This window comes from Jejuia spongiicola, assembly GCF_023502325.1.
GTDB classification, from domain to species: Bacteria; Bacteroidota; Bacteroidia; order Flavobacteriales; family Flavobacteriaceae; genus Wocania_A; species Wocania_A spongiicola.
The window spans coordinates 1-57,671 of the sequence record NZ_JAMFLZ010000005.1; the positions used below are offsets into that span (position 1 = coordinate 1).

The 57,671-nt window shown below is 31.4% G+C and carries 48 protein-coding genes and 1 other RNA gene (1 of these 49 running past the window's edge); 28 read left to right on the forward strand and 21 right to left on the reverse strand.

Annotation, left to right across the window (positions count from 1 at the left end):
• The 5 genes from M3P09_RS12400 to M3P09_RS12420 all read left to right on the forward strand — a co-directional run.
• The coding region (locus M3P09_RS12400) for a T9SS type B sorting domain-containing protein (RefSeq protein ID WP_249973387.1) at positions 1 to 1,857 on the forward strand (1,857 nt) is incomplete at its 5' end.
• A gap of 12 nt (positions 1,858 to 1,869) precedes the next feature.
• Positions 1,870 to 2,799 (forward strand): PorP/SprF family type IX secretion system membrane protein, encoded by a 930-nt coding sequence (locus M3P09_RS12405; RefSeq protein WP_099563053.1) that lies wholly within the window; start codon positions 1,870 to 1,872, stop codon positions 2,797 to 2,799.
• Positions 2,800 to 2,823: 24 nt separating this feature from the next.
• Entirely contained in the window at positions 2,824 to 4,734 is a 1,911-nt protein-coding gene (locus tag M3P09_RS12410; RefSeq protein WP_249973388.1) for an OmpA family protein, read from the forward strand.
• An 82-nt stretch (positions 4,735 to 4,816) separates the two neighbouring features.
• Positions 4,817 to 6,739, forward strand: a complete 1,923-nt coding sequence (locus tag M3P09_RS12415; protein WP_249973389.1) for an OmpA family protein — start codon at positions 4,817 to 4,819, stop codon at positions 6,737 to 6,739.
• A 193-nt stretch (positions 6,740 to 6,932) separates the two neighbouring features.
• Positions 6,933 to 7,769, forward strand: a complete 837-nt coding sequence (locus tag M3P09_RS12420) for a hypothetical protein (RefSeq protein ID WP_249973390.1) — start codon at positions 6,933 to 6,935, stop codon at positions 7,767 to 7,769.
• A gap of 194 nt (positions 7,770 to 7,963) precedes the next feature.
• Here M3P09_RS12420 and M3P09_RS12425 read toward each other — a convergent pair whose 3' ends face one another.
• Both M3P09_RS12425 and pdxH read right to left on the reverse strand, forming a co-directional pair.
• Positions 7,964 to 8,458, reverse strand: coding sequence for a CAP domain-containing protein (locus M3P09_RS12425; protein WP_099563056.1), 495 nt, complete (start codon positions 8,456 to 8,458; stop codon positions 7,964 to 7,966).
• Positions 8,459 to 8,622: 164 nt separating this feature from the next.
• Positions 8,623 to 9,270 carry a pyridoxamine 5'-phosphate oxidase gene (gene pdxH / locus M3P09_RS12430; protein ID WP_249973391.1) on the reverse strand — a complete coding sequence of 216 codons (648 nt, stop codon included), beginning with the start codon at positions 9,268 to 9,270 and terminating at the stop codon, positions 8,623 to 8,625.
• A 52-nt stretch (positions 9,271 to 9,322) separates the two neighbouring features.
• Between pdxH and M3P09_RS12435 the strand changes: the two genes are divergently transcribed.
• The 3 genes from M3P09_RS12435 to M3P09_RS12445 all read left to right on the forward strand — a co-directional run bounded on the left by M3P09_RS12435 (position 9,323) and on the right by M3P09_RS12445 (position 10,898).
• Positions 9,323 to 9,622, forward strand: coding sequence for a DUF3784 domain-containing protein (locus M3P09_RS12435; protein ID WP_249973392.1), 300 nt, complete (start codon positions 9,323 to 9,325; stop codon positions 9,620 to 9,622).
• Positions 9,623 to 9,649: 27 nt separating this feature from the next.
• Complete coding sequence (locus tag M3P09_RS12440; RefSeq protein WP_249973393.1) at positions 9,650 to 10,420, forward strand: hypothetical protein; 771 nt, start codon at positions 9,650 to 9,652, stop codon at positions 10,418 to 10,420.
• A gap of 64 nt (positions 10,421 to 10,484) precedes the next feature.
• Positions 10,485 to 10,898, forward strand: coding sequence for a hypothetical protein (locus M3P09_RS12445; RefSeq protein ID WP_099563060.1), 414 nt, complete (start codon positions 10,485 to 10,487; stop codon positions 10,896 to 10,898).
• Here the strand turns inward: M3P09_RS12445 and M3P09_RS12450 are convergent.
• From M3P09_RS12450 to rpsA, 6 genes are all read right to left on the reverse strand, one after another.
• Positions 10,895 to 11,800, reverse strand: a complete 906-nt coding sequence (locus M3P09_RS12450; RefSeq protein WP_099563061.1) for a ribonuclease Z — start codon at positions 11,798 to 11,800, stop codon at positions 10,895 to 10,897. The genes M3P09_RS12445 and M3P09_RS12450 overlap by 4 nt on opposite strands.
• Before the next feature lies 1 nt (position 11,801).
• Positions 11,802 to 12,272 carry a DUF3291 domain-containing protein gene (locus tag M3P09_RS12455; protein ID WP_249973394.1) on the reverse strand — a complete coding sequence of 157 codons (471 nt, stop codon included), beginning with the start codon at positions 12,270 to 12,272 and terminating at the stop codon, positions 11,802 to 11,804.
• Between the two features lies 1 nt (position 12,273).
• Positions 12,274 to 12,606 (reverse strand): ribonuclease Z, encoded by a 333-nt coding sequence (locus M3P09_RS12460; protein ID WP_099563063.1) that lies wholly within the window; start codon positions 12,604 to 12,606, stop codon positions 12,274 to 12,276.
• A gap of 3 nt (positions 12,607 to 12,609) precedes the next feature.
• Positions 12,610 to 13,539 carry an aspartate carbamoyltransferase catalytic subunit gene (locus M3P09_RS12465; RefSeq protein WP_249973395.1) on the reverse strand — a complete coding sequence of 310 codons (930 nt, stop codon included), beginning with the start codon at positions 13,537 to 13,539 and terminating at the stop codon, positions 12,610 to 12,612.
• Between the two features lie 8 nt (positions 13,540 to 13,547).
• Entirely contained in the window at positions 13,548 to 14,087 is a 540-nt protein-coding gene (pyrR, locus tag M3P09_RS12470) for a bifunctional pyr operon transcriptional regulator/uracil phosphoribosyltransferase PyrR (RefSeq protein WP_099563065.1), read from the reverse strand.
• Between the two features lie 125 nt (positions 14,088 to 14,212).
• The gene (gene rpsA, locus M3P09_RS12475; protein ID WP_099563066.1) at positions 14,213 to 16,045 is read right to left on the reverse strand and encodes a 30S ribosomal protein S1; all 1,833 of its coding nucleotides are present in this window, start codon (positions 16,043 to 16,045) and stop codon (positions 14,213 to 14,215) included.
• Between the two features lie 305 nt (positions 16,046 to 16,350).
• On the opposite strand from rpsA, the gene M3P09_RS12480 reads away from it, so the two are divergent.
• On the forward strand, positions 16,351 to 16,731 hold the full coding sequence (locus tag M3P09_RS12480) for a LysM peptidoglycan-binding domain-containing protein (protein ID WP_099563067.1): 381 nt from the start codon (positions 16,351 to 16,353) through the stop codon (positions 16,729 to 16,731).
• 62 nt (positions 16,732 to 16,793) lie between these two features.
• On the opposite strand, the gene cmk is transcribed toward M3P09_RS12480, so the two are convergent.
• The 3 genes from cmk to lon form a co-directional block, all read right to left on the reverse strand.
• Positions 16,794 to 17,489 (reverse strand): (d)CMP kinase, encoded by a 696-nt coding sequence (gene cmk / locus M3P09_RS12485; RefSeq protein WP_249973396.1) that lies wholly within the window; start codon positions 17,487 to 17,489, stop codon positions 16,794 to 16,796.
• A gap of 26 nt (positions 17,490 to 17,515) precedes the next feature.
• Complete coding sequence (porQ, locus tag M3P09_RS12490) at positions 17,516 to 18,535, reverse strand: type IX secretion system protein PorQ (RefSeq protein ID WP_099563069.1); 1,020 nt, start codon at positions 18,533 to 18,535, stop codon at positions 17,516 to 17,518.
• 112 nt (positions 18,536 to 18,647) lie between these two features.
• Positions 18,648 to 21,098 carry an endopeptidase La gene (gene lon, locus M3P09_RS12495; protein WP_249973397.1) on the reverse strand — a complete coding sequence of 817 codons (2,451 nt, stop codon included), beginning with the start codon at positions 21,096 to 21,098 and terminating at the stop codon, positions 18,648 to 18,650.
• 247 nt (positions 21,099 to 21,345) lie between these two features.
• Here lon and M3P09_RS12500 point away from each other — a divergent pair, with 247 nt between their 5' ends.
• Complete coding sequence (locus tag M3P09_RS12500) at positions 21,346 to 22,134, forward strand: hypothetical protein (RefSeq protein ID WP_249973398.1); 789 nt, start codon at positions 21,346 to 21,348, stop codon at positions 22,132 to 22,134.
• Between the two features lie 73 nt (positions 22,135 to 22,207).
• Here the strand turns inward: M3P09_RS12500 and M3P09_RS12505 are convergent, their stop codons facing one another.
• A complete protein-coding gene (locus M3P09_RS12505) occupies positions 22,208 to 22,879 on the reverse strand; it encodes a rhomboid family intramembrane serine protease (protein WP_249973399.1) in 672 nt (223 codons plus the stop codon).
• Positions 22,880 to 22,941: 62 nt separating this feature from the next.
• Here M3P09_RS12505 and M3P09_RS12510 point away from each other — a divergent pair, with 62 nt between their 5' ends.
• On the forward strand, positions 22,942 to 23,823 hold the full coding sequence (locus M3P09_RS12510; RefSeq protein WP_249973400.1) for a lysophospholipid acyltransferase family protein: 882 nt from the start codon (positions 22,942 to 22,944) through the stop codon (positions 23,821 to 23,823).
• Between the two features lie 2 nt (positions 23,824 to 23,825).
• On the opposite strand, the gene M3P09_RS12515 is transcribed toward M3P09_RS12510, so the two are convergent.
• Complete coding sequence (locus M3P09_RS12515) at positions 23,826 to 24,872, reverse strand: sugar-transfer associated ATP-grasp domain-containing protein (RefSeq protein WP_249973401.1); 1,047 nt, start codon at positions 24,870 to 24,872, stop codon at positions 23,826 to 23,828.
• A gap of 56 nt (positions 24,873 to 24,928) precedes the next feature.
• Entirely contained in the window at positions 24,929 to 26,317 is a 1,389-nt protein-coding gene (gene glmM / locus M3P09_RS12520; RefSeq protein WP_249973402.1) for a phosphoglucosamine mutase, read from the reverse strand.
• Between the two features lie 72 nt (positions 26,318 to 26,389).
• On the opposite strand from glmM, the gene M3P09_RS12525 reads away from it, so the two are divergent.
• The 11 genes from M3P09_RS12525 (at position 26,390) to M3P09_RS12575 (ending at position 44,777) form a co-directional block, all read left to right on the forward strand.
• A complete protein-coding gene (locus M3P09_RS12525) occupies positions 26,390 to 26,986 on the forward strand; it encodes an acyl carrier protein phosphodiesterase (RefSeq protein WP_249973403.1) in 597 nt (198 codons plus the stop codon).
• Positions 26,983 to 28,683 (forward strand): gamma-glutamyltransferase, encoded by a 1,701-nt coding sequence (gene ggt, locus M3P09_RS12530; protein WP_249973404.1) that lies wholly within the window; start codon positions 26,983 to 26,985, stop codon positions 28,681 to 28,683. Before M3P09_RS12525 ends, ggt begins: the two co-directional genes overlap by 4 nt.
• Positions 28,684 to 28,769: 86 nt before the next feature.
• Complete coding sequence (locus M3P09_RS12535; RefSeq protein ID WP_249973405.1) at positions 28,770 to 29,486, forward strand: hypothetical protein; 717 nt, start codon at positions 28,770 to 28,772, stop codon at positions 29,484 to 29,486.
• A 169-nt stretch (positions 29,487 to 29,655) separates the two neighbouring features.
• Positions 29,656 to 32,919: a VCBS repeat-containing protein gene (locus M3P09_RS12540; protein WP_249973406.1), complete on the forward strand. Its 3,264-nt coding sequence runs from the start codon at positions 29,656 to 29,658 to the stop codon at positions 32,917 to 32,919.
• An 8-nt stretch (positions 32,920 to 32,927) separates the two neighbouring features.
• Positions 32,928 to 34,262, forward strand: a complete 1,335-nt coding sequence (locus M3P09_RS12545; protein ID WP_249973407.1) for a vanadium-dependent haloperoxidase — start codon at positions 32,928 to 32,930, stop codon at positions 34,260 to 34,262.
• A gap of 121 nt (positions 34,263 to 34,383) precedes the next feature.
• Entirely contained in the window at positions 34,384 to 37,215 is a 2,832-nt protein-coding gene (uvrA, locus tag M3P09_RS12550; RefSeq protein WP_249973408.1) for an excinuclease ABC subunit UvrA, read from the forward strand.
• A gap of 32 nt (positions 37,216 to 37,247) precedes the next feature.
• Positions 37,248 to 37,937, forward strand: coding sequence for an LOG family protein (locus M3P09_RS12555; RefSeq protein WP_099563082.1), 690 nt, complete (start codon positions 37,248 to 37,250; stop codon positions 37,935 to 37,937).
• 108 nt (positions 37,938 to 38,045) lie between these two features.
• Entirely contained in the window at positions 38,046 to 40,877 is a 2,832-nt protein-coding gene (locus M3P09_RS12560; RefSeq protein WP_249973409.1) for a gluzincin family metallopeptidase, read from the forward strand.
• 170 nt (positions 40,878 to 41,047) lie between these two features.
• Positions 41,048 to 43,459, forward strand: a complete 2,412-nt coding sequence (locus tag M3P09_RS12565) for an alpha-ketoacid dehydrogenase subunit alpha/beta (protein WP_249973410.1) — start codon at positions 41,048 to 41,050, stop codon at positions 43,457 to 43,459.
• Between the two features lie 137 nt (positions 43,460 to 43,596).
• Positions 43,597 to 44,067, forward strand: a complete 471-nt coding sequence (locus M3P09_RS12570) for a hypothetical protein (RefSeq protein WP_249973411.1) — start codon at positions 43,597 to 43,599, stop codon at positions 44,065 to 44,067.
• A 140-nt stretch (positions 44,068 to 44,207) separates the two neighbouring features.
• Positions 44,208 to 44,777, forward strand: a complete 570-nt coding sequence (locus M3P09_RS12575) for a hypothetical protein (RefSeq protein WP_249973412.1) — start codon at positions 44,208 to 44,210, stop codon at positions 44,775 to 44,777.
• Positions 44,778 to 44,929: 152 nt separating this feature from the next.
• Here M3P09_RS12575 and M3P09_RS12580 read toward each other — a convergent pair whose 3' ends face one another.
• Positions 44,930 to 46,141, reverse strand: coding sequence for a peroxiredoxin family protein (locus M3P09_RS12580; RefSeq protein WP_249973413.1), 1,212 nt, complete (start codon positions 46,139 to 46,141; stop codon positions 44,930 to 44,932).
• Positions 46,142 to 46,293: 152 nt separating this feature from the next.
• On the opposite strand from M3P09_RS12580, the gene pheT reads away from it, so the two are divergent.
• The 3 genes from pheT to M3P09_RS12595 all read left to right on the forward strand — a co-directional run bounded on the left by pheT (position 46,294) and on the right by M3P09_RS12595 (position 49,901).
• Entirely contained in the window at positions 46,294 to 48,720 is a 2,427-nt protein-coding gene (gene pheT / locus M3P09_RS12585; RefSeq protein ID WP_249973414.1) for a phenylalanine--tRNA ligase subunit beta, read from the forward strand.
• Positions 48,721 to 48,776: 56 nt separating this feature from the next.
• Positions 48,777 to 49,580, forward strand: a complete 804-nt coding sequence (locus M3P09_RS12590) for a phosphatase PAP2 family protein (protein ID WP_249973415.1) — start codon at positions 48,777 to 48,779, stop codon at positions 49,578 to 49,580.
• A gap of 81 nt (positions 49,581 to 49,661) precedes the next feature.
• Positions 49,662 to 49,901: a putative signal transducing protein gene (locus M3P09_RS12595; protein WP_099563096.1), complete on the forward strand. Its 240-nt coding sequence runs from the start codon at positions 49,662 to 49,664 to the stop codon at positions 49,899 to 49,901.
• 54 nt (positions 49,902 to 49,955) lie between these two features.
• On the opposite strand, the gene M3P09_RS12600 is transcribed toward M3P09_RS12595, so the two are convergent.
• Positions 49,956 to 51,581 carry an ABC-F family ATP-binding cassette domain-containing protein gene (locus M3P09_RS12600; RefSeq protein WP_099563097.1) on the reverse strand — a complete coding sequence of 542 codons (1,626 nt, stop codon included), beginning with the start codon at positions 51,579 to 51,581 and terminating at the stop codon, positions 49,956 to 49,958.
• Between the two features lie 215 nt (positions 51,582 to 51,796).
• On the opposite strand from M3P09_RS12600, the gene M3P09_RS12605 reads away from it, so the two are divergent.
• Positions 51,797 to 53,218 carry a TlpA family protein disulfide reductase gene (locus M3P09_RS12605; protein ID WP_249973416.1) on the forward strand — a complete coding sequence of 474 codons (1,422 nt, stop codon included), beginning with the start codon at positions 51,797 to 51,799 and terminating at the stop codon, positions 53,216 to 53,218.
• A 71-nt stretch (positions 53,219 to 53,289) separates the two neighbouring features.
• On the opposite strand, the gene fsa is transcribed toward M3P09_RS12605, so the two are convergent.
• From fsa to ffs, 4 genes are all read right to left on the reverse strand, one after another.
• On the reverse strand, positions 53,290 to 53,943 hold the full coding sequence (gene fsa / locus M3P09_RS12610) for a fructose-6-phosphate aldolase (RefSeq protein ID WP_249973417.1): 654 nt from the start codon (positions 53,941 to 53,943) through the stop codon (positions 53,290 to 53,292).
• 212 nt (positions 53,944 to 54,155) lie between these two features.
• Positions 54,156 to 54,581: a hypothetical protein gene (locus M3P09_RS12615; RefSeq protein ID WP_099563100.1), complete on the reverse strand. Its 426-nt coding sequence runs from the start codon at positions 54,579 to 54,581 to the stop codon at positions 54,156 to 54,158.
• A gap of 48 nt (positions 54,582 to 54,629) precedes the next feature.
• Positions 54,630 to 55,433: an SDR family oxidoreductase gene (locus M3P09_RS12620; RefSeq protein ID WP_249973418.1), complete on the reverse strand. Its 804-nt coding sequence runs from the start codon at positions 55,431 to 55,433 to the stop codon at positions 54,630 to 54,632.
• Between the two features lie 62 nt (positions 55,434 to 55,495).
• An RNA gene (gene ffs / locus M3P09_RS12625) (signal recognition particle sRNA small type) lies at positions 55,496 to 55,594 on the reverse strand.
• 88 nt (positions 55,595 to 55,682) lie between these two features.
• Between ffs and M3P09_RS12630 the strand changes: the two genes are divergently transcribed.
• Both M3P09_RS12630 and M3P09_RS12635 read left to right on the forward strand, forming a co-directional pair.
• The gene (locus tag M3P09_RS12630) at positions 55,683 to 56,717 is read left to right on the forward strand and encodes a glutaminyl-peptide cyclotransferase (RefSeq protein ID WP_249973419.1); all 1,035 of its coding nucleotides are present in this window, start codon (positions 55,683 to 55,685) and stop codon (positions 56,715 to 56,717) included.
• A 243-nt stretch (positions 56,718 to 56,960) separates the two neighbouring features.
• Positions 56,961 to 57,179 carry a GntT/GntP/DsdX family permease gene (locus tag M3P09_RS12635; protein ID WP_249973528.1) on the forward strand — a complete coding sequence of 73 codons (219 nt, stop codon included), beginning with the start codon at positions 56,961 to 56,963 and terminating at the stop codon, positions 57,177 to 57,179.
• Between the two features lie 197 nt (positions 57,180 to 57,376).
• Here M3P09_RS12635 and M3P09_RS12640 read toward each other — a convergent pair whose 3' ends face one another.
• Positions 57,377 to 57,671, reverse strand: partial view of a PorP/SprF family type IX secretion system membrane protein gene (locus tag M3P09_RS12640; protein WP_099563103.1) — the 3' portion only. Its footprint extends 689 nt past the window's final position; only the last 295 of its 984 coding nucleotides appear in the window; its start codon lies beyond the right edge, outside the window; its stop codon occupies positions 57,377 to 57,379.

Below are 57,671 nucleotides of genomic sequence, written 5' to 3' on the forward strand. Positions count from 1 at the left end.
GTTGTTCCACAAAATGTAATTATTGATGATGTAACTGATCCAACTATTATATGTCCTAGCGATGTATCGGTAAATGTTGACGCTGGTTCTTGTGAGGCTTCTAGTGTAAACTTAGGAACTCCAACCACAGATGACAATTGCTCGGTAGCTTCAGTAGTAAATGATGCGCCTGTATCATATCCATTAGGTGATACTACTGTAACATGGACAGTAACAGATGGTTCAGGTAATACGGCAATTTGTACTCAAACAGTAACAGTGACAGATGATGCAGACCCTACTATTTCTTGCCCTATAGATGTAACTGTAAATGTAGATGCTGGTTTATGTACAGCAACAAATGTAGACTTAGGTACACCAAGTGCTTCAGATTGTACAACATTAACAATTAGTAACGATGCCCCTACTTCTTTTCCTCAAGGAGATACAGTAGTAACATGGACCGTTACTGATGAAGCTGGTAATAGTGTAACATGTACACAAGTTGTAACAGTATTGGATGATATTAATCCAACTTTTGTAGAAGCTTTACCTGCAGATACAACTGTAGAATGTAGTGAGATTCCAGACGCAGAAGTATTAACAGCTACCGATAATTGTGGTGCTGCTGAAGTGACTTTTGCAGAAGAAAGAATTGATGGTTCTTGTGTTTCTAATTATACATTAGTACGTACTTGGACAGCAACAGATGCAAGTGGCCTTACAACTGTTCATACACAGAACATAACTGTTCAAGATACAACTAGACCTGAATTTGAAGGCACATTACCTGGAGATATAACTGTGGAATGTGATGCAGTTCCAAATGCAGCTACGTTAACTGCTACAGATAACTGTAGTGATGCTAATGTATCAGTAAGTGATGTAATCACTAACGGAGACTGTGCAAATAATTATACTATTGAGCGTACTTGGGTTGCAACTGATGCTTGTGGACTAATAACTTCACATACACAAACTATAACTGTTCGTGATACAACAGCTCCAGTTCCAACAACAACATTTGAAGATACAATAGATGTAAGTTGTGCTGATATTCCAGATGCTCCAGAATTAGAGTTTTCTGACAACTGTTCTAATAGCTCTGGTATAACTGTAGTTTTTGAAGAAACTAACTCGTTTGATGAAAATGTATTGGTTGATTACCAAATTATTAGAACATGGACAGTAACCGATGAGTGTGCAAATCAAGAAATATATACTCAGACATTAAATGTATCACTTGATGAAATTATTACTGATGTAATAGCCCCAGACTGGTGTTATAAAGAAGGTATTGTAGATTTAAATGGAACATTAGGAGACGATGTAAATCCAAATGGAACATGGGAACTTCTTGAAGGTGACCCTGTGGCAACTCTTACGGATAATATTTTTGATCCAACTGTACTTGAACTAAGTGAAGACTTCCTTCCTAAAGATGGTGGAATTGATTATAGATTCAGATATACTACAACTGAAGATGGCTGTATAAGCATTTACGAAGTAACAATGAATATACATGCAGATTGTGATGTGTTGCCATGTGGTGAAAATGATATTGTGATTTCTAAGGCTATAACTCCAAACGGAGATGGTTTTAATGAAACTTTTGATATCGCAGGTATTGATTTATGTGGATTTACTGCCAACGTACAAATATTTAACCGTTGGGGAGCTTTAGTTTACAGTTCAAATAATTATACTCTAGGTAGTATAAAAACATCTGGATCTAAAGGAGATTGGGATGGATCTTCTCCTAAATCATCTATAGGAAATGCTGGTAAATTACCAAACGGAACATATTATTACATTATTAATTTAGAAAATAGTGGATTGAAACCATTAACTGGACCAATTTACGTAGGAACCAAATAAAAGACTTAACCTATGAAACTTATTAAACATAACATAATCGCTATTGCCCTGTTAAGCTGTACGATTGGAGTTGCGCAACAATTACCGCAATTCACACAGTATATGTTCAATACAATCTCAGTAAATCCTGCTTACGCGGGTAGCCGAGAAGCTTTAAGCGTTGTTGGATTACACAGAAGCCAGTGGGTTGGTTTTAAAGGTGGACCAATAACACAGACCCTTTCTATTCATACACCGCTTAGGAATGATAGAATTGGATTGGGTTTATCTTTTATCGAAGATGATTTAGGCCCTCAAAATTTTACATATGTGTATGGTGATTTTTCATATACAATCCCAACCGGTGCTGATGGTAAATTAGCCTTTGGTTTAAAGGCTGGGTTTACTCAATTTAGTTTTGATACAGATTTCCGTAATGACCCAGGTAATGTTAATGACCCATTAATTTTTGGAACAGAAGATAGATGGACACCAAATTTAGGTGCGGGTGTTTTTTGGCACTCAAATAGATGGTATTTAGGTTTATCTGCTCCTAGAATATTAAATAATGATTTTGCTAATAACGATAATAGCTTTGAAGCTTTAGAGCGTATCAGTTATTATTTTACTGGTGGCTACGTATTTGATTTAAGCAAAAGCATAAAGCTTAAGCCAGCAGTATTATTAAAAGCAACTAATGGAGCTCCAATATCTTACGACTTTACCGGAAGCTTCTTATTTAACGAAAAGTTTTGGTTGGGTGCTTCTTACAGATTAAATAATGAAACCGGAGCTCTTGGAGGTTTTGCAGATTTTCAAATTTCAAGACAATTACGTGTAGGTTATGCGTATGAAAAACCAATTTCTGACATAGCTAGGTATACCACTGGTACACATGAGATATTATTAATTTATGAATTCAAATTCTTAAGCTCTAAATTAAAATCACCAAGATATTTCTAACAAGAAATTTTTGTATAGATGAAAATGAAAAATCACATATTAATCTGTTTAGCTTTAATGCTTAGTGTTTCTGTTTTTGCTCAACAAGGAAAACAAAAAAGAGCAGATACTTTATTCAATAAATTCTCTTTTGTAAAAGCTGCAAAAGTTTACAAAGATTTAATTGAAAAAAACTATAATAAGGATTATGCTACTAGAAGATTAGCAGATTGCTATGCCTATTTAAGGAATCCGCAAAGTGCATCTAGATATTATAAAAAGGTAGTTGAGCAAGAGAATGTTCCTATCGAGTATTACTATAGCTACGCTCAATCGCTTAGAGGTATTAAGAAGTATAAAGAATCGCAAATATGGCTACAGCGTTTTAAAGATTCAGGAGGTATTGTAAATGCTAACGATTTCTCAAAAGATGTTAATTTTATAACTAGTATTTTTAATGCAAAACAACAATATTTTTTAGATCGAGTTAGATTCAATTCTAAATATAGTGACTTTGGAGCTTTTGAACATGATGGAAAAGTTTATTTCGCTTCTTCAAGAGACGAAGGCGTTTCAGTAAAACGATTATACGGCTGGAACGAACAACCCTTTTTAGATGTTTATGTTACAGAAGTAGGATCAAGAAGAAATGTAGATCATACAGGGAAGCTAGAAGGCGATGTAAATTCTATTTACCATGATGGTCCTGTTACTATTACTAAAGATGGCCGTACTATGTATTTCTCAAGAAATAATTATAATGATCAAGTAAGAAAAAGAGATAATAATGGCTTAACTGGTATGAAAATATTTAGAGCCACTTTACAAGACAGTATATGGACAAATGTTGAAGATTTATCAATAAATAGTGATGATTTTTCTACACAACACGCCGCTTTAAATAACGACGATACTAAACTATATTTCACATCAGATAGACCTGGTGGTTATGGTGGCTCTGACATTTATGTTGTAGATATTAACATTGACGGTACATTAGGCGAGCCAAAAAACCTTGGAAATGTTATAAACACTGAAAGCGCTGAAGGCTTTCCTTTTATAAATAATGAAGGTGTTTTATTCTTTTCATCTGATGGACATACAGGCCTTGGACTATTAGATATTTTCGCAACAATTAAAGGGGAAAATAATGATTTTGTAGATGTTGTAAACTTAGGCGTTCCTGTGAACTCTAATAAAGACGATTTTTCTTTTAGTATGAATCCTAACGGAATTACTGGATATTTTGCATCAAATAGAAGAGGTGGTCGTGGAGATGATGATATTTATGCCTATCACAGAGAACCAATTATGCAAGTTGAAGGTGTTGTAACAGATGCTATTAACACAAAACCAATCGCTAACTCTGTTATTACTTTATTTGATGATAAAGACAATCAAATAGCCTATATGGTAACTGATGAAAACGGGTTTTATCAAATAAACATTGACAGAAATAAAGACTATAAAATTGTTGGTAGCCAAGAAAAATATATTGATGACTACCGAACATTTACATCAAAAAATATACAAACTGAACTTACAACTATTACAGCAAATTTATTATTAAACCCAGTACAAGATGTTGTAAAGCTTGCAGAGTTAAATACCATTTACTTTGATTTTAATAAATATAATATAAGAGAAGATGCCGCTTTAGAATTAGACAAGATTGTAAGCCTAATGCTAAACGATTATCCTGAGATGGTAATACGAATTGAATCGCATACCGATTCGAGAGGAGCATTAACATATAATGATAAATTATCAATTGATAGAGCTAATTCTACCTATGAGTATTTAATTTCTAAAGGTGTTGATCCAGTAAGAATAACTGAGCACCAAGGATTTGGTGAGCGTAGGTTAACAAATGGCTGTGAAGATGGAGAGGATTGTGAAGAAGAAGCGCATCAATTAAATAGACGTACTCAATTTATAGTCGTAAAAATGGAATAACCACCACAATATTAACCTAATTGTGTTTTATAAATAAAAATATCTTTTAACTATTAGATTTTTTAATTAAAATAATGACCCCATGAAATTAAAAAACTACATACTAACCTGCTTTTTTCTATCGCTAAGCTTTATAGCTTCGGCACAATACGGTTCGCAAAAAAAAGCAGATAATTTATTCAATAAATTTTCTTTTGTAAGTGCTGCAGAGGTTTATCATAATCTTATTGAAAAAGATTTTAATGCAGATTATGCAACCAGACAATTGGCAGATAGCTATGCATACATGAGAAATCCCGATAGTGCCGTTGTTTACTATCAAAAAGCTGTTCAGCAAGAAAACATTCCTGTAGAATACTATTATAATTATGCACAGGCTTTAAGGGGTATTAAAGAGTATAAAGAATCTCGAGTGTGGTTAAGACGCTTTAAAGAAGCCGGTGGTGTTGTTAAAAAAGATAGATTTTCAAAAGACAGCGATTTTATAACGTCAATATTTAATGCAAAACAACAGTATTTTTTAACTGATGTTAATTTCAATTCAAAGTATAGCGATTTTGGTGCTTACGAGCGCGAGGGTAATATTTACTTTGCTTCGTCAAAAGACGAAGGTGTTTCAACAAAACATATTTACGGCTGGAACGAAGAACCTTTTCTAGATATCTATGTAAAAGCAAAAGATAGTAATGATAGTATTGTAAGCCATAAATCTAAAATAGAAGGTGATATAAACTCAATATATCATGATGGGCCATTAACAATTACAAAAGATGGTAAAACGATGTACTTTTCTAGAAACGATTTTAATAAAAATGTTTTAGGAAAAGATGAAAAGGGTATGACACATTTAAAAATCTACAAGGCATCTTTAGTCAATGGTCTATGGACAAATATTGAAGACTTTAATTTTAATAGTAAAGATTATTCAACTGGTCACCCTTCATTAAACAGTGATGATACCAAGTTATATTTTACTTCGGATATGCCAGGTGGTCAAGGCGGTTCAGATATTTATTATGTAGATATTAATAGCGATGGTTCGTTAGGTTCTCCTAAAAATATAGGGAATGTTGTAAATACAGATAAAAATGAAATGTTTCCGTTTATAAATAGTGAAGACGCCCTGTTTTTCTCATCTGACGGACATGCTGGATTAGGTTTATTAGATATTTTCGGAACTGTTTCTGATGCTGATAATAACATTATAAGTGTTTTAAATCTTGGTGTTCCTGTAAATTCGAGTAAAGATGATTTTTCATTTTTCATGAATAACGATGGCTTATCTGGATATTTTGCATCAAATAGAGATGGTGGAGTTGGTAGCGATGATATTTATGCCTACGATAGAATTCCACAATTAAAAATAGAAGGTACAATTACAGATGCTACTACTAATGCACCAATACCAAACGCTGTAGTTACTTTGTTAGACAGTAATGATAATAAAATTGCTGATTTACAAACTGACGAAAACGGTCATTTCGAAATTAATATTGATAGAGATACCGATTACAAATTAAATACTAAAAAGGAAAACTATATTGGCGATTCTAGAACAGTTACTACAAAAGGCATCGAAAATAGTGTAACAAGTATTAATGCTGATTTTGTATTAAACCCAGTTGTGGATGAAAAATTACCAATTACTGAGCTCTACCCTATTTATTTTGACTTTAACAAATATGATATTCGTCGTGATGGTACAGTCGAGCTAGATAGAATTGTTGATTTGATGATGAATAAATATCCAAATATGGTAATTAAAATTGAATCGCATACAGATTCTAGAGGCACATCAGAATACAATGACATACTTTCAAAAGAAAGAGCAAATGCAACTTATAAGTATTTAATTGAACACGGAGTTGACGCTTCAAGAATTACTGAATATGACGGCTTTGGAGAACGTAAATTAGCAAATGATTGTGATGGTACTATAAACTGTACAGAAGATCAGCATCAGCTAAATAGGCGTACGCAATTTATTGTGATAAAAATGGAATAACGTTAAGCTAAATTCATAATTATTAAAAACCATCAAAGGAGTTTTCTTTTGGTGGTTTTTTATATATTAGAAGATTACTATTATAATTCTAATCCTTTAGTAGTGTGTAATTTAATTCATCTTTGAAATAAAAATAATTTTACCTAAGAATAACTTTCTAAAAGCAAGAGATTTCATATTGACAAATGCGAGAATGATAGAAAGACGTTTGTTTGAATTTTATTTTGATAATGGAACTTCAGAAGGTGTTTTTAATGCTGTTTATGCTTATCGTAATCCTGATGGTGGATTTGGACATGGAATGGAACCAGACACAGCATCACCAGAAAGCCAGCCTCTTTTTAGCATTATGGCACTTGAAATTCTCGATGAAGTTGGTTATCTAACCAAAGAAATCATTCTAAATGACTTCATGCCTTATTTTGAAAGTATAACAACAGAAAAAGGTGGAATTCCATGGATGTTTAGACCAAAAAGCAACTATCCTTGTGAAGAACATTTTAAAACAGTTAAAGAATGGGCTGCTTTAAGCACCACTGCACCATTACTAGGGGTTTTAGAAAAATATAAGATTGATATTCCTTGGATGAAAAAAGCAGAAGAGTTTGTTTGGAATGAATTTGAGAGAATAAAAGATAAACATATTTTTTGTTATTTATGTGTATCAAGATGGTTAACATTTTTAAAGTATACTAAGAATCAAAATAAAGCAAAAAAAACTATTAACAACTTAAAAAAATGGATAATGGTTGACGGAATTATTTGTAAAGATAAGTCAGATGATGGTTGGGGACTTTACGGGAAGCCGCATAGTTTAAATTATGCATATTCTTCTGAAAGCGTTCTATATTCTTTGTTTACTAAAGAAACTATTGAATCTGACTTAAAAGAAATAATCAATAAACAAGAAAATGATGGTCGGTGGAATACTTGGTATGGAATTAGTGAAGGTACAAAACTAGAATGGGCAGGAATACAAACATTATGGGCATTAAAAATTTTAAAAAATTATGATAAAATTGAAGCGTAGATATAAAAATATTGAAAATTAAATCAAAAAACCCCCTCAGAAAACTGAGAGGGCTTTATACCTAAAGCTAAATTCAATAACTATTCAGTTATTAAAATAACCAGTTAATTCCTTTTTGCTGCATACCTATAATACAGCATTTGCTAAAAATCAGTAAATTAAAAGGTTATGTTTTTATTGTTACAAAAACAATATTATTTTTTTATGAAAATGTTTGTAAAATACCATCTTCCGTTTTCACTCTTTTCTGCCGATATGTTAAAGTTAGAAAAATCTCCTTCAATGTTTGCACGATGTCCATCACTTTTAATCCAAGCACTTACTACAGTTTTTGCACTACTGTAGCCGTAAGCCACATTTTCAGATACTTTTTTAGCACCAGCATTTGCTTTTAAATAGTTACTACGCGTATAAAAGTTATCATGAGATATTTCATCCTTATCAACCATGTAATCAGTATGGCTATATGCTACAGATTTAACAATCTTTAAATCTGCCAAAGGGTTTAGGCCAATTGATAATCTGTGGTCGTTAATAAGCTCTAAAATTTCAATTTCAATTTGCTTTGTAGGTGGTACAACTAAGTTTTCTACAATAGCGTCTGCTTTTTCATCAATGCTATCTGTTGAACAAGAGAATGTCAAAATAGCTAACAATGCCAATAAAGGCAGCTTTTTTAATAACTTCATAAGTAGGTAAATTTAGATTTGGTCCTATAAAGTTATTAACCATATACTGGCTATTATTGTATTGATGTTTAAAATCGATGAACGACAAACAGAAAATCGATAAAAAGCATTTTTTATCGATTAAATGTAATTTTGAATTTTAAAATATGTATTTAAACTATTATTTAGGGAGATAATCGATCAATTTTCCAATTATAATCACTTTGTAACTTGTATCGTACTCTATCATGTAGTCTATTTGGTCTCCCTTGCCAAAATTCAATCTCAACAGGCTTAACTATGTATCCGCCCCAATAATCTGGTCTTGGTATTTCTTTACCTTCATACTCTTCTTCAAGACCTTGTAACTTATTCTCAAGGTATTCACGGCTTTCAATAGTATCACTTTGATTAGAAACTACAGCTCCTAATTGGCTTCCTCTTGGTCTAGATTCAAAATAGCCATCGCTTAAATTTGCAGCTATCTTTTCAGCCTTGCCTTTAATTATAATTTGCCTTTCTGCACCATGCCAAAAAAATGATAAACACACATTAGGATTTTCTGCAATGGCTTTCCCTTTTTCGCTCTCATAATTCGTGTAAAATATAAAGCCTTCGAAAGTATATTTTTTTAAGAGCACTACTCTACTCTTAGGATAACCATCTTTACCTATTGTAGATATTGTCATTGCATTGGTTTCATCTTCAGTAAAAAACTTATCAACTTCATAAAACCATTTTTGAAATAATTCCATTGGGTTTTCAGGCGCATCTGCTAAAAGTAATTCGCCTTTTTCGTAAGATTTTCTATAATCACTTAAATCCTTTTGCATAAAAATTAAAAATCAAATAAATTGTATATTTAAGTATTCAAATTTACACAAAATGCTTTTTGTAGATACCCTTATTGGTCTCATTTTTATTATTTGTGGTCTTTTAGTAAAAAAATACCCAAATCTAATTGCTGGTTATAATTCTATGACTATAGAAGAAAAAAAGAAAATTGATATTAAAAAGCTTTCAACCTTTTTGCATAATGGATTAATAATAACTGGTGCTTTAGCAATAATAGTAGCTATTTTGCTGTTTTTTTTAGATATAAAACAACTATATAGACTTTTTGCTGGGATTATAATTATTGTTGTTGGTTTACTTTATACACTTATCAATGCCAATAAAAAATAAAAAACTAAATAATGTTTAAATAAATATATGGGAAGAATACATTTATTTGAGTTTGAAGATTTAAAATGGTTTCCATCTTTTTTAAGAAATTATATGACAGACTTTTTACAATTTGTTTCTAATAAATTTGATGTTTACAAACCTATAGTTTCTATTATTGAAGAAGGCTTAGAAAAAAGTAAATCTGATACCATTATAGATTTAGCTTCCGGTGGAGGCGGTGGTATACTTAAACTTAATGAATCTTTGTTAAAGAGAAAGCCTAATTTAAAAATTATTTTAACTGATTATTACCCTAATATTGAAGCTTTTAAGCACACTAAAGCATCCGCGAATAATATAGAGTACATTACTACTTCTATTGACGCTCTAAACGTACCTAAAAGTTTAGAAGGTTTAAGAACTCAGTTTTTGTCTTTACATCACTTTAAACCCATGCAAGCGCAACAAATACTTCAAAACGTTATAAATAATGAAAGTGCTATTGCTATTTTTGAAGCTCAAGAACGAAACTTAAAGAGTATCACTTTTATGCTTTTATCCCCTATAAATGTACTATTGCTAACCCCGTTTATAAAACCCTTTAAGTTTGGAAGATTGTTGTTTACTTATCTATTTCCAATTCTACCAATTTTAGTGTGTTGGGATGGATTAGTTTCGGTATTAAGAACATATTCTATAAAAGAAATGAACAAACTAATTAACGGACTCAGTAATGGAGATTCTTATGAATGGAAATTGGGTAAAGTAAAATCTGGTCCTAGCAAAATAACCTACCTTTTGGGGTACAAAAAATAAAAAATTCCTTTTTTTAATTTATCTGTGTGAATATTCCTAAATTAGTGTTCCCAATAAAACCAACATGAAATTCCAAGATTCTGAGCACTCTAAAGTATTAAAGCACTATAAATTAGAAAAGCCGTTTGGTAATTTTTACTTTCTTGAAACATTTTTTATTGCTGAATTAAATGAAGGTGTACACTTTGATTGGGAAAAAGTAATTGAAGTAATGAGTGAATTGATAATTTTTTATGGTAAAGATGCAAAGCTGGCTTATCTTTCAAATAGAGTTAATTCGTATTCTACAGATCCACGTTCTTGGGAGAAAGTTCATAAAAAATACAATATAATTATTGCTAGTGCTATAGTATATTACAATGACTTTACATTTATGAATGCTACATTAGAAAAAAAATTCTCAAAAAGAAGTATTAAACGTTGCCTCTCTCTTGATGAGGCTATAAAATGGATTTTAAATTTAGAAGAGTTTAATTAAAATTCAAAGGTCTTTCCATCTTCACTCAGTTCAACATTATCAAAAACTTCTAGAGCTTCTTCTTTAAAAGAGTCTAAGCCATCGTAACGCGTTGAATAATGCCCAAGCAATAATGTGCCAACGTTTGCAAGTTTTGCAATTTTAGCTGCTTCTTTTGCAGTAGAATGCTTTGTTTTTGGTGCCAAATTCGCATGTTTTTCTAAAAAGGTAGATTCGTGATATAACACATCTACATTTTTAATGATAGGAATAATATCCTCTTTATACATTGTATCACTACAAAATGCGTAGCTTTTTGGTTTATTAGCTGGTTTTGTTACTTTTTTATTATCAATTATAACCCCATCTCTATTTTCGACATCAAAACCTTGCTTTAGTTTTCTAAAATATGCTGTATCAATATTTGCGTCTTCAACAGCATTAATATCTAATTTACGTTCGCCTTCCTTCTCTTTAAATAGAAAACCATTAGTATAAACACGATGATTTAAAGGAATTGTATATACTTCAACCTTTGCATCTTCAAAAATTAATTCAGATTCTTCAGAAGTTAATTCATGAAAGCAAAGCTTGTAATTTGTCCATGAATCTGCCAGTTTCATTTGAAGCGTCACAACTTCCTTGATACCTTTAGGTCCATAAATATGCAAATCGGTTTCACGAGTTAATAACCTAAACGTGGAAATCAATCCTACTAAACCAAAAAAGTGGTCACCGTGCAAATGTGATATAAAAATATGCTTTATACGATTGAATTTAATTTTATGCTTTCGTAACTGAACTTGTGTTCCTTCTCCACAATCAATTAAAAACATATGATTATTAATTTCTAAAACCTGTGATGTTGTATTTGTTAAAGCTCGTGGTGTTGCACTATAACAGCCTAAAATAGAAAGCTTCATATTATGAAATAGGTGTATAGTTTATTGAATCTTTGGCTGTAAATTTGCTTTTAAAACTAAATGCATATGGAGTGTCTCCGTGTTTGTTTAAATAATCTAATCGATCTTTAGCATCTTGGAATGTTGGTTCATAGCCCTTAGGAATATACCAAAATGCCATATGCATCATTTTCATTTTGCTAAACCATTCTTTTTTACGCTTAAAAACTTCGATGTGACCAGAATTATAAGTGTATTCAAAAAGGGATTCTAAATTTTTCCAAACTGACATGTTTATAAGTAATGTATCGTCTTCAAAAACTTTAGCTCCCAATTCCTTGTCTTCATCCTGCATACGCCAAACAAAACCGTCAGCAGAATCTGCTATAGCATTAATTTTATCAAGATTATTTACAAAATCTTGCATAATTGGGTCATCCATTGGTGCCAATCGTTTAGCTATATTTACTTGAGCAAGGTTATGTTCTTTCATATTAAAGCCCTAAATCACGTTCCATATCTTCCATTTCTATAATATCATAGGCTTCTTGTAAAGTAGGTACAACAATTATTTCGTCTGGAACATCATCAAGGTTTACTTTATCTGAAACAATAACAAACGATTGTTTAGCTGCTCTGTGCATATTAGATAGTTCAAGAAACTCTACTATCTCAGATAAGCTAATTTTTGTGAGTGTAGTTAGTGAAACTATAATATTGTTGTTTTTAAATTTAGGGTATAACGCATGAATTTTTTTTACCAATTCTATTATTGTTGCCTTTTCTTGGGTAATAATTGAAATATTTCCGTTTTGACTTAAAATCATGATTTACTGTTTTATTTTTGAAGCTAATAAATATATAACTGCCATTCTTATTGCTACACCATTTTCAACTTGATTTAAAATAATGGCTTGTTTAGAATCAGCAACATCACTAGTAATTTCTACACCTCTGTTTATTGGTCCTGGGTGCATAATAGTTATTTCTTTATCTAAAGAATTAAGTAAATCTTTATTAACTCCAAACTGTTGTGTGTATTCTCTTGTTGATGGAAAATAACTAATCTCCATACGTTCGTTCTGGACACGAAGCATATTAGCTACATCACACCAATTTAGCGCTTTACGCAGGTTTGTTTCAACTTTTACTCCAAGTTTGTTAATATACTTAGGAATCAATGTTTTTGGTCCACAAACCATAACCTGAGCACCTTGTAATTGTAAAGCAAATATATTTGAAAGTGCTACTCTACTATGCAATATGTCGCCTACTATAACAACTTTTTTACCTTTAACATCACCTAATCGTTCTCTTATTGAATATGAATCTAATAAGGCTTGGGTTGGATGCTCATGTGCTCCGTCTCCAGCATTTATAATACTAGCTTTTACATGTTTTGATAAAAATACACCAGCACCGGGATTTGGATGACGCATAACAACCATATCTACTTTCATAGATAAAATATTGTTTACGGTATCAATTAAAGTTTCTCCTTTTTTTACTGAAGATTGTGCTGACGAAAAATTAATTACATCTGCAGACAAGCGCTTTTCGGCAAGTTCAAAAGATAACTTTGTACGAGTAGAATTTTCAAAAAAAAGGTTTGCAATGGTAATATCACGTAGCGAAGGTACTTTTTTAATGGGCCTGTTAATCACTTCCTTAAAGTGGTCAGCAGTTTCAAAAATAAGTTGGATATCTTGTTCCTTAAGATATTTTATTCCTAATAAGTGATTTACACTTAATTCGCTCATCTTCTATATTATTTTTCAATTAAATAAACTGCATCTTCATTTTCATGCTCTTTCCAGTTTACTTTTACTTTTTCATTATTTATAACATCTACTTGTCTCCCTCTATAATCTGGTTGAATAGGTAAGTGTCTGCTAAAACGTCTGTCTATTAACGTTAACAACTCTATTTCATTTGGTCTACCAAAAGATTGAATTGCCGTTAAAGCTGCTCTTATACTTCTTCCTGTATACAAAACATCATCGATGAATACAATATTTTTATCTTCAACTAAAAAATTAATTTTAGTTTCATTAGCCTCCAAAGTTTTCTCACCTCTTCTAAAATCGTCTCTATAAAAAGTAATATCTAAATGTCCAATTTGAATATTTTTAACCTTGTAATCTTCTGTTAATATTTTAGCCAATCTATCAGCCAAAAACACGCCACGAGGCTGCAAGCCTATTAAAACTGTATTTGAGAAATCGTTATGTTTTTCAATAAGTTGACAAGCCAATCGATGAAGAATGATGTTTACCTCTTTTGCGTTAAGTAAAACTTTTTGACTCATATATACTATCCAAACGTATTTGGAGTACAAAGGTAATGCAAAATTTTAAAATTGAAGGGGTATTATTTGCAATAAAAAAAGCCTCTCATTTCTGAAAGGCTTGATTTTTTATAAAAATTTGGTAATTATTTCTTACCGTCCATTTTATCTTTAAGAGCTTGTAACGCATCATTAGCATCACCTAAAGTAGGCTTAGCTTCTGCTGCTGCACTTGCCGCTTTTTTAGCAGCTGCTTTTACATTCTTAATCTCTTCTGCTTTAAAAATAGCTGTATGTGAAGCTACAACACGCTTAAATTCTTTATTGAATTCAATAATTTTAAACTCAGCTGTTTCTCCTTTTTTAAGCTTGTTTCCATCTTCTTTTTCAAGATGACGAGAAGGTATAAATGCAACAATATCATCGTTAAAAGTAACTGTAGCTCCTTTATCAACGATTTCGGTTAATGCTGCTGTATGTACTGTTTCTAAAGCGAATTCAGTTTCATACTTATCCCAAGGGTTTTCAGTAGTTTGTTTATGTCCTAGAGATAATTTACGTCCTTCAACATCTAATTCTAATACAATCACGTCTAATTTATCGCCTACTGCACAGAATTCAGATGGATGTTTGATTTTCTTAGTCCAAGATAAATCAGAGATATAAATTAATCCGTCAATACCTTCTTCTAATTCAACAAAAACACCAAAGTTTGTAAAGTTACGTACAACCCCTGTGTGTTTAGAACCAACAGGGTATTTGCCTGTAATATCTGTCCATGGATCTGGAGTTAATTGCTTAATTCCAAGAGACATTTTACGATCTTCTCTATCTAAAGTTAAGATTTGAGCTTCAACTTCGTCTCCAACTGATACGAAGTCTTGAGCAGAACGTAAATGAGTTGACCAAGACATTTCTGATACGTGAATTAATCCTTCTACACCATCAGCAACCTCAATAAACGCACCATAATCTGCAATTACTACTACTTTTCCTTTTACTTTATCACCAACTTTAACTTCTTCAGCAAGAGCTTCCCATGGGTGTTTGCTTAATTGTTTTAATCCTAATTGAATTCTTGATTTATTTTCATCAAAATCAAGGATTACAACATTAAGTTTTTGATCTAACTCAACAATCTCATTTGGATGATTGATTCTAGACCAAGATAAATCTGTAATATGAACTAATCCGTCAACACCACCAAGATCGATAAACACACCATAAGAAGTAATATTTTTAACAATACCTTCTAATACTTGACCTTTTTCTAATTGACCAATAATTTCTTTCTTTTGTTCTTCAATATCAGCCTCAATAAGAGCTTTATGAGATACAACAACGTTTTTGAATTCGTGGTTGATTTTCACAACTTTGAATTCCATCGTTTTATTTACATACTGGTCGTAATCTCTAATTGGTTTAACATCAATTTGAGAACCTGGTAAGAATGCTTCAATTCCAAAAACATCTACAATCATACCTCCTTTAGTTCTACATTTAACAAAACCGTTAACTATTTCACCAGTTTCATGAGCTTTATTTACTCTATCCCATGCTTTAATTACACGAGCTTTTCTGTGAGATAATACTAATTGCCCTGTTGCATCTTCGCGTACATCAATTAATACTTCTACTTTATCACCAACTGCTAAGTTAGGGTTGTAACGAAATTCGTTTAAAGAAATAACACCTTCAGATTTTGCATTGATGTCAATAATAGCATCACGATCTGTAATATGAACTACAGTCCCTTCAACTACTTCATCATCTAAAGTGTCAACGAAATTTGCTGCTACTAATTTTTCAAATTCTTGTAATTGTTTGTCATCAACTTCATCAATTCCTTCTTCGTAATTGTGCCAGTTAAAGTCTTTTAAGAATTTTTCAGGATTTGCTTGAGCTTCAGATACTACTGGAGCTTCTACAGTTTCAGCTTGAGTTGCCTCAACTTCAGCTTGTTTTGCTTTTTCAGCCATTTAATTTAATTAAACAATGTAATTTGCAAAATGCAACTACATTGAGATTTGTATTCTGTATGCTTCGGAAGATTTATGCGTTTAACACACAGAAGTGTTATTTTTATTATTGTTTCGTTCCTTTTATCATTCCGATAATCCGCTAAAAGGAGTGCAAAAATACATATTTTTAACATATTAGCCTAATTTGACTAAACTATTTTAAATCACTGGTTAATAGAACTATAATTAAATTAAAAAAAGCTTTTTATTGACCAACCTTTTATTATATTTATGATATTAACACTTAAAAATTTATAACACTTATGACTATGAAAGCAAAATACCAATCGGTACTAGATTTAGGGCAAGAATTAAATATACAAAATGGGGATGTACAAGAAGAAAATGGCGTATTAAAAGTTTGGGGAACAGCAAAAACCCCTTATGAAAAAAACCTAATTTGGGATAAAATTAAAGCTGTTGGGGGTGAAAATCCAAGTGATATTATGGCTGATATAAAAGTTGCAGATGAAAGTGTTTTCCACAGACATGTAGTTAAACCTGGCGAAACATTAGGCAAAATTGCCAAGCATTACTACGGAGATGTGATGAAGTATAAAAACATTTTTGCAGCAAATTCAGATATTTTGAAAAACCCAGACTTAATTCATCCAGACCAAGAATTAATTATTCCTAATTTATAAAAAATAAACTCAAAAAGTAATAAGCGACTGTATTTTGTTAGCTTCAATAATCAGTCGCTTTTTTATTCGCAGTCTTCTAGAGTTATTTTTACCAATTGTAAAACTTTTTCAAATTGCTCTTGGAGAGTTAAATTAGAATTATCAATTTCTATAGCATCATCAGCTTTTATTAATGGGGAATCTTTTCTATTTGAATCCATATAATCGCGTTCTTGCACATTACGCAAAACATCTTCATAAACTACTTTATCTCCTCTTTCAATAAGCTCATCATATCTACGTTTTGCTCTTGTTTCTGCTGATGCTGTCATAAATATTTTAAGCTCTGCATTAGGAAAAACAACTGTACCTATATCGCGTCCATCCATAACAACTCCAGTATTTTGTCCAAGTTTCTGCTGTTGTTGAACCAGTAGTTCGCGAACCTCTGAAATCGTTGCAACTTTGCTTACAAAGCTTGAAACCTCCAAAGTTCTAATTTCTTTTTCAATATTAACATTACCCAAATACACTTCAGCAAACCCTAAAGCTTCATTAAATTTAAAGCTAACTCTTACATTTTGTAATTTAGATACTAAACCATCAATATTAAAATGATTATTATCAATAAAACCATTTTGCATAGCATAAAACGTAATGGCTCTATACATAGCTCCTGAATCTACATAAACATAGCCCAATTCTTTTGCTATTTGCTTAGCTACTGTACTTTTACCTGTTGAAGAAAAGCCATCTATGGCTATTGTTATTTTTGACATATAAATATTGAAAGCAACAAAAGTACTTATTGCAAATCTATTTGCAAACCAAAAAAGTTAGAATTGGCTGCACTTGTATATTTTGCATGTGTGTAACTAAAGCGCATTTTATTCATTTTTATTGAAATACCTGCAGATAATCCTGAAAAATTACGCTGATCTATTATACGCAATTCTTCACCTCTACGGAAGTTGTAGCCTAAGCGAATATTAAATCCGCCTTCTGGAAATAATTCTGCTCCAATAATAGTATGCCTAATTACTTGTCCCAAAAAGCCAATTTTCTCGTTAGATTGATTACCGCTTAAATCGCTTATAGTCCTTGCGGGATTTGCTCTAGCAATGGGCCAATCTTGAAGGTTCTCAAAGGTTACATGCCAACGAATAGGTACATGCTCTAAAGTTTGAGACATGCCAAAATCGATTTCAAAAGGTAAAGGTTCATTCAAATCAGCATAGGTTGTTATTTGACTTCCTAAATTCCTTACAGCTACAGCTGCATGGAAATCTAAATCTTCATTAATATATAATAGTCCTAAATCTACAGCAGCCCCAAACGAACTATATTGTTCCAACTTAGAAGTTATTAATTTTAAATTTCCTCCAAAATAAAAATCAGAATACCCAATTTGCAAGGCATAACCCATTGATAAGGCCGCCTCATTACCAGTAAATGCCCCTGTTGGATTTCCATTTTCGTCATAACCTTCAAATGATCCATAGTTAATATAAGTAACACCAGCATGAAAAGTTTGAGTATGCCTATCAACGGTATAAGCATATGCCGCAGTACCATAACTAATCCCTCCTAAATAACTTGTGTAATTAACAGCCAATTGGTTGTCCATTTCTACATTTATAGTAGCTGGATTATAAAGTGCTTGGGTAACATCATAATCTACATTGGTTAACACTTTACCTCCCAATGCAGCTTGCCGTGGTGAGGATATTAAATTAAGAAATTGGTAAGTAGCTTCGCCTCCTACTTGTGCAAAAGTTAAGCTGCTTACAAACAAGCAAAAAATAGTGATAATTTTCCTTAGCATATTTACTGTTACAAAGTAAGTAAATCTATCTTAAAACGGCAGCAAGTATCTTTTATTTTAAAACATAAAAAAACCTCAATTTTAAATCGAGGTTTTTTAGCTTAAAAGAATATTAAAGTTTCTTTGGGTTTTTCACCTTTTGATCTGTTAATGCCAGTTTAATCACATCACTCATATCTGTTACGTAATGAAAAGTCAACCCTTTTAAATAATCTGGTTTTATTTCTTCAATATCTCGTCGATTTTCTTCACAAAGTAAAATCTCTTTGATTCGAGCTCGTTTAGCGGCTAGTATCTTTTCTTTAATACCTCCAACTGGTAACACTTTTCCACGAAGCGTAATCTCTCCTGTCATTGCTAAACTTTTCTTTACTTTTTTCTGAGTAAAAAGAGAAACCAAAGATGTTAGCATGGTAACTCCTGCACTTGGACCATCTTTTGGTGTTGCGCCTTCTGGTACATGAATATGTACATTATATTTATCAAAAATTAAAGCATCAATACCAAAGGTTTCAGCATTAGATTTAATGTATTCCATTGCAATAGTTGCAGATTCTTTCATAACCTTACCAAGGTTTCCAGTAATGGTCATAGTTCCTTTTCCTTTAGAAAGAATGGATTCTATAAATAGAATATCACCACCAACGCGTGTCCAAGCTAGCCCTGTAACAACTCCAGCTACATTATTGTTTTCGTATTTATCGCGTTCTAATTTTGGTCCTCCTAAAATCTCAATAATATCTTCATTAGAAATTTTGATATTATAATCTTCTTCCATTGCGATATTTTTGGCCGCATAACGCACCATCTTCGCTATTTGCTTTTCTAAACCACGAACTCCTGATTCGCGCGTATAACCTTCTACAATTTTTTCTAACTGGGCCTTCCCTATTTTTATATTATCATTAGTTAACCCGTGCTCTTTTAATTGTTTTGGTAATAAATGACGCTTAGCTATTTCAACCTTTTCTTCAATAGTATATCCTGTAACGTTAATAATTTCCATTCTATCGCGTAATGCAGGCTGAATGGTAGATAAACTGTTTGATGTAGCTATAAACATAACCTTAGAAAGGTCGTAACCCATTTCTAAGAAATTATCGTAAAACTCACTATTTTGCTCAGGATCTAAAACCTCTAGCATGGCAGATGATGGGTCTCCTTGATGTGAGTTTGACAACTTATCAATTTCATCTAAAACAAAAACAGGGTTAGATGTTCCTGCTTTTTTAAGGCTTTGTATAATACGTCCAGGCATGGCGCCAATATATGTTTTACGGTGTCCACGTATTTCTGCCTCATCACGTAAACCACCTAAAGATATACGCACATACTCTCTCCCTAAAGCCTCTGCTATAGATTTACCCAATGATGTTTTACCTACTCCTGGAGGCCCATATAAGCATAAAATAGGCGATTTCATATCATTACGTAATTTTAAAACCGCTAAGTATTCTATGATTCTACGCTTTACATCTTCTAATCCAAAATGGTCTCTATCAAGAATTTTTTTAGCACGCTTTAAATCAAACTTATCATCACTAAACTCATTCCATGGTAAATCTAAAAATAGTTCTAAATAATTACGCTGAATAGAGTATTCTGCAACTTGCGGATTCATCCGTTGCATTTTTGCTATTTCTTTATTAAAATGCTTTGCAACGTTATCATCCCAGTGCTTTTCTAAAGCACGTGCTTTCATTTCTTCTAATTCTTCATCATGACTTACGCCACCCAATTCTTCTTGAATGGTTTTCATTTGTTGATGCAAAAAATATTCACGCTGTTGCTGATTCATATCCATCTGCACTTTAGATTGAATATCGTTTTTAAGCTCCAATTTTTGAAACTCAACATTCATAAACTTAAGTGTGGCAAGTGCACGCTTTTTTAAATCATTATTTTCTAAAAGAGATTGCTTTTCTTCAACAGAAAGATTCATGTTTGACGAGACAAAATTCACTAAAAACGAATTGCTCTCTATATTTTTAATAGCAAAAGATGCCTCACTTGGAATATTAGGGCTTTCCTTAATAATTTCAAGCGCTAAGTCTTTTATAGAATCTATAATTGCAGAAAACTCTTTGCTTTTAAGAGCTGGCTTTGCCTCTGGCATTTCTCTAATAGTAGCATTCATATAAGGCTTTTCGGTAATAACCTCGGCTACTTTAAAACGCTTCTTTCCTTGAATAATAACCGTTACATTTCCATCTGGCATTTTTAAAACACGAAGAATTCTAGCAACTGTACCTGTTTCGTGAATATCTTTTGCTGTTGGATTTTCTATTGATTCGTCTTTTTGAGCCACTACACCAATAACCTTACTGCCCTTATTTGCATCGTTAATTAGCTTAATAGATGTGTCTCGGCCTGCTGTAATTGGAATAACTACCCCTGGGAATAATACAGTATTTCTTAAAGAGAGAATAGGCAGTGTTTCTGGCAATTCTTCATTATTTATCTCTTCTTCATCTTCTGGCGTCATTAACGGAATTAGCTCTGAGTTCTCATCGAATTCCTGTAATGACAAACTGTCAAGGGTTATAAAATTAGATTTCTTCATATATATATTTAAGTCAATCTGTCATTAAAACAAATTGCTTTTATTTTTTATGGGTTTTACAAAAATTATAAAAAACTGAATATCAATTATTTAAAAACAAAATAGATTACATATTCACTATATAAATTCAATAGCTATGCCACAGTAAAATTATGAAAGCACAAAATATTAAAAACTAACATAAGTCATAAAATCAATTAACAATATAGTATTATATTCGCTCACTTAATTATAAACCAATCATACAATGAAATTAAAACAATTCTTACTTATTGCATTATCTATTACTTTTTTTACTTGTAATACTGAATCTGTCGATAATCCAGATGAAGAAACTACAGACTCAACCTTGATAAAAAAAATAGTTTATGACAAAGGAACTTCGGACGAATATACAGCAACCTTTAACTATGACGGCAATAAATTAATTAGTGTAGATGCTGGGGATGGTTATATTACAAAATATATCTATGAAAATGATAAATTAGTGAGAATAAATGATTTAGAAAGTGATGATTTACACGCTTATGTTACTATTCAATATAACATAGACGAAAAAATAGGAAGCTATATTATATTTTTTGAAAAGGATAATGATCATGCAGAGAAACACATTTTCACTTACAATTCAGATAATACCATGACCGAATCGGTATATTATGGAACTTATGCTGTTCAAGAAACCTTTTCATATAGTTCAATCATCACTTTTGAAGGAAAAAATATAATGAATGAAAAATGGGATGATGACGATATCGAGTATATATATACTTACGACGATAAAAAAGGAGCTCTGAGAAATATACAACACATAGATATTATAAACCTAATTAGCGTTGACTTTGGTGGGCTAGCAGAATATGGGAGCGTTAACAATGTAACTAGTTTAAAAGAAATACAAGACGGTACCGTTAATTATTTTGATGAATATGAATATATTTATAATAATAATGGATATCCCAAAACCTCAATATATAAAACAGAAAGTAGATGGGGACCTGAAGAAGACACTACAATGGACTACTTCTACGAATAAATGACTAAAAGAATTTATTTAGTAAAAAGAGTTAATTCAATAATTGAATTAGCTCTTTTTGTTTTATGTTAACTTATATCTTTCCCATTTTCTTCAAAACATACAATAAAACTATTGGTAGTGCTAGTAAACCAATCATCAGTAAATTAGTTTTAAATAGCCAAGGAGATAATACTAAGGTAATAATGTAACCACCAACGGCTCCACCAAAATGAGCATCATGCCCTATATTACCTACTCTGTTTTTCATTCCATAAATAGAATATAATAAATACCCTATTCCTAATATATAACCAGGTATACCTAGATCTACAGATCCTATCTTTGGAGGTAGAAAAAGAAAGTAGTATAATCGTTCAGGGTTTAAAAGTATAGCAGAATAGAGTATTCCAGTTACAGCTCCGCTAGCTCCAACTGCACTGTAATGGTATTCGTTTTTATGAAAGTATAGAGACAATAAACTACCTGCAAAAAGGCTTCCTAGATAGATTATTAAGAAATTTCCCTTACCTACTTCATAAATAACTTGTCCAGAAAACAGATATAGGGCAAACATATTAAAAAACAAATGTGCATTATCTGCATGAAGGAACCCTGAACTAAACATTCTTATTTGCTCACCTCTTTTTACAGCACCGACATTAAACTTATACTTTTCAAAAAAGCCATAATCACCAAACCCTTTATAAGAGACAACAACATTGGCTGCTATAATTATAATTGTAACTAAATCTAATTTACCCATAGGGTTTAAACGTTTAAAATGAAATTAATATATCTTTGCTGCTACAAATCTAAAATTAATTAATGCAATTTCTAGTTTATATTATTGTTTATCCATTTTTATGGTTAATTTCTATATTACCATTTCGTTTACTTTATATAGTTTCAGATTGCTTTTATATTGTTTTATATAAAATTATTGGGTACAGAAAAAAGGTTGTCTCTGCCAATTTAAAGCTAGTTTTTCCTGAAAAATCAGAAAAAGAATTAATTCAAATCAGAAAAAAGTTTTATAAACATTTATGTGATATGTTTTTAGAAATGGCAAAAACCATGACTATCTCTGAAGCCTCTCTCAAAAAACGATTTAAAATTAAAAACCCTGAAGAATTTAAGCGTTTAGAAAACTTAAATAAAAGTATTATTTTAATATTTGGGCATTACGCGAGTTGGGAATGGTCAATTGTTTTGCAAAATTATATTAATTTTAAAGGTTTAGCAGTATATAAAAAATTAGCTAATAGGCATTTTGATAAATTGGTAAGAGATATACGTACAAAATTTAAAACTTCTTTAATAAGTACTAAGGATATTATAAGTACGTTAAACAGGGATGAAGAAAAAGGAATTAGAACCATTACTGGTTTTTTAAGTGATCAATCACCACGATTAAGTAAAGATGTTTACTGGAGTAAATTTATGAGCATAAAAGCACCTTGCTTTACTGGAGCTGAGCGCTTAGCAAAAAATTTAGATTTTTCAACCGCCTATTTAAAAGTCACGAAAATAAAGCGGGGGCATTACGAAGCCGAAATTATAACACTTGCAGAAAATCCAAACAATTACGAAAATTACGAGCTTACCGAGATGTTTTTAAAAGAGGTTGAAAAACAAATTTACGAGGCTCCTGAGTATTATTTTTGGACACATAAACGCTGGAAGCATAGAGAAAAAACTCCTAATTAAAACTATATTATTTCTTGGAGTATTTTGTTAAAAACTGGATTCCTTTTTAATCCATTTTCCATCCTATCTGATAATAACAAATGAAAATCGTGATTTGCTTCTACTATTACAGGACCATCTGGAGTAATGGCAACATCCCACCCCAGTAAAGGGAATTTGAGTAACTTAGCTACATTTATTACTATTTCTTTAACTTCAGTATAACAAGGTATTTGAAAACTATCAAAAATAATTTCAGTATCTGGGTGTTTAGAAAAAACTCCGCTACCATTATCAATTAGTTGCAGCCCTTCTTGCCTCATTTTACCAGTCTCTTTATTGAAAGAAACCACGATACCTCCTGCATGAGCATTATCTACAATTGCTCCCTTTCTTCCTAACCTTATAAATCCAGAAAAAATTTCTACTTTACCCTCTTTGTTTTTGTATGTAACAATTCTTAGAGTATTTACACTAAATCTATTTATTTCATTGAGAGATTTATGTTGCGTAATTACCTCTTGAAACATAAATTCTTGAGAAAATATTAAATTCACTAAAGTGTCATCTATATTTCTATATGTATCTTTATCAAGAATAAAAATATTTTGCCCCATTCTTCCACCTATAGGTTTGCAAAAGAAACGATCAACATTTTCTTCATTAAATACTTTACTAAAAAAAGAGAAAAGTTCCTTTCTGTTTTTAACTTCAAAAACACCGCCTTTATAAGTGAATTTGTTTTTTGAATTATGAAAAAAAATTTTAGGTGTTGGTATATTATTTTTAACTAAAAGCTCTTCAAATAATAGCTTATTTTCAACCAAAATTATTTGATCTGCTGCTAGTGAACAAGACCATTCTATTAATTTTTCATTTTCTTTTAGGGTTAAATAATCTTTATAATTAGAAGCATTTTTTCTGTAAAGAAAATGAGTAATATAATTTACTGGAATGTTTTTTTCTGTGAGGTAAAGTGTTATGAATTCTTTAATAATTTGAAACCAGTTTTTTTTGTGCTTATCTTTTAAAAAAGATAATAGTATTTGCCTTTTTCTTTTAGGTAACATAATTTATAATTTATTTCACTAACTGTTCAGAGAAAAATCTCCTATTCAATCTTAATTCAACTTTTAGCAATTACACTAATTTCATCAATAAATTTATCAGCTAATTTATTAGCTTCCTCTTGCGTTTTTGCTTCGGTATAAATTCTAATAATAGGCTCTGTATTACTTTTTCGAAGATGTGCCCAACTTTCAGCAAAATCTATCTTTACACCATCAATAGTAGTCAGTTGTTCGTTTTGATAACGGTCTTCCATTGCTTTTAAAATACCATCAACATCTAAATCTGGAGTTAACTGTATTTTCTTTTTGCTCATAAAGTAATCAGGATACGTTTTACGAAGTGCACTAACACTCATTTTCTTTTCTGCCAACAAACTCAAAAATAAAGCAACACCTACCAACGAATCACGTCCATAATGCGAGTCTGGATAAATAATCCCGCCATTGCCTTCACCTCCAATAACTACCTTGTTTTTTTTCATTAACTTAACAACGTTCACCTCTCCTACTGCGCTGGCTTCATAATTACCACCATGCTTTTCTGTTATATCACGCAATGCTCTTGTGGAACTCATATTGCTAACCGTATTTCCTGGCGTTTTACTTAATACATAATCCGCACAAGCTACAAGTGTATATTCTTCACCAAACATATCTCCGTTTTCATCCATAAATGCTAACCTATCGACATCTGGATCTACAACAATACCAAAATCGGCATGTTCTTTAACAACTTTTTCTGACAAGTCTCCTAAATGTTCTTTCAGCGGTTCTGGATTATGTGGAAAATGACCAGTTGGGTCACAAAAAAGCTTTACTGGATGTACTCCTAAACGTTCTAAAAGCAAAGGAATAGCTATACCTCCTGTTGAGTTAACACCATCAACTACCACTTTAAAATTAGCAGCTTCAATAGCTTTTGCATTTACCAAAGGTAAACCTAAAACCTCATCAATATGCAAGTCTATATAAGCAGTATTTCTTGTTATCTTCCCTAAACTATCAACATCTGCAAAAACCATATTATCACTTTCTGCAATGCTTAAAATTTTAGCGCCTTCAATAGCATCTAAAAACTCTCCTTTTTCATTTAATAATTTTAAAGCATTCCATTGCTTTGGATTATGACTAGCTGTTAAAATAATACCACCATCAGCATGTTCCATTGGCACAGCAACTTCTACAGTGGGAGTTGTAGATAAACCTAAATCAATTACATGAATTCCTAATCCTACCAAAGTATTCATTACTAAATTCTGAATCATTTCACCAGAAATACGAGCATCCCTACCAACAACTACTCTATAATTTTCCTTATTACGTTGTTGCTTTAACCAAACACCATATGCAGATGCAAATTTAACCGCGTCTATAGGTGTTAAGTTATCCCCTACTTGTCCGCCAATGGTTCCTCTAATTCCTGAAATTGATTTTATTAATGTCATTATTTAAATTTATTTTTTACAAATATAATATTCAAACCGTTAAACTTAACTATGAATTTGTAAATTACACCAATGAATTTTTTAGCTCATATTTATTTATCTGGCGAAAACGATTTAGTAACCATTGGCAACTTTATTGCAGATGGTATTAAAGGAAAAGATTATAAAAAATTTTCGAAAGATGCACAAATTGGTATTCTATTGCACCGACACATCGACACGTTTACTGATGCACATAAAACGGTTCGCTTAAGCACAAAACGGTTACATAAAAAGTACGGACATTATTCTGGTGTGATTGTAGATATTTTATACGATCACTTTTTAGCAAAAAACTGGAGCAATTATTCTAAAACCCCTTTAGATGTTTATGTAGAAGCTTTTTATGATTCTTTAGAAAAACATTACAACATCCTTCCAATTCGGATTCAAAAAATGATGCCTTTTATGATAGCAGACAATTGGCTATTAAGTTACGCATCTATTGATGGTATTTCTAGAGTTTTAGAAGGTATGAATAGAAGAACAAAAAACAGGTCAGGAATGGATGAAGCTGTAAACGAACTTGAAACGTTTTATACAGACTTTGAAAAAGAATTCACTTCATTTTTTGAAGAACTAATCGAATTTTCTAAACTCAAACTAAAAGAACTAAACAATACTTTATGAAACATTCTATTTCTCTTTTTTTAATTCTACTTCTAATAATTTCTTGTAAAAAAACTGAAGAAAAAACAGAACCTGTTTCCAAAAGAGGCTTAATTACACAAAAAGCTATGGTAGTTTCGGCTAGAGCTGAAGCATCAAAAATTGGTAGCGATATTCTCAAAAAAGGTGGTAATGCATTTGATGCAATGGCTGCAACTCAGTTAGCATTAGCAGTATCGTATCCATATGCCGGAAATATTGGAGGTGGCGGTTTTATGGTTTATCGAAAAAACAATGGAGAAATTGGGGCTTTAGATTTTAGGGAAAAAGCACCTATAGCAGCCACAAAAGATATGTACTTAGATGATCTAGGAAATGTTATCCCAGAAAAAAGTACTTTAGGAGCTATGGCTGTTGGTGTACCAGGTTCAGTTGCTGGAGTATTTGCTGTTCATGAAAAATTTGGCAGTTTACCTATTGAGGATATTATTAAACCATCAATTAAACTTGCATATAAAGGTGTTATTGTTACTAAAAAACAAGAAAAAAAGATTGAACACTATAAGCCTTTAATAAAAAAAGTAAATAAAGACTCTACGTTATTTCATAAACTCTGGAAACAGAATGACACTATTAAATATAAAGCTTTAGCCGAAACATTAACTAGAATTATGAACCATGGAAAAGATGAATTTTATAAAGGAGAAACGGCAAAAAGACTTGTGAAATTTATTCAAGATAATGGTGGTATTATTACTGAAGAAGATTTAGCTAAATACAACGTTAAGTGGCGAGAACCTACTACATTTAGTTATGATGATTTAAAAATAATTTCTATGTCACCTCCATCGAGTGGAGGTATTTGTTTGGCGCAAATTATGAAAATGATTGAACCTTTTCATTTAAATGAATTTGGGCATAATTCGGTAAAAACTATTCAAATTATTACAGAAGCTGAACGTCGTGCTTATGCCGATAGGAGTTTTTATTTGGGTGATCCAGATTTTGTAAAAATTCCAAGTAATACTCTAATAGACAATGCTTATTTAAGCGGAAGAATGAATGATTTTTCTTTTGATAAAGCCACAAAGTCTAGCGATGTATCACATGGTAATATTCAAGTTATAGAAAGCGACGAAACAACACACTATTCTATAGTAGATCCGTTTGGCAACTCTGTATCAGTTACCACAACAATAAATGGAGCTTACGGTTCTAAACTATATTGCTCTGACCTTGGCTTCTTCTTAAACAACGAAATGGATGATTTTAGCAGCAAACCTGGAGTTCCAAACATGTTTGGTGTAACTGGTGGTGAAGCAAATAGTATTGTTCCTCAAAAACGTATGTTAAGTTCTATGACACCAACTATTGTTGAAAAAAATGGAGAACTATTTATGTCATTAGGCACACCAGGAGGGTCTACTATTATAACTTCAGTTATGCAAACTATTCTCAATGTACATGAATTTAACATGACCATGCAAGAAGCAGTAAATGCTCCGCGCTTTCATCATCAATGGTTACCTGATGAAATTAGAATGGAACCCAGTTCATTCGACTTAAAAATTATAAATCAGCTAAAAAATCTTGGTTATTATATAAATGAAGAAGATGCCCCTGTAATTGGCAAAGTCGATGGAATCATGGTTTTACAGGACAAAACGTTAGAGGGTGGTGCAGATCGTCGAGGTGACGATACGGCTGTCGGTTTTTAGCAATTTTCCTTTTCTTAGTCAGTTCTGTTTAATAATTTAGGCCCGGAATTATCTATTCTAATCGCTTAGATAACAAAGGTTTAATAATGAAATCAAAAAAAATATTCAAAATAGCAACAGGAGTAATTATATTCCTAACACTACCTAGTTTATTATTTTTTGGTTTTGTTTTTTTTAAATACAATGAAGAGCTTCCAACTGGAATTCAAGGAGAAAAGGCAGATGCTTTAGCTTATAGAATGTTAGATGCATTAGATTATGATGCCTATAAAAACACCAATTACATTGAATGGACTTATAAAAAGCGTCATCATTTTGAATGGAAAAAAGATGAAAATATTTGTGATGTTTTTTGGAAAGAATATAGAGTTAGCCTAAATCTAAAAGACTATAAATTAAGCAAAGTATTTGTACATAGCTTTAAAATGAAGGGAGAAATGGCAGATAGCCTTATTAGTGAAGCTATTGAAATTTTTAACAACGATTCTTTTTGGCTTGTTGCACCTTACAAAGTCTTTGATAAAGGTGCAGAACGTAGATTGGTTACTCAAAGCAATGGCGAAGAAGCTCTATTAGTTACTTACTCTTCTGGGGGCACAACACCAGGTGATTCTTATTTATGGTTATTTGATGAAACTGGTAAACCAAAAAGTTTTAAAATGTGGACTTCTTTACTACCTATTGATGGTTTAGAAGCCTCTTGGAGTGATTGGATTACCACTGATAGTGGAGCACAATTACCTACGTTTCATAAACTACTAATAATTGGTTTAGAAATGGGTGTTGTAAAAGCAACCAAATAGGTATTAAAACTTCTAATCAAAAATAAATCAGAAACAAATCTTTACAGAAATTTAACAACTTAATTGTACCTTTGAAACTAGACCTTTCTGAGGTAACCTTTAAAGAACTCGCCAACAGAAATGGTAAGCCAAAAATTATAATTATCAACAAATAAAAGTTTTTTATCTAATGAATAATTTCAAGTTTACATTATTTTTTATTGGATTTTTAATTGTATCGTGCAATCAAAAAAAAGATCAATTATTTATTAGCGCTAAATCTCAAGAAACTGGTATAAGTTTCAAAAACACTATTACCGAAACTAATGAATTAAACATTCTTGATTATATCTATTTTTATAATGGTGGAGGCGTTGCCATAGGTGATATAAATAATGATGGTCTCGCAGATATTTTCTTTTCTGGTAATCAGGTAAAAAACAAATTATACCTCAATAAAGGAAATTTAAAATTCGAAGATATTACAGATAAAGCAAAAGTTAGTGGTAATAGTTCATGGAATACAGGAGCTATAATGGGTGATGTCAATGGGGATGGTCTTTTAGATATTTACGTTTGTGCTGTAGTTGGTTTAAACGGTTTTAATGGCCAAAACGAACTTTACATTAATAATGGAGACGAAACATTTACTGAAAGTGCATCAACATATAAACTAGACTATAAATCTTACAGCTCTTCTGCTGCCTTTTTAGATTATGATTTAGATGGCGATTTAGATATTTATCTTTTAAACCACGCTGTGCATACTGATGATTCTTACAAAGGTGTAACGCAACGTCAAAAAAGAAATTATAAAACTGGTGACAAACTACTTAGAAATGATGGAGGAGTTTTTACCAATGTTAGTGAAGAGGCTGGTATTTATGGAAGTATAAGTGGTTACGGATTGGGTGTTGCTATAGCAGATTTTAATCAGGATGCATACCCAGATATTTATGTTGGAAATGATTTTTATGAAGACGATTACTATTATTTAAACAATGGAGATGGTACGTTTTCTGAAAAATTAAGAGATTATTTTGGGCATGCTAGTAGGTTTTCAATGGGTAATGATGTAGCAGATATAAATCATGATGGCTGGCAAGATATCATGTCTTTGGATATGCTCCCAAGAGATGAAGTGGTTTTAAAATCATCACAAGGAGATGATAACGTACAAACACAAAATATAAGAAAGCTTATGTTTGGTTATCATTATCAGTTTACTAGAAACATGTTGCATATTAATCAACAAAATTCAAATTATTTAGAAACTGCTCTATTGAGTGATGTTGCAGCAACTGATTGGAGTTGGAGTTGCCTTTTTGCAGATTATGATCAAGACGGGGAACAAGATATTTTTATAACTAATGGTATTTTAAAACGCCCAAATGATTTAGATTTTACAAATTTTTTCTCAAACGATAAAATTCAAAAAAACATATCCGAATCAAAAATAATGAGTCAAGAAGCTCTTGACGCAATGCCTTCTGGAAAAGTTGATAATTACATGTTTAAAGGTAGCAAAAACTTAATGTTCGAAAACATGTCTAAAGAATGGATTCCAAACGATAAGCTAGCATCTGGAGCAACAGCATTAGGAGATTTAGATAATGATGGAGATTTAGATATTGTGGTAAGCAACCTTAATGAAGAAGCCTCAATTTATGTTAATCAAATAAATAATAAAACAACAGATAAAGCCAGTTATCTTAAATTAAAATTTGATTATACAAGCCCAAATTCATCTGGTATTGGGACAAAAGTTTTTGTTTATAACCACGGTGAACTTCAATATAAAGAGCTTTATTGTGCAAGAGGGTTTCAAGCTTCATCAGAACCAATAATCCATTTTGGTTTTGGTGATATTAAAAGTATCGATTCACTCAAAGTAATATGGCCCAATAAAACCAGTCAAACCTTATTTAATGTAGCCTTAAATAAAACACTAACCATAAAACCTTCAAACACAAAATCTTTTAACTATGGTTCGTTATTAAAAAAATATAAAAAAATATTTAAAAAAACAGACAATAACCTTGGCATCAATTTTACGCATATTGAAGATAAATATCTAGATTTTAATAGACAGAAGCTCATTCCGTATCGTGTTTCAGATCGTGGCCCTGCTGTTGCTGTTGGAGATTTAAATAATGATGGTAAAGAAGATATTTATTTTGGTGGTTCAAAATTAAACGCTGCAAAAGTATTTTTTCAAAACGATACGACTTTTACAGAAAAAAGAATAAAAGTAATTGCTAACGATTCAATAAAAGAAGATGTTGAAGCTATAATTGCAGATTTTAATAACGATAACAGAAACGATTTAATTATTGGTTCTGGTGGTGCAGATTATAGTAATAAAACTAAACCATTACTTGATAGCTATTACATTCAAAATGAAAATGATTTCAAAGGCGAACAATTTCCTGAATTTTATGAAAATGCTTCGGTAATTATTTCAAATGATTTTGACAATGATAATGATCTAGACCTTTTTATTGGAAGCAATTCAGTTTCAAATGATTTTGGAAATATTCCAAACTCTTTTATTTTAAAAAATAATGATGGTCACTTTTCAATAGTTCAAAATGAAGCATTGCAAAATGCAGGCATGATTACTGATGCCGTTTGGAATGATTTTGATAATGACGGGCAAACTGATTTGATTATTGTTGGTGAATGGATGGCTCCAAAATTCTTTAAAAACAACAATGGCGTCTTTACAGAAAAAAAACTTATTGATTCAAAATTAAAAGGATTATGGAGACAGATTACTCCTTTTGATATTGATAATGATGGAGATACAGATTATCTATTAGGGAATTGGGGTCTTAACTCAAAATTTAAAGCTTCTACAGAGCATCCTATGCGCATGTATTATGCAGATTTTGATGGCAATGGGCGTACCGAAACTATAGTTTGTACATATAAAAATGGAGAATATTATCCATTACAAGGTTTAGATCAATTAGCTAGTCAAATGGTTAACTTGCATAAAATATTTACATCTTATAAAGGTTTTGCTGGAAAACCAATTGGTGATATTTTAAGCAAACCATTACTCGACAAAGCAACCATACTGGAGGTTGACGAACTTCGATCTGGCTACCTTAAAAATGAAAATAATCGTTTTGTATTTGTACCATTTAAAAATGAACTACAAGTATCTCCATTAACTTCATTTTTATGTTTTGATTTTGATTCTGATGGAAAAGATGAAATGCTGGTAGCAGGAAACTATTTTGGTGTAACACCTTTTCATGGCAAGTTCGACTCCTTTCCCGGGGCACTCATAAAAAATGAAAACAATATTATTTCTGGAAACAAAATCGGACTGAATTTTAGTGATAAAGCCATCAAAAATTTAAATATTATTTATTTAGATAAAAAACCATATCTCTTAACAACTATCAATAACGGTAAAGTTCAAGTTTACGAACTTTTAAAATAATTTAAAGGATGAGATTAAATAAAATATTATTTATAATCTTTACAATAGGCTTAAGCGTAATGTCTTGTAAAGACAATTCAAAACCAATTACTATAACACCAAACGATTTTCACACTTCAATAGATAAGGTTGTAGATATAATGGTTCATGATATTTTTTCACCTCCAGTTGCTAGCAGAATTTTTGCTTACCCAAATATTGCTGCTTATGAAATTATGTCCCAAAACAATAGCGCATATAATTCATTAAAAGATCAAATAATACATTTAAAAAATATTCCAAAAGCTGATGAAACAAAAAAAATTAATTATCAATTGGCTGCATTAATTGCTCATATCGATGTAAGTAAACAATTAATTTTTTCAGAACAAAGTATAGAAGTATTTCGCGATAGTTTATACCAGGTTTGGGAAGCTATAAACAAATCAGAATTTGAGAATTCAAAAGATTATGGGCTTAAGGTTTCAAACTTTATTGGAGAGTGGATGAATGGTGATAACTATAACCAAACACGAACCATGTCAAAGTTTTATATTGATCCAGAAGATGAGGAGAGATGGCAACCAACACCTCCCTCGTATATGGATGGTCTAGAGCCTCATTGGGGAAAAATAAGGCCTTTTGTTATTGATTCTGCAGCTCAATTTAAACCTATTCCTCCTCCACTATTTTCAATGGACGAAAATTCAAGTTTTTATAAAGAACTCAAAGAGGTTTACGATATAAGTAACCAAATAACAAAAGATGGAGACGAATCTGAAGAGGTCTTAATAGCACGTTTTTGGGATTGTAATCCATATGTTTCTGTAACTCGCGGGCATTTAATGTTTGCTGTAAAAAAAATAACCCCAGGAGCACATTGGATAGGTATTACAAAAATTGCATGCAAAACGGAAAAAGCAGATTTTGACAGAACAGTTTTTGCATACACTAAAACATCTATAGCAATAGCTGATGCATTCATTAGTTGTTGGGATGAAAAATACAGAAGTAATCTTGTAAGACCAGAAACACTTATAAATAAATATTTTGATGACGATTGGAAACCCATATTACAAACACCTCCATTCCCTGAATACACAAGTGGACATTCTGTAGTTTCTGGTGCTGCTTCTACAGTTTTAACAAACATTTTTGGAGACAATTTTAGTTTTTTAGATGATACCGAAACTACCTATGGTTTACCAATACGTCCATTCTCTTCATTTAACGAGGCCGCACAAGAAGCCGCAATAAGTAGAATGTATGGCGGTATACACTATCGCTCTGCTGTTGAATTAGGAATTGGTCAAGGTGTAAAAATTGGCGATTTAGTAAACAAGAGTTTAATTATGAAAAACTAAAACTATTCTGTTTTTTTATTGATTAAAATTAAAACTGCCTATTTCTAAAAGTTCAATTTTTCAAAATAATAATTCATCGCAATTTCGCAACTAAATCGTATCTTCGCAACTTTGCATTTCTATGACTAATTTCGAAGAATTTATTGAAGTAAAAGGAGCACGAGTACATAATCTTAAGAATATAGATGTGTCAATTCCTCGTGAAAAACTTGTAGTAATTACAGGGCTTTCTGGTAGCGGAAAATCATCTTTGGCTTTCGATACAATTTATGCAGAAGGTCAACGTCGATATATAGAAACTTTTTCAGCTTATGCTAGACAATTTTTAGGCGGATTAGAGCGACCAGATGTAGATAAAATTGATGGTCTTTCTCCAGTTATTGCTATAGAGCAAAAAACCACAAGTAAATCACCTCGCTCTACCGTTGGCACCATTACTGAAATTTATGATTTTATGCGCTTGCTGTTTGCGCGCGCTAGTGATGCTTACAGCTATAATACTGGTGACAAAATGATAAGTTATAGCGACGAGCAAATTAAAGCGCTTATTATTAAAGATTTTAGCGGAAAACGTATCAATATACTTGCTCCCGTAATTCGATCAAGAAAAGGGCATTACCGTGAGTTGTTTGAGCAAATTGGCAAGCAAGGCTTTGTAAAAGTAAGAACAGATGGCGAAATTCGAGATATCACTAAAGGATTGAAACTCGATCGATACAAGACTCACGATATTGAAATTGTTATTGACAGACTAATAATTAACGATGACACTGACAATGATAAACGTCTTACAGAAACCATCAATACTGCCATGTATCATGGTGAAGATGTGTTACTAGTTATAGATCAAGACACTCAAGAAACAAGGTATTTTAGCAGAAATTTAATGTGTCCTTCTTCCGGGATTTCTTACCCTAATCCTGAACCTAATAATTTTTCATTCAATTCACCAAAAGGGGCATGTTCAAATTGTAATGGAATTGGTGAATTATATCAAGTAAATGAGAGAAAAATTATTCCAGACGATTCACTTTCAATAAAAAGTGGAGCTCTGGCTCCACATGGTCCAGAAAAGAATAGTTGGATTTTCAAACAGTTTGAAACCATTGCACAGCGATTTGATTTTAAATTAACCGATGCTTATAAAGATATACCTAAGGAAGCTAAGCAAATGATTTTGTATGGTGGTAATGAAAAGTTTTCTGTTGAAAGCAAAACATTAGGTGTTACTCGTGATTATAAAATAGATTTTGAAGGTGTTGCAAGTTTTATCGAAAATCAATATAAAACGGCAGAGTCAAGATCTCTAAAACGCTGGGCTAAAGATTATATGGATAAAATCAAATGCCCAGTTTGTGAAGGTTCTCGATTAAAAAAAGAGTCTCTTTATTTTAAAATAAATAATAAAAATATAGCTGAGCTTGCTAATACAGATATTGTTGAATTAGCCAATTGGTTTAATGAACTAGATGAGCATCTTTCAGAAAAACAATTCAAGATTGCTGAGGAGGTTCTGAAAGAAATCAAAACTAGATTACAATTTTTGCTCGATGTTGGTCTAAATTATTTATCGCTAAACCGTAGCTCCAAGTCTTTATCTGGTGGCGAAGCGCAGCGTATTCGATTAGCAACACAAATTGGTTCTCAACTAGTTGGCGTACTTTATATTTTAGACGAACCCAGCATTGGTCTACATCAACGCGATAACGAAAAACTCATTAATTCATTAATATCATTAAGAGACATTGGAAATTCCGTTATAGTAGTAGAGCATGATAAAGATATGATAGAGCGTGCTGATTATGTGATTGATATTGGTCCGAAAGCTGGAAAATATGGTGGAGAAATAATTAGCATTGGAAACCCTGACGAGTTAAAAACCCATGAAACACTTACAGCAGATTACTTAAATGGAAACAAAGAGATTGAAGTTCCAAAAAATCGCAGAAAAGGGAATGGTAAAGTTTTAGAGCTTAAGGGCTGTACTGGAAATAACTTAAAAAATGTTTCGGTAAAGTTTCCCTTAGGAAAAATGATAGGTGTTACTGGTGTTTCAGGTAGTGGAAAATCTACCTTAATAAACGAAACCCTATACCCTATTTTAAATGCGCATTATTTTAATGGTGTAAAAAAACCAATGCCTTATAAAGGTATCAAAGGCTTAGAACATATTGATAAAGTTATTGATATTAACCAATCTCCTATTGGGAGAACTCCTAGAAGCAACCCAGCAACATATACTGGTACTTTTAGTGAAGTTAGAGCCTTATTTGCCAAAATCCCTGAAGCTATGATTCGTGGTTATAAAGCAGGACGTTTTAGCTTTAATGTAGCTGGAGGAAGGTGTGAAACTTGTAAAGGAGGTGGATTACGCGTTATAGAAATGAACTTTCTACCTGATGTTTATGTTGAATGCGAAACCTGCCAAGGTAAACGTTTTAACAGAGAAACATTAGAAATTCGCTATAAAGGAAAATCAATAAGCGATGTTCTGAATATGACTATTAATGAAGCCGTAGACTTCTTTGAGCATATTCCAAAAATTTATAAAAAACTAAAAACAATAAAAGATGTAGGTTTAGGTTATATTACTTTGGGCCAGCAAAGTACGACACTATCTGGTGGAGAAGCTCAACGTATAAAACTAGCAACAGAATTAAGCAAGCGCGATACAGGAAATACTTTTTATATTCTGGATGAGCCAACCACTGGTCTCCATTTTGAAGATATTAGAGTACTAATGATAGTGCTTAATAAATTAGCAAATAAAGGTAATACCGTATTAATTATTGAGCATAATCTAGATGTTATTAAAACCGTTGATTATATTATTGACATTGGTTATGAAGGTGGAAAAGGTGGCGGACAGATAGTAACTGTGGGTGCTCCGGAAGAAATTGTAAAACATAAAAAGAGCTATACTGCTAAATTTCTTAAAAAAGAACTAAATTAGCAAGTTTGCAAAAAATAAAACACTAAACACATATGAGAAAAGAACAACACCACAAAGGTTGGAATGAGATTAAAACAAATGATTCTTGGGCTATTTTCAAAATCATGGGCGAATTTGTTAATGGCTATGAAAAACTTAGTAAAATTGGTCCTTGTGTATCCATTTTTGGTTCAGCAAGAACAAAACCAGACCATAAATATTATAAATTAGCCGAAAGTATTGCTAAACGTATTGTAGAATCTGGTTACGGTGTTATAACTGGCGGTGGGCCTGGTATTATGGAAGCTGGTAATAAAGGAGCGCACCTAGGAGGAGGCACATCTGTAGGGCTAAACATAGAACTCCCTTTTGAACAACATGACAATCCATATATTGACACTGACAAAAGCTTAGATTTTGATTATTTCTTTGTTCGTAAAGTTATGTTTGTAAAATATTCTCAAGGTTTTGTTGTCATGCCTGGTGGGTTTGGTACTTTAGATGAACTTTTTGAAGCCATTACTCTTATACAAACTCATAAAATTGAAAAATTTCCTATCATTTTAGTTGGTACAGATTTTTGGAAAGGCATTTTAGAATGGGTAAAAACTACTCTTTTAGGTGAGTTTGGAAATATTTCTGCAAAAGATTTAGACTTAATAAATTTGGTTGATACCGAAGAGGAAGTTATTACAATTTTAGACGCGTTTTATAAAGAATCAGACTTAAGCCCTAATTTTTAACAACCAAATCCTTTATAACCAAAAGGTTTTACGACTAACTTAATGCTATATTTTGTTATATTGCAACGCCTTGTATTGTTATTAACCTTATTAATGTTATAAATTAAATTGAAGTTACGCCTTTTTTTCTGGTTTATATTTGTCCTCTCAAGTATCTCAAGTTTTAGTCAAAATAAGATTGACTTAAAAGCAGATTTTGATATTGAGAACAGGAAAATTACTATATCGCAAACCATTCAATATAAAAACGCATCGAAAGATGAGCTTCAATCTATATATTTAAATGATTGGAATAATAGCTATTCAACTAAAAAAACACCACTAGCTACACGCTTTGCTGAAGAATATAATAACAAATTTCATCTTGCAAAAAATGAAGACAGGGGCTATTCAGTAATTACCTCCATAAAGCAAAATAATGAAGCCTTAGTTTTTAATCAACTAAAAAATCAAATTGACATTATAAAAGTAGATTTAAAAACACCACTAAAACCAAACGAATCTTATACTATAGATTTAGAATATATTGTACAAATCCCAAAGGATAAATTCACAGATTATGGTATTTCTGAGTCACAAAATCTAAGCTTGAGATATTGGTATATTACTCCAGCAATTTATAATGATGAATGGCAATATTATAGCAATAAGAATTTAGATGATTTATTTATTCCGAAAGCAGATTTAACTTTAGAAATTTCTTATCCACAGGGCTATAAAATTACTTCAGAATTAAATTTAGATAAAACACATCAAACTACTAATAAGCAACGAGTTACTTTAAAAGGAAAAGATAGAATAAATAATAAATTATTTATAAGTAAAAATCCAAATTTCGAAACTATTCAAAATAAAGGACTATCAATAACATCAAATATAAATGGAGAAAAAATTGAACTCTTAGACAGAGTTTTAATAACAGAAAAAGTTACAAAATTCATTTTTGAAAACCTAGGAAACTATCCTCATGAAAAATTACTATTAACAAATATTGATTATAATAAAGACCCAATTTATGGACTAAATTTTCTACCTAGTTTTATTAAACTTTACCCAAACAATTTTCAATATGAATTAAAACTACTAAAGGTAGCTCTTCACAATTACTTAGAAAATACACTGCTTATAAACCCAAGAAAAGAACAATGGCTATTTGATGGCATACAAATTTATTATTTAATGAATTATGTTGAAGAGCATTATCCAGACATGAAATTTTTAGGGTCACTAGCAAATTTTTGGGGTGTCCGTTCATTTCATGCAGCAGACATGGATTTTAATGACAAATACGTGTTTGCTTTTATGTCAATGGCAAGAACAAACAGAGATCAGCCATTAACTATGTCAAAAGATTCTTTGCTTAAGTTTAACTATAGTATAGCTAACAAATACAAAGCTGGTGTAGGCCTTAAATATTTGGATGATTTTATTAACTCAAACATTTTAGAAAATACTATTAAGTCGTTTTTAGAACAAACAAAACTAAAGCAAACATCGCCTAAAGCATTTGAAACCTATTTAAAAACTAAAACATCAAAAAATATAGATTGGTTTTTTAATGATTATTTAAATACTCGTAAAAAAATTGATTTTAAAATAAAAAGCGTTAAAAGAACTGAAGATTCTATAACATTAACTATCAAGAATAAAAGAGATAGCAACACTCCTATTTCGTTATATACTTTGAATAATGATAGCATCGTTTCAAAATCTTGGATTGAAAACGTTACCAAAAACAAAACCATCACAATACCTCGCAATGATGCTAATAAGTTAGTTTTAAACTACAATAGAATAATCCCAGAGCATAACATAAGGGACAATTGGAAATCACTCAAAGGTTTTTTCTTTAATAATAAACCCTTTCAATTTAGACTTTTTAAAGACATTGAAGATCCAAATTACAATCAAGTATTTTTGATGCCTATAGCAGAGTTTAATAATATTTATGACGGTTTTACCTTAGGGGTTAAAGCCTATAACACAACATTGTTAAGGAAACAATTCAATTATAAATTTCAGCCTAGATATGCGCTAAAATCTAAATCCTTCACTGGGTCTGCATCAGCATCTATGACCCATTATTTACAAAACAGCAACTTATACTCCATAAACTATGGAATTAGAGGTAGTTACACATCTTATGCTAGCGATTTATTTGTTAGAAAAATAATACCTTCAGTAACGTTTTTATTTAGAAATGATAATGATTTTCGCTCAAATAAACGTCAAAGATTAAAGTTTAGGTATTTAGATATTAATAGAGATGAAGATCTAAGCAATACATTAAACAGAACTGAGCCAAACTATAATATATTCAATATCAATTATTTAAATTCAAATGACAATTTAATAAATTTTAGTAAATGGTCTACTGACTTGCAAATTGCAAAAACATTTAGCAAGGTCTCATTTAATTATGAATACAGACGATTATTTGAAAGTAATCGACAATTAAACCTACGCTTTTATACAGGAGCATTTATAAATAACAAGACAGATATAGCGTCAGATTACTTTAGTTTTGCTTTAGACAGACCAACAGATTATTTGTTTGATTATAATTATTTAGGACGCTCTGAAGCCAGCGGAATATTTAGCCAGCAATATATAACTGCCGAGGGTGGCTTTAAATCTAAACTAGAAACTCCTTTTGCAAATCAGTGGATAAGTACAATAAATGCCAGTACAACACTTTGGAAATATGTATTAGTGTATGGCGATGTTGGTTTTGTAAAAAACAAATTCGACAATGCAAACTTTGTTTATGATTCTGGTATTAGAATTAACTTAGTAACTGATTATTTTGAAATATATTTTCCCATATACTCCAATCTAGGATGGGAAATTGGGCAACCAAATTACGATCAAAAAATAAGATTCAAGTTTACTGTAGACCCTCAATCTTTATTAGGACTATTCAGGAGGCGCTGGTATTAGTCTGTTAATTTTTTAAATTATTATCCGAAATACATCATTATTAATGAATTATTCGTAATTCAATTGTTTTTTTTAATGTTTTTTTAAGAATAATTCAAAATCTTTACCCCTGCATTAATTGCAAGATCGATAAACTTTAAGTACTTTTGCAAAAGTAAAGCTCTTAACATATGCAAACCATTCCTGATTTGAAAAACAACATATCTTTCGAAGATTTTAAAACAGAAGTTTTAAATGATTATAGCCTAGCTGTAAAAAGTAGAGAATGTAGTTTACTTGGGAGACGCGAAGTCTTAACAGGAAAAGCTAAATTTGGAATTTTTGGAGATGGTAAAGAAGTGCCACAATTAGCTCTAGCCAAGGCATTTTTAAAAGGAGACTGGAGATCTGGGTATTACCGAGATCAAACGTTTATGATGGCAATTGGAGAGTTAAGTGTTGAGCAGTTTTTTGCAGGTCTTTATGCAAACACAAATTTAGAGTTAGAGCCTATGTCTGCAGGCCGCCAAATGGGAGGCCATTTTACAACACATAGCTTAGATGATAATGGTAATTGGAAAGATTTAACTAAGCAATACAACTCAAGTGCTGACATCTCTCCTACAGCTGGTCAAATGCCTCGTTTATTAGGTTTAGCGCAAGCTTCAAAAATATTTAAACAAGTAGAAGGTATTGATACTACCAACCTTTCTAACAACGGAAACGAAATAGCATGGGGAACAATTGGCAATGCTAGTACAAGTGAAGGTTTGTTTTTTGAAACTATTAATGCCGCCGGTGTTTTACAAGTTCCAATGGTTATTAGCATATGGGACGATGACTATGGAATTTCTGTGCATGCAAAACATCAAACTACTAAAGAAAATATCTCAGAAATATTAAAAGGATTCCAACGCGACAATGAGCTAAAGGGTTACGAAATATTGCGCGTAAAAGGTTGGGATTATGCAAATTTAATTGAAACATATCAAGAAGCTTCTTCTATAGCTAGAGAAGAGCATGTACCCGTATTAATACACGTTACTGAGCTTACCCAACCGCAAGGGCATTCAACTTCTGGATCACATGAACGCTACAAAAGTCCTGAGCGTTTAGAATGGGAAAATAAGCACGATTGTAATTTAAAAATGCGTAAGTGGATTATTGAAAGTGGTATAGCTACCAATGAAACTCTTACTGAAATAGAACGCAATTTAAAAAAAGAAGTAAGAGAAGCTAAAAAGAACGCATGGACAACATTTTTAAAACCTATACAAAAGGAACAACAAGAATTAATATCCATCTTAAGTAGTTTAATAGCATCTAGCGCTAACGGTGTTTTTATTAAACCTCTTCAAGAAAAATTATTAGCAATAGACGAGCCTACAAGAAGAGACATACTATCGTATGCAAGAAAAGCACTAAGATATACTTTAGGAGATACTAGTGAAACAAAACAAGAGCTCGCAAATTGGATTAATAACATTTTTGATAAAGTACAACCAAAATTTAGCTCGCATTTATATTCTGAAACTGAAAAATCTTCAGTTCTTGTGGATGAAGTTAAACCTAGTTATGATAATGATGCTATTCAAGTAGATGGTCGTATTATAATCCGTGATAACTTTGATGCTATTTTTAAAAACTATCCTGAAGCTTTAGTTTTTGGTGAAGACTCTGGTAATATAGGTGATGTAAACCAGGGTTTAGAAGGTTTACAAGAAAAGTATGGCGAACTTCGTGTTGCAGATGCTGGAATTAGAGAAGCTACTATTATTGGACAAGGTATTGGTATGGCACTACGTGGTTTAAGACCCATTGCCGAAATACAATATTTAGACTATATTTTATATGCTTTACAAGTAATTAGCGACGATTTGGCAACCCTTCAATATAGAACTAAAGGAAAGCAAAAAGCCCCATTAATTATTAGAACTCGTGGCCATAGACTAGAAGGGATTTGGCATTCTGGTTCGCAAATGGGAGGTATTTTAAACCTAATACGAGGTGTTCAAATTTTGGTTCCAAGAAATATGACCAAAGCAGCTGGTTTCTATAATACACTGTTACAAAGTGATAATCCTGCTTTAGTGGTAGAATGTCTTAACGGGTATAGATTAAAAGAAAGAATGCCAAATAATTTAAGTGATATAAAAACACCTATTGGTGTTGTAGAAACTTTAAAAACTGGTTCTGACATTACTCTAGTATCTTATGGTTCTACTCTTAGAATTGTAGAACAAACCGCAAAAGAATTTTTATCGGTTGGTATTGATGTTGAAGTAATTGATGTACAATCTCTACTACCTTTCGATATAAATCACGATATCGTTAAAAGCATAGCGAAAACTAATCGCGTTATGGTTATTGATGAAGATGTTCCTGGTGGTGCTTCTGCATATATTTTAAATGAAATATTAAATACTCAAAAAGCATTTCAATATCTTGATAGCGAACCTAAAACATTAACTGCAAAAGCACATAGACCAGCATATGGTAACGATGGTGATTATTTCTCAAAACCTTCTGCTGAAGATATTTTTGAAGCTGTTTACGATGTTATGCACGAAGCTAACCCTGAAGATTATCCTAAATTGAGGTAACTTATAACATTTTTTCATTTTGTTTGACATGGGCTAAACAATGTTTGTTAAAACTAATAAAAAGCCTTGCTAAAATTCTTTAATAAAATCACTTAAACAATAAAAAGCATTACATTTATAGTTTAAGATAATTTTAAATGAAAGCCGTATCGCTTAAAGAAATAAAACAAGAGTTAAATACACTATCAACTACCGAAATTCAAGAGCTTTGTTTACGCTTATCACGTTTTAAAAAAGAAAACAAAGAACTACTCACCTATCTATTGTTTGAATCTCATAACGAGAGCGGTTACATCGAATCTGTCAAGCATTATGTTGACGATGAATTTGAGGTTATAAATATCAAAAGTTATTTTTACATCAGAAAAAGTGTCCGCAAAATTTTAAAGAACATAAAAAAATATGTTCGGTATTCGCAAAAAAAAGAAACTGAAGTGGAGCTTCTACTCTACTTTTGCCAAAAACTAAAAGACTTCTCACCTAGTATAAAATATAGCGCACAATTGCAAAATACTTATAACCGACAAATCCTTTTAGCTAAAAAAATAATTGCAACATTACATGAAGACTTGCAATACGATTACAATTTGATGCTAGAAGATTTATAGATTGTTAAAAACTTTACTTCTCGATGGTATATTCTTAGTTGATTTTGTAAAAAAATTCAACTAAATTCGTTTAACGTCGGATATAAGTCATTCAAACGACGCATATCCGTAAAAAACATTGGCAAACATTTAATCAAATCATGAGTTCAGAAAATAATTGGAAAAATAAATTGTGGAACTTTGTAAACACCAAATTTGGAATTTGGCTACTATCTAGTGCGATTGTTGGACTTATAACATTTGGATATACAAAATTGAGTGAATCAATTTCTAATAGTAACAGTCAGAAAAAGCAAATCGTTAAACTAGACCAAGAGATTGAAGGAAGGTTCTATCAATTAATATCAAAACAAGAAAGACGTAGGGACAGTATAAATGTGAATTTTGACATTGAAATTATTCCTGAACAAGAAACGATGAAGGAAATCTGGTTTGAATTTAAAGCTAGCCCTAAAGGTTATTATCAAGGGTTATATGTTGTTTATCCGGAATTTAGTGAACGGAATATTGCATCTCTGATTATAGAGCTTTCATCATTAGTGGATGACAAGTCTGAAAGTGAACAAATTAAAAAAGTCGCTCACAGAATATTATCGAATGAATTATTACCCTTAAAAATTGAAAGCTCTAATGAACTGAGTTCTTTCTTAAATCAAGTTAGCACTGAATTAAGAATAGAACGTTGGAGGAAATATTGGCCTGAAAAATAAAAACGATTTGCCAACAATGGTTATAAGTAATTGCTCGTTCTCGCCTACTTCTGAAAATCCGCGAGGATTTTCAGTTTGGTGTGTACTTGCAAAGTTACGTGCTAACCCACGCAACTACTCATAGCCGAGACCGTTAAACGAACCTCAAAAAACTATTCATTAAGTAACTCACCCACAAAAGCTTTGAACTCAGTTTTAAACTCCGTATATTTTTCTCCAGTTGCAGGTCCATTAAAACCTGTGTGTATCTTTCTAACCACACCCATTTTATCAATAAAAATAGTAGTAGGATAACTTAAAACATGGTTAAGCATAGGTAGTTTTTCTTGAGCTTTTACTTTACTAGAAGAACCATACTGTGCTAATAAAATAGGGTATTCAATGTCTATTTTTTCTTTTAACCTGTTAATACTATTAAAAGCTCCTGCTTCAGTTTTAGCATACTCAAAAGCTAATGCAACAATTTCAACACCTTTAGCTTTATTTTTTTTATAAAAATCGGTATAATATTTACTCTCATCTAAACAGTTTGGGCACCAAGTTCCCATAATTTGTAACAAAACCACTTTATTTTTAAAACGCTCATCTTCTAAAGATACCATATCTCCATTGGCATTAGGAAATGAAAATTCAACTTTGTTATAACCTTCTTTTAAAAACGTAAGATTGTTAGCATCTGGCAATTCATAATTTTCATTTCGCTCAGCTACAAATGGCTCTTCCCAATGATTGCCAGAGTAAAACACACCATTTAAGGTACTATCTGTTACCGTAGCGATGAACAAAAATGCGTGGGCACCATCAAAAGTGGAAAGCTTTAATTGATTACCATCAACTACGCCTTCTAAATAACGATAATCGCCGGTTGTGGTTCTAAATGTTCCAGTAACTTTACTTCCATTTTGCTTAAAAATACCTTTCGCTATATATCTGTTATCCTCTGAATCTGGACTAAAAACGGTTTCCCAGTTTCCAGAAATATCGTGTTTCGGATTAGTTGAAACATCAAAACGAGATTCTTTTTTTTCAGCTGCAAACGGTACAATTCTATTAAGGCTAGTTTTAATAAAGTTTCCTGTTAATTTAGAATCTTTAATTTTTGCCACTATAAAACCTTCAAAAACTGGCATTTTAATATAAACCGAATCGTTTTTATATTCAATATCATCAACATTTATAACTTCTTCAGCATTAAATATTTTTAAACTTACTTCTGAAACAACTTCAAAATTAAAAGGCAATGTTTCAGATTCACTTACATGTAAAACAGCTCGATATGTTCCCAATTCAAGTTTATTATTTGCCTTTTCTTGCTTACAAGAAAACATCAAAAGAATTACAATAGCTGTTATAAAATACTTCATAAATAAGATAATAAATTATATTATTCGAAATAACAACAATATACTAACATAAAAAAGCCAATTTTTACCATTTTATCCTTTATAAATGATAGCGCATGTTTGAATACTAGTTCCATTATTTTATCTTTGTTCGCTTAAATAGCAAATGATTTATGAAGATTTCATATAACTGGTTAAAACAATTTATAAAGACAGATTGGGCACCAGAACAAACTAGCGAACTACTTACAGATTTAGGGCTTGAAGTTGAAGGTGTTGAGCGTTACCAGTCAGTAAAAGGTGGATTAGAGGGTGTTATAGTTGGCAAGGTTTTAACTTGTGTTAAACACCCAAATGCAGATAAACTTAAAATTACTACGGTTGATATAGGTGGTGATGAGCCGTTGCAAATAGTTTGTGGCGCGCCAAATGTTGCTGCTGGACAAATAGTACCTGTTGCAACAATTGGAACGACTTTATATACTGAAGAAGATGAAGCTTGGACTATAAAAAAAGGAAAAATTAGGGGTGAAGAAAGCCATGGAATGATTTGTGCTGAAGATGAATTAGGCTTAGGGAAATCACATGATGGCATTATGGTTTTAGATGATACCATTAAAGTAGGTACGCAAGCAGCCGATATTTTTGATATAGAAAACGATTATGTTTTTGAAATTGGATTAACGCCAAACAGAGCGGATGCAATGAGCCACCTTGGTACTGCTCGCGACTTAAAAGCTGGGTTAGTTCAAAAAGATATTAATCTAGAACTCATTACACCATCTGTAAGTGCTTTTCATACAGATAATCGTATGCTGAAGATTGATATCGATGTATTAAATAAAGATTTAGCCCCTCGTTATTGTGGTGTAACCATCTCTGGATTAAAAGTTGCAGAATCTCCTGCATGGCTACAACATCGATTAAAAGCTATTGGTTTAAGCCCAATTAACAATATTGTTGACGCAACTAATTATGTATTACACGAGTTAGGTCAACCACTTCATGCCTTTGATGCAGTAAAGGTTTCTGGTAATAAAATTGAGGTTAAAACATTAAAATCTGGCACTAAATTTACAACATTAGATGGAATAGAACGTGAATTGCACGAAGATGACTTAATGATTTGTGATGCTGAAAAACCTATGTGTATTGCTGGTGTTTTTGGTGGTATTGATTCTGGTGTTACCGAAAGTACAACAAGTATTTTTTTAGAAAGTGCTTATTTTAATCCTATTAGCATTCGTAAATCAGCAAAACGCCACGGTTTAAATACTGATGCTTCATTTAGATTTGAGCGTGGTATTGATCCAAATATCACTGAGTATGCATTAAAACGTGCCGCTTTGTTAATTCAAGAATTGGCTGGAGGAGAAATTACTAGTGATTTAATTGATGTCTATCCTAACAAAATTGAAGACTTTCAAGTACGTTTAAGTTTTGATAATGCGAAAAAGTTAATTGGTGAAGAAATTCCGCGTGAAATTATTAAAAGCATCTTAACTTCATTAGATATTAAAGTAAATAATGTTACCGAAACTGGCTTAGGACTTACTGTGCCTGCTTATAGAAATGACGTGCAACGTGAAGCCGATATTATTGAAGAAATTTTACGCGTTTATGGGTATAACAACATAAAAACAACTGAAAAATTAAACGCTTCAATTTCTAGCACATCGCGTTTTGAAGATCACAAAATTCAGAATATTGTTGGCAATCAATTAGCTGCTCAAGGATTTTACGAGATTCTTGCTAATTCGCTAACTAACCCTAGTTATATTACTTTAAGTGAGCAATTAAAAGAAGCTCATAATATTACCATGCTTAACCCTTTAAGTAATGACTTATCGGTTATGCGCCAATCGTTATTGTTTTCTGGTTTAGAAGCTATTTCGCATAACATTAATAGAAAGCGCCAAGATTTAAAATTCTTTGAGTTTGGTAAAACTTACCATAATTATAATGGTACTAGAGAAGAAGTTAAACATTTAACTCTTTTTGCAACTGGTAATCAAAATAAAGAAAGCTGGCATACATCAGCTAAAAAGAGTGATTTCTTTTTCTTAAAAGGAAGTATTATTTCATTATTAAACCGCTTAGGTATTTCTAGATTTAATGAAACACCAATAAAAAGTGATTTATTTAGTGAAGGTTTAACTTTAAGTTTAGGTAAAACTAAATTAGCAGACTTTGGCTTATTAAAGAAATCTGTATTAAAGCATTTTGATATTTCTCAAGAAGTCCTTTTTGCAGATTTTAATTGGGATGCTATTTTGGACATTGTAAAAAGAAATAAAATTACGTTTAAAGCCATTCCAAAATACCCAGAAGTACGACGCGATTTCGCATTATTGTTAGATGATACTGTCTCTTTCGAATCGATTCATAAAATAGCTAAGCAAAGTGAAAAACAGTTGCTTAAGAATGTAAGTTTATTTGATGTATATCAAGGCAAAAATTTGCCAAAAGGAAAAAAGAGTTATGCCGTTAGTTTTACCATACAAGACGAAAACAAGACGCTTACCGATAAGCAGATTGATAAAATAATGAATAAACTACAGGTAAATTTTGAAAAACAACTAGGAGCAGAATTGAGATAATTTTGAGGAGAAAAAGTAGCTTTATCTTTATTGTTTTAATTTTGTTTGCTTTTAAGTTGAATGCACAACAAAGTATAATACGCGCTAACAATGTTAATGATACAATTTCTATTGGCAGATTGGCGCTTTACGATTTAAAGCAGAGTGTCAAAGGGGTTGGTCATTCGTTTACAAGACCCTTACATTGGAAAAAAAAAGATTTCACAACTTTAGGAACTGTAATTATTGGAGCTTATGCATTGTCGACTATTGACGATGAATCAAGCGCATTTTTTGTGCGTAATGAACAACATGTTCCAAATTTATTTCAAGAAGTTGGTACTCGTTTTGGAAGCCCTCAAGTGTATTTTATTGCGAATGCTTCACTCTATGGATTTGGTTTATTTACAAGAAATGAAAAACTAAGAAAGACTAGTGTTTTAATTATTTCATCTTCTTTTACTAGTGGTATTATTCAAAGTTTAAGCAAAACTGCTTTTGGTAGAGCACGACCTGGAAACGGATATAATAATAATGAATTCAGGTTTTGGTCTAATAAAGCAAAATTTCATTCATTCCCTTCTGGTCATACCGTTTTATCCGTGACTATGGCACACGCGATCGCAAAACAGTTTGATAATACATGGTCAAAAATTGGTGTATATTCTTTAGGCGCCATTGCTCCTATTTCTAGGCTTTTTAGTGGTGCACATTGGTTAACCGATGTTGGAATTGGTGCTGTTTTAAGTATTGTTATTGTAGATTCTATAGATAAATTTTTGTTTAAAACAAAGGCATACAATTACACTAAGAAAGAAAAGCAAATTTCTTGGAATTTCACTTTTAGCGGAAAAGGGATTGGTTTTATTGGAACTTTTTAAGTTATTTTTTTATATAATACTTTCTTTCTAAACTAACCAAAATTTCGTATCTTTAGTTAAGAACCTATAAAACCTGATACTATGTTTGATTCAAATTATATAAAAATTTTTACCGGTAGTTTTATTGAAGTACAACGCATAATCTCTGATTTAAAGAAAGTAGACATCATTCCTGTTGTTAAAGATCAAACAGAATCAGCTCGATTAGCTGGCTTTGGTGGTGGTATAGTTCCTGGTTTTCAAGAAGTATATATCCACAAAGACGAACTTGATAAGGCTGTTGAAATTGTTGAAAATATTAATGCTAGTTTAAAACCATAATATTTTCAAAATAATTAATAAATATACTACAACTCTACACTCTGTACAAAGTAGTTAGGCAGTAACAGCATACATTTTATTTCGCAACTCCTTAATTTTTGAATCTTGCATATACTCATCAAACGTTGTATATCTGTCAATAATCCCATTAGGTGTTAACTCTACCACTCTATTTGCTACAGTTTGTGCAAACTCATGATCATGTGTAGTAAACAAAATGGTGCCTTTAAAGTTTTTAAGCGAATTATTAAAAGCAGTAATACTCTCTAAATCTAGATGGTTAGTAGGCTCGTCCAATTGAAGTACATTTGCTCTTGTCATCATCATACGAGATAACATACAACGCACTTTCTCTCCTCCAGATAATACAGACGACTTTTTAAAAGCTTCTTCTCCACTAAAAATCATTTTTCCTAAAAACCCACGAATATTAACTTCTTCGCGCTCTTCTTCGGTTTGTGCCCATTGACGTAACCAATCAATTAAAGTTAAATCGTTATTAAAAAACTCACTATTATCAAGTGGCAAATACGATTGCGTAGTGGTAACACCCCAAGCAAATTTACCAGAATCAGCCTTTTCTTTATCATTTAATATTTGATAAAATGCAGTTGTAGCCCTTGAATCTCTTGAAAAAACGACAACTTTATCTCCTTTATTCAAATTAAGATCAATTCCTTTAAATAAAACTTCACCGTCAATCGACGCAGACAAATCATTTACATTTAAAATTTGATCACCTGCTTCCCTATCACGCTCAAAAATAATGGCTGGATAACGTCGACTAGTACGTCTTATATCAGCTATATTTAATTTTTCAATCATTTTTTTTCTACTAGTAGCTTGCTTACTTTTAGCAACATTAGCAGAAAAACGACGTATAAATTCTTCTAATTCTTTTTTCTTCTCCTCAGCTTTTTTATTTTGTTGTGCATGCTGTCTTGCTGCTAATTGAGAAGATTCATACCAAAACGTGTAGTTACCAGAATAATGATTTATTTTTCCAAAGTCAATGTCAGAAATATGAGTACAAACTGCATCTAAAAAGTGTCTATCGTGAGATACAACAATTACACAATTATCATAATTTGCTAAGAAATTTTCTAGCCAAGAGATAGTTTCGTAATCTAAATCATTGGTCGGCTCATCCATAATTAATACATCTGGATTTCCAAATAAAGCCTGAGCTAATAACACACGTACCTTTTGTTTTCCATCTAAATCAGCCATTAAGGTATAATGAAATTCTTCTTTAATACCCAAATTAGATAGCATTGAAGCTGCATTACTATCTGCATTCCAACCATCCATTTCTTCAAATTGCACCTGAAGCTCCCCTATTTTTTCAGCATTCTCGTCTGAATAATCAGCATAAAGCGCATCAATTTCAGTTTTTATTTTATATAATGGTTTGTTTCCCATTAAAATCGTTTCTAAAACCGTATGCTCGTCATATAAATTATGATTTTGCTCTAATACAGACATACGTTTACCTGACTCCAAGGACACATGTCCTGATGTTGGTTCCTGCTTACCAGAAATAATCTTTAAAAAAGTAGATTTTCCAGAACCGTTTGCTCCAATAATCCCGTAACAATTACCATTATTAAAGGTCGTATTAACCTCATCAAAAAGTACACGCTTTCCAAATTGAACTGATAAATTAGAAACTGATAACATAGTGTTTATTTAATTTTTTGCAAAAGTAGAAAAATGAATTGGTAAGTGGAAACATACTTTGTTTATTTTTAAATCTGAAAAGCATTAATTTAACACGTATTTTAACTATTATTCTTACAATAACATTTAACAACGCATTAACAGCACTTTATAAATACATGCCATATTTTTGTTATACTTAGCATTATGCTAAAACATTTTTTTGAAGAGGGAATATGAAATTTAATTATTGGATACTTTGTGTTGCAATTATTTTAACTGGTTGTAAAAAAGATAACACGCAGAATAATGGTGAATATGCTTTTTTAGGCGGTGAAATTATTAATGCAAATAATAATTTTGTTGTACTATCTAAGTCTAAGCACATTATTGATACAATCAAACTAGATGGCAATAACAGATTTGTTTATAAAGTAAATAATTTAAAATCTGGACTTTACACCTTTAAGCACGGTGGTGAATTTCAAATGGTTTTATTAGAACCAAACGACAGCATTATGTTTAGGCTTAATACACTAGAGTTTGATGAGTCGCTTGTTTACACTGGTGAAGGTGCTAAGAAAAACAATTACTTAATAAATGAATTTTTAAGAAACGAAATTGAGGAAAAGAAGGTTTTTAAATATTGTCAGCTAAATGCAGAAGATTACCAAAGAGAGGTTGATTCTTTAAAAAATGCTAAATTAAAAAAGCTTAAGAAGTTTAAAAGCAAATACGATACTTCTGATTTGTTTAACAAAATTGCTCATGCAAACATTGAATACAACTACTATTTTAACAAAGAAATTTATCCGTTTGTACATTATAGAGGTAATAAGAATGATATTTTAAACACACTACCAGAAGATTTTTATAACTACAGAAAAAACATAAATTATAACGATACATTCTTAAAGGACTATTTTGTTTATAATACCTTTTTACGTTGGAATTTTAGTAATATATCACTTAAAGAACATTATAAACACTCTGAAAATAATCATTTTAAAAGCTCGAATGTTTGCTATAATTTAGATAGACTAGCGTTAATTGATAGCTTGGTAACTAACAATCAAATAAAAGAAGATTTATTTTACCATTACACTATAACTTTTTTAAATAAAAGTGATAATGACAAGAACAATAATGCAATTTTAAAGTTCTACACAAACAAAAGTTCAAATAACGAAGGAAAAGAAGACATTACGCGTTATGCAAATGCTTTAAATAAATTAAAACCGGGTGCACCATTTCCAGCCTTAAAATTAATAGATGCTAGTAATACTGAAACAAATATAAACACCATAATAAATTTGCCAACGGTAATTTGCTTTTGGTCTCAAACGTATTACGAGCATTTTAAAGAGAGCCAACACAAGATTCGTGAATTAAAAACTAAATACCCTGAAGTAAATTTTATTGTTATAAATATAGATGATTATGGTTTAGAGGCTTCTTTAAAAACATTAAAAAGAAACCGAATACCAGTCAAAAATCAATATCAATTTAAAAACCCACGCGAGTCAAGAGAAGTATTGGCTATTTATCCAATGACAAAAACTTTTATAATTGATGAGAGAAAAAATATAGTAAAAAGTAAAGCCAATATTTTTGGGAGACATTTTGAAGACCAACTTTTAGGCTTATTAAATAAGTAAAAAAAATACAATCAAATAAAAAGCCTCAACTTTATTAAGTTGAGGCTTTTTTATATCAAAAAATAATATGCTTAATTTCCTTTTTTATAGTCTGCCAAAAACTTAGCTAAACCAATGTCTGTCAAAGGGTGCTTTAATAATCCTTCAATAGAGCTTAATGGGCCAGTCATAACGTCGGCACCCAACTTTGCACAGTCAATAACATGCATAGTATGTCGTACAGAAGCTGCTAAAATTTCTGTATCAAAAGCATAGTTATCATAAACATGTCTAATTTCTGAAATTAAGTTTAAACCATCTGTAGAAATATCATCTAAACGACCAATAAATGGCGATACATAAGTAGCCCCTGCTTTTGCAGCCAATAAGGCTTGACCAACAGAAAACACTAGTGTAACATTAGTTTTAATACCCTTTTCAGAAAAATATTTACAGGCTTTTACTCCATCTTTAATCATAGGTAATTTTACAACAATTTGGTCATGTAGTTCAGCCAAAGCCTCTCCTTCTCTAACCATACCTTCAAAATCAGTCGAAATAACCTCAGCACTTACATCTCCATCAACAATATTACAAATATCAATATAATGCTTTAAAATATTATCGTGTCCTGTAATGCCTTCTTTAGCCATTAACGATGGGTTTGTAGTAACACCATCAAGTACACCAAGGTCTTGAGCCTCTTTTATTTGATCAAGATTTGCAGTATCAATAAAAAACTTCATTTGTATATATTTAGTTGTGTTTTACATTTTGGGCGTTACTCTCGCTACAAAAAAGGTTGCTCAAGTCAGGCTATTCGCTATATCTTTTTTACAAAAAAGTAAAAAAGGATGCCGCTACTATACTTAACGCGTTGCAAATCTACAACTTTATATACCTTTAAAAATTGTTTTTTAATTAAAAAATATTAACAATTTACATAATATATACGCAGCTATTTAATGGCTATAGTATAAGTTCTTGAAGTACTATCTGTACATAATGAATCATCATATCGCTGATTGCCATATTCATCATAATAATATTCATTAAGCGGATCCACATCTAAATACACCGTAAACGTATATCTACCTGCCTTAGTAGGCATACCTTCAATAAATACATCTCTGTAATCTATAATTACTTCCAAACCATCGGGAATCTCACCGCGCACATCAAAATAGTAGTCGTAAGCATTGTCTTGTGGTTCGTTTTTAATTTGTGCAGAAATTATTTCAGAATAATATTGATTTACGCCACCAATAGCGAGTTTTTTATCAGATATTACTGGGCGAACATTAATAATGCAGTCCACAACATTTTCGCAACTATTAAATGAAAAAAAAGAAAATAATAGGATAATAAGTATTGATTGTTTCATGATGAAAGATTTTTAAAACAATCAGTATCAACTAATATGCCAAAAATATTAAAGCTTATAATGTTTCATTAATAGCTTTTCATAAATTCTATCAGGAAGTATTCTTTTAAGAACAATAGAAAACTTTTGCATAAACTCCCCTACTTTATAATGCCCTTTTGGTTTTTTCGTAATAATGATTTTATAAATTGCTTCAGCCATCATATTAGGGTTGCTACCCGAATCAACGTGCTCGTTCATTAAATCTAAAGTTTTTCCGTAAGAAGTTTTATATGGAGAATTTTCTAACAATGGAGCATGATATCGGCCAGCAGCAATATTAGTAGCAAAATCACCCGGTGCCACATTAGTCATATCAATATTAAATGCCTTTAACTCCATTCTAAACGCTTCAGTTAAAAGTTCTAAAGAACCTTTACTCGCACTATAAATACCACGATAAGGCAAACCCATATAACCAGCAATTGATGTTACATTTATTATTAAACCCTTTTGTTGCTTACGCATTTGCGGCAAAACTGCTTTAATAACATTTATAGGCCCAAAAAAGTTAGTTTCAAAATTGGCTTTAATTTCTATTTCTGGTGTTTCTTCTATAGGCCCAGTAATTCCTGCACCAGCATTATTAATAAGTATATCTAATTTGCCTTCGGCACTAATAATAGTGTTTACCGTTTTATTAATAGTATCTACCTTTTTAACGTCCAATTGCAGTATAGGGAATTCACTATTTTTATAATTATTTGGGTTTCTACTGGTTCCATAAACCACAAAACCTTTTTGGATTAAATATTCACCAACAGATTTTCCTATTCCAGTAGATCCACCTGTTATTAAAACAACTTTAGACATTATTTTTATATAAAATTTAAAAAATTAAAGATATGAAGATTTACCAAACAAAAAGGCACAAAAAAAGGCAAGCTACCTACATCACACCGCTACGACCATTTACCTTTGCTGCGTTCCCGCCCTGGAGGATTCAATAGGAGCTGGTTGTGTAGGACTTGCCTGCTGCAAAGATACAACCTTTTAAAATTTTCACAATAATTTTTTAAACTGTTTTTAAATAAATATCTTGCTCGAAATTTATAGTACAAAATGAATACTTTCAAAGCTCTCACAATCATATTTTTAGGTTTATTTATTATTTCTTGCGGTTCAAATTCTGGTCAAAAAAAAAATGATTTTACTATTAAAACTAATGCTGAGAAGGGGAATATTTCTATATCCAAAACCCTAGATCTTTCTTTAGAAAACAAAAAAAATCACACTATAGATTCTGTTACATATACTTTAAATGGGGTCAAAATTGCCGAAAAGCAAACATTAAATAACCATAAACTAGGGAAACACATCATTGAAGCTACGGTATATTTCGATAATGAAAAGCAAACCGTTAACACTAGCATTACTATTTTAAATAACCAAACACCTAAAATTTATAAGTTTAATATTATTAATGAGTATCCACACGATATTACTTCGTATACACAAGGAATAGAATTTTTTAACGACACTATTTATGAAAGTACTGGTCAATATAAAGAGTCTAAACTCAGAAAGCTTGATTATAAAACAGGAGAGGTTATAAAAAACATAAATTTAGCTAACGAATATTTTGGAGAAGGCTTAACAATTTTAAATAATAAAATTTATCAACTTACATGGCAAAGAGGTACTGGGTTTGTTTATGATGTAAACACTTTTGATAAACTAAGTAGCTTTAGCTATGGCAATAGTAAAGAAGGTTGGGGATTATGTAACAATGCAAATACTATTTATAAAAGTGATGGCACTGAAAGAATATGGCTTTTAAATCCTGAAACCTTAGCTGAACAAAATTATATTCAAGTGTTTACAAATAAAGGTAAAATTGGACGGATTAATGAATTGGAATGGATTAATGGGCAAATTTATGCAAACATTTATCAAAAAAATGGAGTAGCAATTATAAACCCAAAAAATGGTGCAGTAGTTGGTGTTATTGATTTTTCTTCATTAAAAGAAAAAGTAACCCAACATGAAAAACTAGATGTTTTAAATGGTATTGCTTACAACCCAAAAACTAAAACCATATTTGTAACAGGTAAACGTTGGGATAAATTATTTGAGGTTGAAATTGTTGAAAAGTAATCTTCGCTATATCAAAAACTTCTGTTTAGCTATAGTTTCTTGCCGACTGCAGAAATAATTTATTACTTTACTACAAACCTTATATATCTATATAATACCTTTAAGCATGTTTTATTTTAATATATTTATAGTAAGGTTATTTAGTATTAGCTATATTTTTTGCATTAACTAAAGAAACAAATTCTTATATATACCTTAACCATTGTTATTCTTGGAATAGTTTTATTATTCTTTTTAATTGCCATATCCAAACTTAATGCTTTCATTTCATTTATTATAGTCTGTCTCTTTGTAGATATCCTTCAAGGTGTGGGATTAGAACAAATTATTCAATCCGTCCAAACAGGAATTGGTAATACTCTTGGTTTTTTGGTCATGTTTCTTGGTTTAGGTGCTATGCTAGGGAAACTGGTTCTATACACGGAGGCTCACACACTAGAGTTGATTTACAAGCTTCTCTAGAAGAATTTACTACTGTAAATATTCCTTGGACAGACTTTAGGTTAGACGGAAAATTAAATGGTAATTTATTAAGCATTAGCAATTTATGTAAATTCAATTTTGTGAATTACAACCCTGTTGCAAATGCAACTATAGAAATTACTTCAATAAAGATTGATGGCTTTAAATTATAATTCTCAAAGTTTAGTAAAAAACTATTAAAATGACTTACGTACTGCACTTTGTGTACAAGGGCAATTACTTATACCTTGTAAAAAGTCTATTCCTATGGTAACAACATGCGTTCCTGAATTAAACCTTGACAAATCGTTAATAGTTACTTGGTAAGCATAACCAAAATAAAACTGTCTCTTTTTAAAACCAGCCATCGGACCTATATTAAGAGGTTTAAAAAATTGATCATTGAGAAAGCGGTAAGATATACCTGCCCAATAATAATCATCATTTTTGTTATACTTTCTAAATTTAAAATTAAAGTCGGTAGCAGAACGC

Excerpts from the sequence above, each read along its gene's own strand:
- M3P09_RS12545 (WP_249973407.1), top strand. The coding sequence starts at position 32,928 with ATGAGATTAAATAAAATATTATTTATAATCTTTACAATAGGCTTAAGC.
- M3P09_RS12500 (WP_249973398.1), top strand. The coding sequence starts at position 21,346 with ATGAAATTAAAACAATTCTTACTTATTGCATTATCTATTACTTTTTTT.
- ggt (WP_249973404.1), top strand. The coding sequence starts at position 26,983 with ATGAAACATTCTATTTCTCTTTTTTTAATTCTACTTCTAATAATTTCT.
- M3P09_RS12440 (WP_249973393.1), top strand. The coding sequence starts at position 9,650 with ATGGGAAGAATACATTTATTTGAGTTTGAAGATTTAAAATGGTTTCCA.
- porQ (WP_099563069.1), bottom strand. The coding sequence starts at position 18,535 with ATGCTAAGGAAAATTATCACTATTTTTTGCTTGTTTGTAAGCAGCTTA.
- M3P09_RS12420 (WP_249973390.1), top strand. The coding sequence starts at position 6,933 with ATGATAGAAAGACGTTTGTTTGAATTTTATTTTGATAATGGAACTTCA.
- glmM (WP_249973402.1), bottom strand. The coding sequence starts at position 26,317 with ATGACATTAATAAAATCAATTTCAGGAATTAGAGGAACCATTGGCGGA.
- M3P09_RS12555 (WP_099563082.1), top strand. The coding sequence starts at position 37,248 with ATGAGAAAAGAACAACACCACAAAGGTTGGAATGAGATTAAAACAAAT.
- M3P09_RS12600 (WP_099563097.1), bottom strand. The coding sequence starts at position 51,581 with ATGTTATCAGTTTCTAATTTATCAGTTCAATTTGGAAAGCGTGTACTT.
- M3P09_RS12415 (WP_249973389.1), top strand. The coding sequence starts at position 4,817 with ATGAAATTAAAAAACTACATACTAACCTGCTTTTTTCTATCGCTAAGC.
- M3P09_RS12405 (WP_099563053.1), top strand. The coding sequence starts at position 1,870 with ATGAAACTTATTAAACATAACATAATCGCTATTGCCCTGTTAAGCTGT.
- fsa (WP_249973417.1), bottom strand. The coding sequence starts at position 53,943 with ATGAAGTTTTTTATTGATACTGCAAATCTTGATCAAATAAAAGAGGCT.
- uvrA (WP_249973408.1), top strand. The coding sequence starts at position 34,384 with ATGACTAATTTCGAAGAATTTATTGAAGTAAAAGGAGCACGAGTACAT.
- M3P09_RS12425 (WP_099563056.1), bottom strand. The coding sequence starts at position 8,458 with ATGAAGTTATTAAAAAAGCTGCCTTTATTGGCATTGTTAGCTATTTTG.
- M3P09_RS12455 (WP_249973394.1), bottom strand. The coding sequence starts at position 12,272 with ATGAAAGAACATAACCTTGCTCAAGTAAATATAGCTAAACGATTGGCA.
- M3P09_RS12465 (WP_249973395.1), bottom strand. The coding sequence starts at position 13,539 with ATGAGCGAATTAAGTGTAAATCACTTATTAGGAATAAAATATCTTAAG.
- cmk (WP_249973396.1), bottom strand. The coding sequence starts at position 17,489 with ATGTCAAAAATAACAATAGCCATAGATGGCTTTTCTTCAACAGGTAAA.
- M3P09_RS12630 (WP_249973419.1), top strand. The coding sequence starts at position 55,683 with ATGAATACTTTCAAAGCTCTCACAATCATATTTTTAGGTTTATTTATT.
- pdxH (WP_249973391.1), bottom strand. The coding sequence starts at position 9,270 with ATGCAAAAGGATTTAAGTGATTATAGAAAATCTTACGAAAAAGGCGAA.
- M3P09_RS12565 (WP_249973410.1), top strand. The coding sequence starts at position 41,048 with ATGCAAACCATTCCTGATTTGAAAAACAACATATCTTTCGAAGATTTT.
- M3P09_RS12480 (WP_099563067.1), top strand. The coding sequence starts at position 16,351 with ATGACTATGAAAGCAAAATACCAATCGGTACTAGATTTAGGGCAAGAA.
- M3P09_RS12580 (WP_249973413.1), bottom strand. The coding sequence starts at position 46,141 with ATGAAGTATTTTATAACAGCTATTGTAATTCTTTTGATGTTTTCTTGT.
- M3P09_RS12410 (WP_249973388.1), top strand. The coding sequence starts at position 2,824 with ATGAAAAATCACATATTAATCTGTTTAGCTTTAATGCTTAGTGTTTCT.
- pheT (WP_249973414.1), top strand. The coding sequence starts at position 46,294 with ATGAAGATTTCATATAACTGGTTAAAACAATTTATAAAGACAGATTGG.
- rpsA (WP_099563066.1), bottom strand. The coding sequence starts at position 16,045 with ATGGCTGAAAAAGCAAAACAAGCTGAAGTTGAGGCAACTCAAGCTGAA.
- M3P09_RS12510 (WP_249973400.1), top strand. The coding sequence starts at position 22,942 with ATGCAATTTCTAGTTTATATTATTGTTTATCCATTTTTATGGTTAATT.
- M3P09_RS12450 (WP_099563061.1), bottom strand. The coding sequence starts at position 11,800 with ATGAAGCTTTCTATTTTAGGCTGTTATAGTGCAACACCACGAGCTTTA.
- lon (WP_249973397.1), bottom strand. The coding sequence starts at position 21,098 with ATGAAGAAATCTAATTTTATAACCCTTGACAGTTTGTCATTACAGGAA.
- M3P09_RS12435 (WP_249973392.1), top strand. The coding sequence starts at position 9,323 with ATGCTTTTTGTAGATACCCTTATTGGTCTCATTTTTATTATTTGTGGT.
- M3P09_RS12595 (WP_099563096.1), top strand. The coding sequence starts at position 49,662 with ATGTTTGATTCAAATTATATAAAAATTTTTACCGGTAGTTTTATTGAA.
- M3P09_RS12505 (WP_249973399.1), bottom strand. The coding sequence starts at position 22,879 with ATGGGTAAATTAGATTTAGTTACAATTATAATTATAGCAGCCAATGTT.
- M3P09_RS12615 (WP_099563100.1), bottom strand. The coding sequence starts at position 54,581 with ATGAAACAATCAATACTTATTATCCTATTATTTTCTTTTTTTTCATTT.
- M3P09_RS12620 (WP_249973418.1), bottom strand. The coding sequence starts at position 55,433 with ATGTCTAAAGTTGTTTTAATAACAGGTGGATCTACTGGAATAGGAAAA.
- M3P09_RS12575 (WP_249973412.1), top strand. The coding sequence starts at position 44,208 with ATGAGTTCAGAAAATAATTGGAAAAATAAATTGTGGAACTTTGTAAAC.
- M3P09_RS12460 (WP_099563063.1), bottom strand. The coding sequence starts at position 12,606 with ATGATTTTAAGTCAAAACGGAAATATTTCAATTATTACCCAAGAAAAG.
- M3P09_RS12570 (WP_249973411.1), top strand. The coding sequence starts at position 43,597 with ATGAAAGCCGTATCGCTTAAAGAAATAAAACAAGAGTTAAATACACTA.
- M3P09_RS12515 (WP_249973401.1), bottom strand. The coding sequence starts at position 24,872 with ATGTTACCTAAAAGAAAAAGGCAAATACTATTATCTTTTTTAAAAGAT.
- M3P09_RS12445 (WP_099563060.1), top strand. The coding sequence starts at position 10,485 with ATGAAATTCCAAGATTCTGAGCACTCTAAAGTATTAAAGCACTATAAA.
- M3P09_RS12605 (WP_249973416.1), top strand. The coding sequence starts at position 51,797 with ATGAAATTTAATTATTGGATACTTTGTGTTGCAATTATTTTAACTGGT.
- M3P09_RS12535 (WP_249973405.1), top strand. The coding sequence starts at position 28,770 with ATGAAATCAAAAAAAATATTCAAAATAGCAACAGGAGTAATTATATTC.
- M3P09_RS12525 (WP_249973403.1), top strand. The coding sequence starts at position 26,390 with ATGAATTTTTTAGCTCATATTTATTTATCTGGCGAAAACGATTTAGTA.
- M3P09_RS12540 (WP_249973406.1), top strand. The coding sequence starts at position 29,656 with ATGAATAATTTCAAGTTTACATTATTTTTTATTGGATTTTTAATTGTA.
- pyrR (WP_099563065.1), bottom strand. The coding sequence starts at position 14,087 with ATGAGTCAAAAAGTTTTACTTAACGCAAAAGAGGTAAACATCATTCTT.